Annotated in this window: 59 protein-coding genes, 3 tRNA genes and 1 riboswitch (1 of these 63 cut by a window edge); of the genes, 18 read left to right on the top strand and 44 right to left on the bottom strand. The window is 32.4% G+C overall.

Annotation, left to right across the window (positions count from 1 at the left end; all coding sequences use genetic code 11):
• The 11 genes from AAGV33_RS10230 to AAGV33_RS10180 form a co-directional block, all read right to left on the bottom strand.
• Positions 1–307, bottom strand: partial view of an ABC transporter ATP-binding protein gene (locus AAGV33_RS10230; protein ID WP_373391925.1) — the 5' end (the start) only. 533 nt of this gene lie to the left of the window's left edge; the window shows 307 of its 840 coding nt (coding positions 1–307); it begins with the start codon at positions 305–307; its stop codon lies off the left edge, out of view.
• Between the two features lie 85 nt (positions 308–392).
• Entirely contained in the window at positions 393–1481 is a 1089-nt protein-coding gene (locus tag AAGV33_RS10225) for an ABC transporter permease (protein WP_373391924.1), read from the bottom strand.
• Positions 1482–1667: 186 nt separating this feature from the next.
• Positions 1668–3041, bottom strand: a complete 1374-nt coding sequence (locus tag AAGV33_RS10220) for a CmpA/NrtA family ABC transporter substrate-binding protein (protein ID WP_373391922.1) — start codon at positions 3039–3041, stop codon at positions 1668–1670.
• Between the two features lie 28 nt (positions 3042–3069).
• Positions 3070–4341 carry an alginate export family protein gene (locus tag AAGV33_RS10215; RefSeq protein WP_373391921.1) on the bottom strand — a complete coding sequence of 424 codons (1272 nt, stop codon included), beginning with the start codon at positions 4339–4341 and terminating at the stop codon, positions 3070–3072.
• Between the two features lie 381 nt (positions 4342–4722).
• Entirely contained in the window at positions 4723–5145 is a 423-nt protein-coding gene (locus AAGV33_RS10210; RefSeq protein ID WP_373391919.1) for a DoxX family protein, read from the bottom strand.
• Positions 5146–5274: 129 nt separating this feature from the next.
• The gene (locus tag AAGV33_RS10205) at positions 5275–6735 is read right to left on the bottom strand and encodes a S41 family peptidase (RefSeq protein ID WP_373391917.1); all 1461 of its coding nucleotides are present in this window, start codon (positions 6733–6735) and stop codon (positions 5275–5277) included.
• Positions 6736–6887: 152 nt separating this feature from the next.
• Positions 6888–7652: a type I methionyl aminopeptidase gene (map, locus tag AAGV33_RS10200; protein WP_373391915.1), complete on the bottom strand. Its 765-nt coding sequence runs from the start codon at positions 7650–7652 to the stop codon at positions 6888–6890.
• Positions 7653–7716: 64 nt separating this feature from the next.
• Positions 7717–8949, bottom strand: coding sequence for a cation:proton antiporter (locus AAGV33_RS10195; RefSeq protein WP_373391913.1), 1233 nt, complete (start codon positions 8947–8949; stop codon positions 7717–7719).
• Between the two features lie 218 nt (positions 8950–9167).
• The gene (locus AAGV33_RS10190) at positions 9168–9560 is read right to left on the bottom strand and encodes a VOC family protein (protein WP_373391911.1); all 393 of its coding nucleotides are present in this window, start codon (positions 9558–9560) and stop codon (positions 9168–9170) included.
• Between the two features lie 138 nt (positions 9561–9698).
• Positions 9699–10061, bottom strand: a complete 363-nt coding sequence (locus AAGV33_RS10185) for a DUF805 domain-containing protein (protein WP_373391910.1) — start codon at positions 10059–10061, stop codon at positions 9699–9701.
• Positions 10062–10319: 258 nt separating this feature from the next.
• A complete protein-coding gene (locus AAGV33_RS10180; RefSeq protein ID WP_373391908.1) occupies positions 10320–13070 on the bottom strand; it encodes an MG2 domain-containing protein in 2751 nt (916 codons plus the stop codon).
• 330 nt (positions 13071–13400) lie between these two features.
• On the opposite strand from AAGV33_RS10180, the gene AAGV33_RS10175 reads away from it, so the two are divergent.
• A complete protein-coding gene (locus AAGV33_RS10175) occupies positions 13401–13610 on the top strand; it encodes a hypothetical protein (protein WP_373391906.1) in 210 nt (69 codons plus the stop codon).
• A 160-nt stretch (positions 13611–13770) separates the two neighbouring features.
• On the opposite strand, the gene AAGV33_RS10170 is transcribed toward AAGV33_RS10175, so the two are convergent.
• The 6 genes from AAGV33_RS10170 to AAGV33_RS10145 form a co-directional block, all read right to left on the bottom strand.
• Positions 13771–14049, bottom strand: a complete 279-nt coding sequence (locus AAGV33_RS10170) for a Txe/YoeB family addiction module toxin (protein ID WP_373391904.1) — start codon at positions 14047–14049, stop codon at positions 13771–13773.
• A complete protein-coding gene (locus tag AAGV33_RS10165) occupies positions 14046–14270 on the bottom strand; it encodes a DUF2683 family protein (protein ID WP_373391902.1) in 225 nt (74 codons plus the stop codon). The genes AAGV33_RS10170 and AAGV33_RS10165 overlap by 4 nt, the downstream gene beginning before the upstream one ends.
• Before the next feature lie 221 nt (positions 14271–14491).
• Complete coding sequence (locus tag AAGV33_RS10160) at positions 14492–15046, bottom strand: hypothetical protein (RefSeq protein WP_373391900.1); 555 nt, start codon at positions 15044–15046, stop codon at positions 14492–14494.
• A 287-nt stretch (positions 15047–15333) separates the two neighbouring features.
• Complete coding sequence (lpdA, locus tag AAGV33_RS10155) at positions 15334–16722, bottom strand: dihydrolipoyl dehydrogenase (protein ID WP_373391898.1); 1389 nt, start codon at positions 16720–16722, stop codon at positions 15334–15336.
• Positions 16723–17185: 463 nt separating this feature from the next.
• Entirely contained in the window at positions 17186–18217 is a 1032-nt protein-coding gene (locus tag AAGV33_RS10150) for an iron chelate uptake ABC transporter family permease subunit (RefSeq protein ID WP_373391896.1), read from the bottom strand.
• An 8-nt stretch (positions 18218–18225) separates the two neighbouring features.
• Positions 18226–19368 (bottom strand): ABC transporter substrate-binding protein, encoded by a 1143-nt coding sequence (locus AAGV33_RS10145; protein WP_373391971.1) that lies wholly within the window; start codon positions 19366–19368, stop codon positions 18226–18228.
• Between the two features lie 71 nt (positions 19369–19439).
• Between AAGV33_RS10145 and AAGV33_RS10140 the strand changes: the two genes are divergently transcribed.
• The 7 genes from AAGV33_RS10140 (at position 19440) to AAGV33_RS10110 (ending at position 26637) form a co-directional block, all read left to right on the top strand.
• Positions 19440–19826: a DUF5522 domain-containing protein gene (locus AAGV33_RS10140; RefSeq protein ID WP_373391894.1), complete on the top strand. Its 387-nt coding sequence runs from the start codon at positions 19440–19442 to the stop codon at positions 19824–19826.
• Positions 19827–19926: 100 nt separating this feature from the next.
• Positions 19927–20442 (top strand): bifunctional adenosylcobinamide kinase/adenosylcobinamide-phosphate guanylyltransferase, encoded by a 516-nt coding sequence (locus AAGV33_RS10135; RefSeq protein ID WP_373391892.1) that lies wholly within the window; start codon positions 19927–19929, stop codon positions 20440–20442.
• Positions 20439–21080, top strand: a complete 642-nt coding sequence (locus AAGV33_RS10130) for a Dph6-related ATP pyrophosphatase (RefSeq protein ID WP_373391890.1) — start codon at positions 20439–20441, stop codon at positions 21078–21080. Before AAGV33_RS10135 ends, AAGV33_RS10130 begins: the two co-directional genes overlap by 4 nt.
• 132 nt (positions 21081–21212) lie before the next feature.
• On the top strand, positions 21213–22889 hold the full coding sequence (gene cobT / locus AAGV33_RS10125) for a nicotinate-nucleotide--dimethylbenzimidazole phosphoribosyltransferase (protein ID WP_373391888.1): 1677 nt from the start codon (positions 21213–21215) through the stop codon (positions 22887–22889).
• A 62-nt stretch (positions 22890–22951) separates the two neighbouring features.
• Positions 22952–23764: an adenosylcobinamide-GDP ribazoletransferase gene (locus AAGV33_RS10120; protein WP_373391886.1), complete on the top strand. Its 813-nt coding sequence runs from the start codon at positions 22952–22954 to the stop codon at positions 23762–23764.
• A complete protein-coding gene (gene cobC / locus AAGV33_RS10115) occupies positions 23749–24270 on the top strand; it encodes an alpha-ribazole phosphatase (protein ID WP_373391884.1) in 522 nt (173 codons plus the stop codon). Before AAGV33_RS10120 ends, cobC begins: the two co-directional genes overlap by 16 nt.
• A 96-nt stretch (positions 24271–24366) precedes the next feature.
• A riboswitch (cobalamin riboswitch) is annotated at positions 24367–24630 on the top strand.
• A 96-nt stretch (positions 24631–24726) separates the two neighbouring features.
• Positions 24727–26637, top strand: coding sequence for a TonB-dependent receptor plug domain-containing protein (locus AAGV33_RS10110; protein ID WP_373391882.1), 1911 nt, complete (start codon positions 24727–24729; stop codon positions 26635–26637).
• A 75-nt stretch (positions 26638–26712) separates the two neighbouring features.
• Here AAGV33_RS10110 and AAGV33_RS10105 read toward each other — a convergent pair whose 3' ends face one another.
• Positions 26713–28140, bottom strand: coding sequence for a S41 family peptidase (locus AAGV33_RS10105; RefSeq protein WP_373391880.1), 1428 nt, complete (start codon positions 28138–28140; stop codon positions 26713–26715).
• 205 nt (positions 28141–28345) lie between these two features.
• Between AAGV33_RS10105 and AAGV33_RS10100 the strand changes: the two genes are divergently transcribed.
• The gene (locus tag AAGV33_RS10100) at positions 28346–28870 is read left to right on the top strand and encodes a DUF4252 domain-containing protein (protein ID WP_373391878.1); all 525 of its coding nucleotides are present in this window, start codon (positions 28346–28348) and stop codon (positions 28868–28870) included.
• Between the two features lie 76 nt (positions 28871–28946).
• Here AAGV33_RS10100 and AAGV33_RS10095 read toward each other — a convergent pair whose 3' ends face one another.
• Entirely contained in the window at positions 28947–29447 is a 501-nt protein-coding gene (locus tag AAGV33_RS10095) for a tetratricopeptide repeat protein (protein WP_373391876.1), read from the bottom strand.
• 197 nt (positions 29448–29644) lie between these two features.
• Here AAGV33_RS10095 and AAGV33_RS10090 point away from each other — a divergent pair, with 197 nt between their 5' ends.
• Complete coding sequence (locus AAGV33_RS10090; RefSeq protein ID WP_373391874.1) at positions 29645–30307, top strand: DUF3826 domain-containing protein; 663 nt, start codon at positions 29645–29647, stop codon at positions 30305–30307.
• A gap of 62 nt (positions 30308–30369) precedes the next feature.
• On the opposite strand, the gene AAGV33_RS10085 is transcribed toward AAGV33_RS10090, so the two are convergent.
• The 4 genes from AAGV33_RS10085 to AAGV33_RS10070 all read right to left on the bottom strand — a co-directional run bounded on the left by AAGV33_RS10085 (position 30370) and on the right by AAGV33_RS10070 (position 31608).
• Entirely contained in the window at positions 30370–31095 is a 726-nt protein-coding gene (locus tag AAGV33_RS10085; protein WP_373391872.1) for a hypothetical protein, read from the bottom strand.
• Between the two features lie 206 nt (positions 31096–31301).
• Positions 31302–31384: transfer RNA gene (locus AAGV33_RS10080), tRNA-Leu, on the bottom strand.
• A gap of 41 nt (positions 31385–31425) precedes the next feature.
• Positions 31426–31498, bottom strand: a tRNA-Lys gene (locus AAGV33_RS10075).
• 37 nt (positions 31499–31535) lie between these two features.
• Positions 31536–31608, bottom strand: a tRNA-Lys gene (locus AAGV33_RS10070).
• Positions 31609–31734: 126 nt separating this feature from the next.
• Between AAGV33_RS10070 and AAGV33_RS10065 the strand changes: the two genes are divergently transcribed.
• On the top strand, positions 31735–32253 hold the full coding sequence (locus tag AAGV33_RS10065) for a shikimate kinase (protein ID WP_373391870.1): 519 nt from the start codon (positions 31735–31737) through the stop codon (positions 32251–32253).
• Here the strand turns inward: AAGV33_RS10065 and AAGV33_RS10060 are convergent.
• Positions 32245–32745 (bottom strand): phosphoribosyltransferase family protein, encoded by a 501-nt coding sequence (locus AAGV33_RS10060; RefSeq protein ID WP_373391868.1) that lies wholly within the window; start codon positions 32743–32745, stop codon positions 32245–32247. The genes AAGV33_RS10065 and AAGV33_RS10060 overlap by 9 nt on opposite strands.
• Positions 32746–32878: 133 nt before the next feature.
• Positions 32879–33265, bottom strand: a complete 387-nt coding sequence (locus tag AAGV33_RS10055) for an RNA-binding S4 domain-containing protein (RefSeq protein ID WP_373391866.1) — start codon at positions 33263–33265, stop codon at positions 32879–32881.
• 78 nt (positions 33266–33343) lie between these two features.
• Between AAGV33_RS10055 and AAGV33_RS10050 the strand changes: the two genes are divergently transcribed.
• On the top strand, positions 33344–34318 hold the full coding sequence (locus AAGV33_RS10050) for an FKBP-type peptidyl-prolyl cis-trans isomerase (protein ID WP_373391865.1): 975 nt from the start codon (positions 33344–33346) through the stop codon (positions 34316–34318).
• A gap of 79 nt (positions 34319–34397) precedes the next feature.
• On the opposite strand, the gene AAGV33_RS10045 is transcribed toward AAGV33_RS10050, so the two are convergent.
• From AAGV33_RS10045 to AAGV33_RS10030, 4 genes are all read right to left on the bottom strand, one after another.
• On the bottom strand, positions 34398–35045 hold the full coding sequence (locus tag AAGV33_RS10045; RefSeq protein ID WP_373391863.1) for an alpha/beta hydrolase: 648 nt from the start codon (positions 35043–35045) through the stop codon (positions 34398–34400).
• A 98-nt stretch (positions 35046–35143) separates the two neighbouring features.
• Positions 35144–35467, bottom strand: coding sequence for a hypothetical protein (locus AAGV33_RS10040; RefSeq protein WP_373391862.1), 324 nt, complete (start codon positions 35465–35467; stop codon positions 35144–35146).
• 3 nt (positions 35468–35470) lie between these two features.
• The gene (locus AAGV33_RS10035; RefSeq protein ID WP_373391861.1) at positions 35471–36724 is read right to left on the bottom strand and encodes a dihydroorotase; all 1254 of its coding nucleotides are present in this window, start codon (positions 36722–36724) and stop codon (positions 35471–35473) included.
• A gap of 15 nt (positions 36725–36739) precedes the next feature.
• The gene (locus AAGV33_RS10030) at positions 36740–38668 is read right to left on the bottom strand and encodes a vWA domain-containing protein (protein WP_373391860.1); all 1929 of its coding nucleotides are present in this window, start codon (positions 38666–38668) and stop codon (positions 36740–36742) included.
• Positions 38669–38849: 181 nt separating this feature from the next.
• On the opposite strand from AAGV33_RS10030, the gene AAGV33_RS10025 reads away from it, so the two are divergent.
• From AAGV33_RS10025 to AAGV33_RS10015, 3 genes are all read left to right on the top strand, one after another.
• Positions 38850–39962 (top strand): lactonase family protein, encoded by a 1113-nt coding sequence (locus tag AAGV33_RS10025; RefSeq protein WP_373391859.1) that lies wholly within the window; start codon positions 38850–38852, stop codon positions 39960–39962.
• Between the two features lie 39 nt (positions 39963–40001).
• A complete protein-coding gene (locus tag AAGV33_RS10020; protein ID WP_373391858.1) occupies positions 40002–40577 on the top strand; it encodes a Crp/Fnr family transcriptional regulator in 576 nt (191 codons plus the stop codon).
• 68 nt (positions 40578–40645) lie between these two features.
• A complete protein-coding gene (locus AAGV33_RS10015; RefSeq protein WP_373391857.1) occupies positions 40646–41185 on the top strand; it encodes a redoxin domain-containing protein in 540 nt (179 codons plus the stop codon).
• Positions 41186–41234: 49 nt separating this feature from the next.
• Here AAGV33_RS10015 and AAGV33_RS10010 read toward each other — a convergent pair whose 3' ends face one another.
• From AAGV33_RS10010 to AAGV33_RS09970, 9 genes are all read right to left on the bottom strand, one after another.
• A complete protein-coding gene (locus tag AAGV33_RS10010; RefSeq protein ID WP_373391856.1) occupies positions 41235–42584 on the bottom strand; it encodes a DEAD/DEAH box helicase in 1350 nt (449 codons plus the stop codon).
• Between the two features lie 134 nt (positions 42585–42718).
• Positions 42719–43822, bottom strand: coding sequence for a hypothetical protein (locus AAGV33_RS10005; protein ID WP_373391855.1), 1104 nt, complete (start codon positions 43820–43822; stop codon positions 42719–42721).
• A 7-nt stretch (positions 43823–43829) separates the two neighbouring features.
• Positions 43830–44231 carry a diacylglycerol kinase gene (locus AAGV33_RS10000; protein ID WP_373391854.1) on the bottom strand — a complete coding sequence of 134 codons (402 nt, stop codon included), beginning with the start codon at positions 44229–44231 and terminating at the stop codon, positions 43830–43832.
• A gap of 170 nt (positions 44232–44401) precedes the next feature.
• Positions 44402–45667: a YaiO family outer membrane beta-barrel protein gene (locus AAGV33_RS09995; protein ID WP_373391852.1), complete on the bottom strand. Its 1266-nt coding sequence runs from the start codon at positions 45665–45667 to the stop codon at positions 44402–44404.
• A gap of 50 nt (positions 45668–45717) precedes the next feature.
• The gene (locus tag AAGV33_RS09990; RefSeq protein ID WP_373391851.1) at positions 45718–47148 is read right to left on the bottom strand and encodes a glycosyltransferase family 2 protein; all 1431 of its coding nucleotides are present in this window, start codon (positions 47146–47148) and stop codon (positions 45718–45720) included.
• A gap of 2 nt (positions 47149–47150) precedes the next feature.
• The gene (locus tag AAGV33_RS09985; protein WP_373391850.1) at positions 47151–48254 is read right to left on the bottom strand and encodes a hypothetical protein; all 1104 of its coding nucleotides are present in this window, start codon (positions 48252–48254) and stop codon (positions 47151–47153) included.
• A gap of 18 nt (positions 48255–48272) precedes the next feature.
• Positions 48273–48641, bottom strand: coding sequence for a response regulator transcription factor (locus AAGV33_RS09980; protein ID WP_373391849.1), 369 nt, complete (start codon positions 48639–48641; stop codon positions 48273–48275).
• A gap of 177 nt (positions 48642–48818) precedes the next feature.
• Positions 48819–49583 carry a TIGR02757 family protein gene (locus AAGV33_RS09975; protein WP_373391848.1) on the bottom strand — a complete coding sequence of 255 codons (765 nt, stop codon included), beginning with the start codon at positions 49581–49583 and terminating at the stop codon, positions 48819–48821.
• Between the two features lie 91 nt (positions 49584–49674).
• A complete protein-coding gene (locus tag AAGV33_RS09970) occupies positions 49675–50364 on the bottom strand; it encodes an ABC transporter ATP-binding protein (RefSeq protein ID WP_373391846.1) in 690 nt (229 codons plus the stop codon).
• 158 nt (positions 50365–50522) lie between these two features.
• Here AAGV33_RS09970 and msrA point away from each other — a divergent pair, with 158 nt between their 5' ends.
• Together msrA and AAGV33_RS09960 are read left to right on the top strand one after the other, a co-directional pair.
• Positions 50523–51074: a peptide-methionine (S)-S-oxide reductase MsrA gene (msrA, locus tag AAGV33_RS09965; RefSeq protein WP_373391845.1), complete on the top strand. Its 552-nt coding sequence runs from the start codon at positions 50523–50525 to the stop codon at positions 51072–51074.
• A gap of 25 nt (positions 51075–51099) precedes the next feature.
• On the top strand, positions 51100–51366 hold the full coding sequence (locus tag AAGV33_RS09960) for a hypothetical protein (protein ID WP_373391844.1): 267 nt from the start codon (positions 51100–51102) through the stop codon (positions 51364–51366).
• 1 nt (position 51367) lies between these two features.
• Here AAGV33_RS09960 and AAGV33_RS09955 read toward each other — a convergent pair whose 3' ends face one another.
• The 6 genes from AAGV33_RS09955 to AAGV33_RS09930 all read right to left on the bottom strand — a co-directional run bounded on the left by AAGV33_RS09955 (position 51368) and on the right by AAGV33_RS09930 (position 56348).
• The gene (locus AAGV33_RS09955) at positions 51368–51685 is read right to left on the bottom strand and encodes a DUF6787 family protein (RefSeq protein WP_373391843.1); all 318 of its coding nucleotides are present in this window, start codon (positions 51683–51685) and stop codon (positions 51368–51370) included.
• Between the two features lie 32 nt (positions 51686–51717).
• Positions 51718–52155 (bottom strand): DUF6146 family protein, encoded by a 438-nt coding sequence (locus AAGV33_RS09950; RefSeq protein ID WP_373391841.1) that lies wholly within the window; start codon positions 52153–52155, stop codon positions 51718–51720.
• A gap of 117 nt (positions 52156–52272) precedes the next feature.
• Entirely contained in the window at positions 52273–52830 is a 558-nt protein-coding gene (locus tag AAGV33_RS09945) for a hypothetical protein (protein WP_373391840.1), read from the bottom strand.
• 95 nt (positions 52831–52925) lie between these two features.
• The gene (locus AAGV33_RS09940; protein ID WP_373391838.1) at positions 52926–53876 is read right to left on the bottom strand and encodes a D-2-hydroxyacid dehydrogenase; all 951 of its coding nucleotides are present in this window, start codon (positions 53874–53876) and stop codon (positions 52926–52928) included.
• A 249-nt stretch (positions 53877–54125) separates the two neighbouring features.
• Positions 54126–55196, bottom strand: coding sequence for a 3-phosphoserine/phosphohydroxythreonine transaminase (gene serC / locus AAGV33_RS09935; RefSeq protein ID WP_373391837.1), 1071 nt, complete (start codon positions 55194–55196; stop codon positions 54126–54128).
• A 93-nt stretch (positions 55197–55289) separates the two neighbouring features.
• Positions 55290–56348 (bottom strand): acyl-CoA reductase, encoded by a 1059-nt coding sequence (locus AAGV33_RS09930; protein WP_373391836.1) that lies wholly within the window; start codon positions 56346–56348, stop codon positions 55290–55292.
• Positions 56349–56424: 76 nt separating this feature from the next.
• Between AAGV33_RS09930 and AAGV33_RS09925 the strand changes: the two genes are divergently transcribed.
• Complete coding sequence (locus AAGV33_RS09925; protein WP_373391835.1) at positions 56425–56835, top strand: 4Fe-4S binding protein; 411 nt, start codon at positions 56425–56427, stop codon at positions 56833–56835.
• The last annotated feature ends 118 nt before the right edge of the window (positions 56836–56953 follow it).

Genomic DNA, 56953 nt, shown 5'->3' with positions numbered 1-56953 from the left:
TTTTTACAGCCATGGCAACATTATCATAAACCGTTAACCAAGGAAGCAAAGAATAATTTTGAAAAATAATACCACGCTCGTGACTGGTTCCCTGAATGGGTTTTCCTTTGAATAATATTTGACCAGAATCCGGTTCAATTAATCCCGAAATCAAATTAACTAAGGTTGTTTTTCCACTTCCTGTAAATCCAACAATGGCAACAAATTCTCCTTCTTCAATTTTTAAATTGATATTTCTTAATACTTCGGTTTTGTTTTTTCCTTCGCCATAGGATTTACAAACATTTTTAAGTTCTAAATAAGCCATGATTTTTTTGTTTAAAGTTTCGTAGTTAAGTCCTTAGTTCTTAGTCCATAGTTTTTTACTACTAAGGACTTGGTACTAAATAACTTTAGTCATTGAAGGTTAGTAATTTTTGGAAAATCATCATGATTCGGTCTAGCATGAATCCGATGATACCAATTACAAACATGGCCACAATAATTTTCGAATTAGAATCGCTGGAACCATTTTGGAATTCTTCCCAAACAAAAGAACCTAATCCTGGGCTTTGTGCTAACAATTCGATAGCAATTAATACCATCCAGGCTACAGAAAGCGTAATTCTCAATCCAGTGAAAATCATTGGGAAAGAAGAAGGCAGGATAATTTTGAAAATTTTGCTATAGGTTCCTAATTGCAGTACTTTGGCAACATTGATATAATCCTTATCAACCGAAGCTACTCCAGCACTGGTATTCACTAAGGTGGCCCACATGGAACACAATCCCACACTGATGAAAGAGATAACAAATGATTTTTCGATATCTACATTGACTAAAATAGTTTTTACAATCATAGAAACTAACAATAACCAAACTACTGGTGACACGGGTTTGAATATTTGAACAATCCAGTTGAAAGAAGTTCGTAAAGTTTCGCTCAATCCTAACAAGATTCCCATAGGGATGGCAATGATTACCGATAATAAAAATCCTGCAAAAACGGTTTTTAAACTGGTTTTTATTTGATCTACAAATGAAGGTCTGCCAGTGTAAACAATTTCTGCTTCGCCGTTAGCAAGGCGTTCTTCATTTACAGTGGAATATTGTTGGATAAAATCCTTTTTTTTAGCTGATAGGATTAAATGATCGTCCCATAATTTTCCTAAAGCAGCCACCACCATTAATGGCGAAGGTAAAGAATTGGGTCTGCAGCTAATGTCGCCGGAAGCAATACACTCTTCCAGTTTTTTAGCCGCTTCAGGACCTTGGTCTTTAAGTGCTTTTTCAATTTTTATTTCTGATTCAACATTGTTTAAATAATTCGAAAATGATTGCCACAAAAAAATAAATAAAAGAACAGATAATAATGGAATAAAGATTTTTTTGAAACTTTCTTTGGCATTTTTTTTCACTTCTTCACCTGTAGCTAATCGAATGAGTGGTTCTAAATAACCCAATCCCATAAATTTCACCGTTTTTATTGTTAATGTCTTCATAGTGCTTTTTATTTAAAGATGTTGATTTAAAAGAGATTAAAAGAGTATGATTTCGTAAAATCCTTTTTAAGCTTTTTTAAAAAGAAATAATGTATTTGAGTTTTTAATTTCTAGTAACTCGTTTTATAATTTTTTTTTTGTAAAGTAGAGGATGTTTTTAAGTGCATCCTCTACTTTTTATTTTAATTAGTTTTTGTTACCAATTTTCATGCTTTTGATGTAATCCAATGGTTTTTTACCATCATAAGTCAATCCATCAATAAATTCATTGGTTGCAGGTTTATAACCATCTGTTGTAGGAATATCAGCCTGGTCTAAGTTTCCTTCTTTTACCAATAATTCAGCTGCTTTAGTCCAGATTTCTGGTTTGTATACTTCTTTAATTTTAGAGGCATACCATTCAGCTGGTTGTGCTTCTGTAATTTGTCCCCAACGTCTCATTTGAGTCATGTACCAAATTCCGTCAGAATAGAAAGGATACGTAGCGTTGTATTTAAAGAATACGTTAAAATCTGGTTCGTCACGTTTGTCTCCTTTTTCATATTCAAATGTTCCTGTCATAGAGTTTTTCAATACATTTTCGTCAGCTCCTACATAAGCTGGGCTAGACAATATTTTTACTGCTTCATCTCTGTTTTTTGGATCGTCTAACCATTTTCCAGCTCTAATTAAAGCTTTAGTGATAGCAATTGCTGTATTTGGGTTTTTCTTGATAAAAGCTTCGGTCATTACAAATACTTTTTCTGGGTGATTTTTCCAGATATCACTACTGGTAATTACAGGAACTCCAATTCCTTTGCTTACCGCTTGTTGGTTCCAAGGTTCACCTACACAGTATCCGTTGATAGTTCCTGCTTCAAGCGTAGCTGGCATTTGTGGAGGAGGAGTTACAGAAAGCAATATGTCTGAATTAATGTTTCCTTGTACATTATCTTTTGTGTATTGTCCTGGGTTGATTCCTCCAGCTGCCAACCAATATCTTAATTGGTAGTTGTGTGTAGAAACTGGGAATACCGTACCCATTTTGAATGTTTTATTTGCGTTTTTGTATTCTTTGATAGCTGGTAGTAAAGTGCTAGCGCTAATTGGATGAATTGGTTTTCCGTCTTTTAATGGAATTCCGGGTTTCATTTTTGACCAAACATCATTAGAAACAGTAATGGCATTTCCATTCAAATCCATAGAAAAAGTAGTAACTAATTTAGCTTGTCTTCCAAAACCTACTGCAGCAGCAATGGGTTGTCCCGCTAGCATATGCGAACCATCAATTTGTTCATCAATCACACGGTCTAACACATTTTTCCAGTTGGATTGCGCTTCAAGAGTTACAAATAAACCTTCGTCTTCAAAGAATCCTTTTTCTTTGGCTATAGCCAATGGAGCCATATCGGTTAATTTGATAAAACCCAAAGTAACCTGTGGTTTCTCTAATGTTAATTTTTCTGTTGTTGAAGTGGTTGCTGTAGTTGTTCCAGCTTCTTTTTTAGTTTCGTTTTTACAACTAACAACACTTAATGTTGCTAGAACGATCATCGATAATTGTAATGCTATTTTTTTCATCTGAAATGTTCTTAAGTGATTACTTTTATTATTTTTTAGTCGAGAATATTTGTGGGTTGATGTTTACCATTAGATAAGCCCAGTTGTTGGTTGTATCTTTTAATCCAGTTCCTCCTTTTAGTGCCACCATAGTTTCTGAGGCAAACATTTGAGAGTAACCAGCAATCAGCGTAATGTCTTTAGCAGCTTTATAAACTGCCGTTACATCAACCTCAGTTCCTAAGTAAGAATCTTGTTCCACTGCTCCAGAAAATACTTTATTAGGTGCATAAAATAAGTGCGGTGCTACTGAAAGATTTACTTTTTTGATAGGGAAATCTAATTTTAGAGTTACATCTTGTAAACCCACTGAGTTGGCGTGGTTTCCTACGTAGAAGTAGTCCATAAAACCATTGAAAGCATGGTTGGTACCAAATAAAGGATTGAACGATTTTACCATTGTTGACGTTGAATATTGATCTTTTCCGGATAAAAACTCATAGCCCAAAGTAGCTTTGAATTTAGGCGAAAAAGCATATCCTAAGTTAGCTGCTGTTTCCCAAGCCGAAACTTCGTTTGGACCTATTTTCCCCGTTTGTCCGTAGAAACTGAAATCAAAAGTTACTTTTTTACCTGCGTAATTAGTATAAGTTCCAAAAGTTTGAGAATAATTGGTTTCTATTTCTAAAGGCGCTTTTAGGTATTCTCTTCCTAGATTTAATGCTAATAAACTAACATTTAATTTTTTGATGCTCGTATGATACCAGGCATATTGCATGTCTTTAAAATCAGTTGCAAATGGAGTAGAAGGAGCTACTTTTCCTTCTGAATCAGCATTTAAGGCAAAACCCAAGTCCAATTGGTCTTTTGCTCCTTTGTATTTGATTAAAGCGGCATCAAAACTACGTCCTTGATTTGCCCAATCTAATCCTCCAATGATTCTTTGGTTATCATAAGAAATCAGTTGACGACCTATTTTAGTACTCCATTTATTAGTGAAATTGTATTGTGCCCAACCTTCATACAATGCCAATCCGTTTTTGTCTGTAGAAATGTTTCCAAGCGTATTCACATTTCCCCAGGTACGTACATTTTGCAACGCTACTTTTACTTTTAATTTCTCATCACCATAGTTCAAATTAACTCTTGAACGTTGTCCTATAAATGAAGTATGACTAGTAGTAGGAGTTAGTAAAGTTCCAAAACCGTTGGTGTATTCGTATCGGGGTCTGATTTGAATATCCGAACTGAATTCCTGTGCCATTGCTCCAGTACCTACAAATCCTATTACTGATAAAGAAAGTGTTTTAAGTAATTTCATAATCGTTGATTTTAAAGTTTGTTTTTGTTTAATTATTACATTGCAAACATACTTACGTAATTGTACTTACGTGTAACGTCTAGCGCAACAAAAACAAGCTTTTTAAACCAACTTTATTTGTTTTATATAACAATTAAAAATAGGTGTAAAAACATAAAAATGAATTAATGTGTTTATTTTGAGTATTTTAAAAACACGCATACGTACTAAGTAGTATTTTTAAAATACTCAAAATCTAGTAGTGGTACGTAGAATTGAAGTTTTTAATTTCTTTTTTGTTCTTTTTTTGGAGAGGGTCGGGGTGAGGTAAAAGCAAAAAAAAGCCCGATATCATATCGAGCTTTAGTTGTTATAAAATAAATTGAAACGGATTAAATTATTTTACTGGTACATTTTAAAATAATAATCAGCAGAATGTTTTCCGCTTCCATAAAACAAGAAAAACAAACAAATAGCCAAAGTAGCTAATGCAAGCAACAAACTTTCAGAGTGCATTTCGCCCATGAAATTAACTAAAACAGCACCTATTAGAATAGGCAATTGTGCAATAATAGCCCAACGGGTTAGTAAACCAAAAGCAATCATTATTCCTCCAATCAGGTGTGCAGGAGTAATGTAATGGATCAGGAACATTCCTCCTCCAATGTTGTCAATAGGAGAAATCAAATCAACTAAATATGGAATATTAGTGATAAAATAAACTCCTTTTACGAATAAAAACACGCCTAGTGCAATTCGTACCAAATCTAAGGTAAAATAAGTGTGCGTATTGGCCCATTTATTTAATTCTTTTACATTGTTCATATTGCTGTATTTTTAAAAATGGCACTACTAAGGTAGTGATTTTTAGAAGAATAGTAGTAAAAATGACACTGGAAATTTCAATAGCAATGACAATGAGAATTTCAATTTTTAAAATAAAATCAACTAGATTTATTGCTGATTTTGATTCAAAATCCAATCCAGTTCGGGGTCTTTACCTTGAATTTTATCTTCTAAAGATGGCTGAATCAAAACGTCTGGAAAAATGCCGTGACCAAGCACTTCCGTTTGATAATAAGGCGTAACATTCATAATCCCGATTCTCACTTTTAGTTTGGAATGAGGTAATTGTAGTATTGGCATAAATCCTGCAACGGTACCGTTATAATCGCCACCTGTTTCTTCGCCCACAAATGTTGCTCTTTTAGATCCTTTTAAATTAGAAGAAATGATACTCGAAGCCGAAAAACTTCCTCCATTAATCAAAACATACAGTTTTCCGTCAAACGCATTTTTTTTGATTTGCTGAGGTTTGGTTTCGGTAGCAAAATAATTTATACCGTTTTTATCTTTACGAACATTTAATAGCAAATAGCCATAAACAAAAGGTGAAAATACCGCTTTGATGGCTTTTACCCCAACAGAACCTTTGTTGAAGTAAGCGCCTTCAAACAAACTCGCTCTGGAAACTACTTCCGATTTTTTCAAAAATACAAATGTCGAATCGGCAAGGTAGCTGTACAAATGAACAATTTCGCTCAGATGTCCGCCGCCGTTATTTCTTAAATCGATAATCAGCGTTTTGGTATTTCGTTTTTTAATTTCGGCAAAACTTTCTTTGTAGAATTTTCTAAAATTCCCTTTTTTAAAAGCTCTGATTTTTAAAATTGCAATACTGCTGTCTTTGGGCGAAAAGCGCAGTTCTCTAATAAACGTTTTGGTAGTTTTATCGAAACCGTTAATTCGTTTTTTCTTTTTTAATTGTCTCTGTTTGGCTTTGTCAATAGGCATGTTTTTTTCAACAATCTTTTTTGTTTTTTCTTTAAGACTATCTTCTTTGTGTCGTTTTATCGTTACCAATTTTATACTGTCTTTTGACTTAAAAGCGTAATTTAGGCTGTCTTTGATACTATTTTCGATAGTGAAAGCACTAATAAATCTTTTGGCTAGATTTTGCTTTTTTAAAGTAGTATTAAATCCATCCGAACTGTAATACTGATTGTATTCCTGAACAAGATCCAAAGGTTTTATGCCATTTACCGAAAGAACTTCGGTTCCTGCTGTAATCGATTTGTTATATGATTTATTCTTAGTAACATACAATTTATCATTATCAAATGAAAAATTAAATTGCGAAAAAGGTCCCGTTCCTTTTTTAATGTAGGCTTTGGTTTCTTTTTTCGAAAACTTCTTTTCGGGAGCCAATACATAACTGTGTCCTTGTCTTATGGAAGCCACAACAGGACTGATTTTTTTATAAAATTGGAGTGGAGTTAAAGGAGTATTGATGGTAGTTTTTAAACTATCAAATTTATAGTCCAGACTTTCTTTGCTAATGTAATAATAGAGTTTAGGATGTAGTTTTTGAAACTTTTTATGGGTAAAATCTACATCTTTTTTTAAGTTCTTCAACCGAAATTAATTGCTGTAAATGTTCGTTGTCTTTTTTCAGCGTACTGCATTGGGCGAAGAAAATAATAAAAAGAATCAGCAATATTCTTTTTTCTAAAATACGAATTGGAATCATTTACTTCGAATTGGAATTGAATATGATTTTAAGTGTTTTAATTCCAGATTTCGTTAGCAGTAGTCAGAATCACTGGAGCATCATCGGTTATCAATATGGTATGTTCATGCTGGGTGACATAACCTCCTTTGTTTCCTACCAAAGTCCAGCCGTCATTCAATCCAACAGCTATTGTCGAATGGGTTGAAATGAAAGTTTCAATGGCTACCGTAGTATTTTTTTTAAATCGCTCCTGATTTGATTTTACTCTGTAGTTCAAAATATTTTCTGGTTTTTCATGTAAACTTCTGCCTACGCCATGACCAGCCAAATTTTTAATGACTTTATAACCGGATTTTCTAGCTTCGGTTTCTATTAAATAACCAATTTCAGCAATCTTAACACCGCCTTTGATATTTTGAATTGCTTTTTGTAAAATTTGTTTGGAAGCATCCACAAGCGGTTGGTGATGGTGAATGTCTTTCCCAATAATAAAAGAACCACCATTATCTGACCAAAAACCATTGAGTTCAGCAGAAACATCAATATTAATTAAGTCGCCTTCTTTTAATATTTTTTTCTCTGATGGAATTCCGTGAGCCGCTTCTTTGTTAACACTAATACAAGAATAACCGGGGAATTTATAGGTTTCATAAGGAGCTGATTTGGCGCCATAACTTTTTAAAATACTACCTCCGTATTCATCTAATTCCTTAGTTGATATACCTGCTTTGGCATATTCTCTCATTAGTTTTAGTGTTATTCCAACAACTTCACTAATCTTTTTCATTCCAATTAATTCGGATTCTGTTGTTATTGACATTTTAATATTTTTTAAATTAGAAAATGTTTAATTCTTCTAAATATTACTTTTGAAGGAGCTAAAATCAGACAAGTTTCTTTTGCATACTAGCGGCCAAAATTCCATGCATAAATACCGAAAGTACAATGATAACAGTAGTTACGTGAATCAGTTCGTACGCATTTGGAAAAGTAACTTTGTCAAAGGCATACATCATGTAAAATAGTGAACCAACACCGCGAATACCATAAAAGGACAATGCAAATTTTTCAAAAGTAGATAAATCTGTTTTATATAAAGCAATCCACCCACTTAGCGGTCTAATGAAAAGTAATACCGTTAACGCAGTAGCAATAATCATTAAATCCAAGAGTTCATTGATGGAAACGTAAACGTAAATGCCAACGAAGATAAATAGAAAAGCAACAAAAATACGTTCAATTTCCTCCGTAAAATCGTGGAGTGTGTCCATGTGTTGGATTTGATCTTCCTGATTACTAAAAGTACAAGCCGCAATAAAAACCGCAATAAATCCGTAACCGCCTAATAGTTCCGTGAGACCATAAGGCAAAAGAGTAATTGCAAGCGATAGAATTCCCCGACTTATATTAGAATGATGGCTTTCATCTGTAATTTTAAATATCAGTTTATACAAAAACCATCCTGCAAGAAATCCAATTATTGTTCCCGCCGCAATCTTATAAAGTACTTCAATATAAAACCATTCGCCAATCCATTGACTGTAATCCAAACCATTTTTAGCCAGATATATAGCGAAGTAAGTAAACGGGAACGCTAGTCCATCATTTAATCCTGCTTCTGAAGTCAAACCCAACCGAATCTTTGATAAATCTTTTTTGCTTGGACGGCTCGTTTGAAGTTCGGATGCTAACACAGGATCAGTAGGCGAAATTAGTGCGCCAAACAATACTGCGGCTGCGGGAGCTAAACTTAGCAGCCACCAACCTAAATATGCCGCGCCAATGATAGTAAGCGGCATGGTTATTAAAAGTAATCTAAAGGAGTATTTCCAGGTTTGCCATGAGAATGGCTTTTTGATTTTTAACCCTGCATTAGTCAACGCAATGATTAAAACAAATTCCGAAATGTGTCTTATAGCATTGGTATGTTGCATGATGTCAAAATTTCCATATTTACCTCCTGCAAAAGCAATACCTATCCCTATTAGAAGATAAATAATAGCTGGCGTTAGGTATTTTTTTTGGAAAATATTCGGAATCAAGGCAGCTAGCAACGTAATAATTCCCGCAGCCAGCAGATAATAATTGTAAGATTCTAAGGAAAATAGTTGTGTCATTGTAATTTACATAAGATTACAAAGTTAAACATCGCTGGATGAACACCAAGCTATTTTTTCTATTTTGGCAATTGATGGTATTGATAACACTTTGGGTTTTGGAGATTCGGAGGGAGTTGAAGTACGTGCTAAAGTTCAATTGAAAAATTGCTGTTTAATTTTGTACTTCAGCCCAGCTCACGCAAAAACTCTTGCTAGCGGTTCGACTTTTTGATTTGTCAGTCCATTGGTGTGCAAATTTCGATTAGAAAACCATCAAGGTCTCTCAAATAGGCAACAATTTGTCCCCATGGTTTTGTTTTCGGATTTTCAACAATTGTCGCACCTGCTTTTATAGCTATCGAAACGGTCTCTTCTACATTTTCAGTTGTAAAACCAATTTCAATTCCAAACGGTTTGGCTGCCAAATTACTTTCTGTAAAACCTTCTTTCAAGTTTGACTTGGCTAATATTGTTGAAGCAAACGAAAGTGTCGTTTCGCCCACTAAAAGTTCTCCATAGTCATTGTCAGGTGATATAAATTTTCTTTTAAAGCCAAAAGCATTTTCATAAAACTCAACAGCTTTTGTCACGTCTTGAACGTATAGTATGGTGTAAGCAAATTTTATCATCGTGTCAGTCGTTTTTTATTTATTTAATGATGTCAAAAATCAATTTCAATTTTCAAATATAATTTCATCATTAAATTTTACGTTAGAAAAAGATATAAAAAATCCGACTTGTTTATACAAATCGGATTAATTATTTAATTATTCTACACCAATTTCATTTATGCTGTCGATTTGGTTTTTAGGATCCTCACCATATTCATTAGTTCCATAATCACCATCAGTACATGCTAATATAAGATTGTAAATAGGAATTATATAGTACCATCCACTTTTTCCTACATCATGCATACGTCTAACCCCTACGGCTAATGAAGGAATAAACATAGCTAAAGAATAAGCTAGCTGGACAAATGAAAAATAAGGAAATTCTAGCATTATCAGATTAAAGATGATATTGATAATTGTATTTACCAATGCAAAATACCAAAACTCACTTCTACGTGCTCTCCCGTTAAAATTTGCGTAATTTTCAAAAACTACTTTTTTATACCATTCAAACATAATTTGTAATTTAATTGTTATAGATTAGGTTAAAACTTGTTAATATTGCTCTAAAATAATTAAAATTTATTTTACTTGCCAAAAAATACTACAATAATATTTTTAAAAAATAAATTTAGTTCAGATAAACTAGATTTTAAGTCAAGAATTCGCTTTGTTTTTACCAAAAAGGATTCGTTTTTTATCTGAAATCTCGCAGTGAATTATCTTTATATAAATTGCAGTAATCGAAGTGGTTATACTGTTATTCGTTCTGGATTAATCATCAATTTCATAATCAATTTCCTGATAACCAATTTCTCCTTCATCAGAAATAGCTTCTACAATGATCATCATTTTCCCTTTGTTATCTGTATTGTAAAAAGAAGTCGATGTTTTACCTAAATCATCTGTTTTTAGTATCGGTTGCCAATGAATTAAAGTTCGGATGTCTGGATGTTGCCAATCGTCTGGTTGAATGGTTTCATATTTTGGAGCATAAAATTCCTTTGGCGAAGCAAAAACAGGAATCCTTTTTTGGGATAATCCTGCAGGTTTATAGGCGCCAAAAAGGCCTATTCCAGTATGTGTGTATATGGCTATTACATTGCCGTATGAAGGATTGAAAGGAGGAATACAAGGTGACATCTCAGAATGTACTTCACAATACAGCTGTCCAAAACCATTGGCATATTCAATAATTTCAAAACTAGTAACTTCACTTGGCGATATATTAGGAATAAGCCCATAATCACGAAAACTAACAGGAATACCGTCGATAACAATAAGGGTCTGCACGTTTTTACCATTATCGACAATGGCGTGTAAAGTACCTATACTATCCCTTTCTATTCTAACTTTGTCAGGATAGTTGAATAATAGTACGCTGTACAATCCATAAGACCATTTTTTTTCTTTAGAAAGAATTTCTTTCCCGCTAATAATAGTTTCAGGTTTACCGTATCGCTCTGTTACTTTTTGTTTATTCGGACTCATTTTAGCATTAATGTTTACTTCATCTAAAAGAATTCCTCCAAATTGAAGTTTGAATTTGTCATCAATTTCTTTTTGCTTTATACTTTTCTGGATAAATTTCTCCACGATACTGTCTATTTGTTCAATAGATTTGTTCTGTTCAAAGAAAATGGAAGGCGATTTTTTGTAGTCTAAAACAACAGAATTGCTTATTTTTCTATCGGATTTGTTGGCAGTTTGAATGAGTACCTCTATTTCTTTTCCGTATTCGTCATTTAAATGAAATTTAAATTTCCCCAGACTATCCGTTTTTTGCTTATAAAATGATTTGAATGTTCCAGAAGTCATCATGGTCAATTCGACATCTTTTTTACCCTTTTTTTCTGAAAATAAATTATTCACTCTCCCCGATACGGTTAAAGTTTTTTCTGGATTGATAATTAGCGATGGATAGGGTTTTGAATAGTTGTACTTACTCCATCCTTGTGTAAGCATCAGAACTTCTAAATCCTCATGCATATTATTTTCATTTTTGAAATAATGACCAGGATTTTCGATATTGCCTTTTAATTCAGAATCAATTAAAAAATAGGAAAGTATGTTTTGACGTACGTTTTGCATTTTACCCAATTCTTCCTTGTTTATTACAAGTACAGAAACATTTGTTTTTATAGCTTCATCATTAGAATTAGTAGTTTGAATATTGAGTTTGGTCAAATCTCGTTTGTTGTATTTTGTCTTATCTGTCGAAAGATTAATTTTCAATCTGCTTTGTGGTTTTTCATTAAAGTAAAGTCTTTGTACTATTAGATTTTTGGATTGATCCAAAATTGAAAACGCAACAATTCCTTCTGGAATTAAGTTGGTAGAAATCAAGGACTGGTAAAAACCTTGATTTAAAGCTACTTCTTTTTCATATAATTCGATTCCTCTAAAAGAAATTCGTATAAAAATACTGTCGTTTTTCATGTAGTTAGATACCACTTTAACGAGCAGGTTTTGACCTTGTTTATTAATGACTAAAGCACTTCCAGTAGCAGTAACATTAGGTAATGCGTATAGTGATGAATTCTTTTTTATTGTATCAGAAAATTTTAGCCTCGCATAGTATTTTTTAGTTCGGTCTGGATTGTACATCAAGAAGCTTCCCATTCCCAGAGTATTGCTTTTAAAGGAAGTAATGATTGCTTCTCTTTCATCTATAATATCACCTTGAACTATTATTCCTTTCCCACTGGCATCAATGGCTTTAAAGCCCACCTTGCTAGTGATTCCATGAACTAATTCTCCACTTTCAGGAAAAAGTTGTAAGTCCAGATAATCTGGATTTAAAACAAATGTTTTGGTGTAGGTTTTTTGATTCTCGGTTTCTATTTTTAAGGTTGCCAACTGGCTTTCTTTTTTAAGATCATAATCCAGAATGTATTTGTTGTTTTCCCCTTTTCTAATAAGCAAGCTGTCTTTTTTATCATCTACTGTGATATATACGTTAAGCCTGTTTTTTTGTAAGGAATCCAGCACTTCGGGATTAAAAAAAACTTCTAAATGATCCTTGGTATCTGCTTCTTTGATGAGTTTAATGTTCTGAATGGGTTCAGTATATTGTTTTTCATTAGAAAATACCTGAATGTATTCTTCAAATACAAAAGCATCATCAAAATTTTGATTCCATTGGGTATATGCTCTAATGAGGTAATTGCCTTTGGGCATTTTTTTATCCAAATCAAAATTTCCCTGACCAATTCCGTTTTCCATTTTGATTATTTTTTTTTGGCGTATACTTTCATCAGCGTCTATGAGTTCTACATATAGCACACCACTTAAAATTGAAGGAGTGTGTTCGGAAGCATTTGAAACGATGCATTTAAACCAAACGGTATCTCCATTAGTGTATACTTTTCGATCCAATTGCAGGTATATTTTTTCAGCAAATGAAGCATTAGAAACAATCAAATTGTTTTCTTGAGCCCAAATAGCTATAGGTAGCAGAAATAAAACCCAAAAAAGTGTAGTGATGATTTTTGAATCCACTCTATTTGACTGTTTTTTCATCATAGTTTTTATAAACCTAATTTTAAGAATAATGAATTGTTTATCAGTTGAATAATCTTGGGGTTCAAATGGTAAAACAATTTTGGAAAATATCAAATATAAAAATAATTTTTATAAAAATACGATTTTTCGTATTTTTATAAATAGGTATAAAGATGAAGAATAAAGCATTAGACTTTTGCTTATAAAAACAAAGCTGCTTTATGTAAATTTAAAAGAGAGGTGAAATTATATAAATTAATACGGTAATAATGTAACAAAAAGTTAGTGTTCGATTCCTAATTTGGTAATTCAAAATAGAACAATTAGTATTAATATTTAAATATAAAAGACATGGATGCAAATTACATTATCAACAGACTTAAATCGACAATTTTTAAATATCCAACAGTTGATTTATTGAGAAACAGATTAAAAAATCTGGATGAAAAAAGAAGAAATAGTATTGTGTCAAGTTTGAAAATTGAGCTTTACAAACATAAAAATTCAGATATTCAGGAACCACTTGTGGAATTGCTTTATAAAATGCCACTAGCATCATAAAATAATCAAACCCTATTTTTTAGCGGCAGTTTTTGTACTTTGAGTATAAAGGCTGTCGCTATATTTTTAATATTTATGTACAGTTATATGTTTTGTTGAATTGTAGTAGTTGAGTTGGTTGAAGAAGTAGCAAATTTTATAGCAACAAGACTAATCTTAATTATTTATTATTGTAATGTCCCCAAAAGGCGAAAACAATAACCACAACTTTATCGTCTTGAATCCTGTAGATTAATCTGTGTTTGTCTGATATTCTCCTAGACCAAGTTGCTATTTCATAATGTTTTAACTGTTCAGGTTTTCCTGTTCCTTTCGTTGGATGTTCTCTAAGCTCATCTAAAAGTTTATTAATTTTAATCAAAACTTTTTTATCACCAGATTTTTTATGCTTTTCAATGTCTGAAATAGCTTCATCAGTTAATTCAATAGAATAACTCATAGACCTAAAAATTTCTTTTGTTGGTCTTTTGTGAGTTTTTTTGTTTTTCCAGAATCTGCTTGTAAGATAGATTTATCAATTTTAGCGATAAATTCATTTTCACTTAATGAAGTTTCTTCATCAGATTTTCCAATTTCAAAACGAACTTTCATTTCTTCCAACAAGGATTTTAGCAAAGATTTTTGCTTTTCATTTTTCGGATAAATTGTTATACTGTCCATTTTTTTTTTAAGATTTAATCAATTATACAAAAGTAAAGAAAAGTATCAAATACTATGCTGGTTTTTTTGTAGTTAGTTTTAAACAGATTACTATAATAACGGTTTCACATATTTAGGTGTTTGAAACTTATCAAAATGAGTATTTTCGGCTAAACGAAAATACAATAAATAGCGTTTGCACTAAATTTGCAAATTGCTTAAGACGTGTATTAGCATCTAAGTTAGCGGTAGTTTTTACTTTCTTCAAGCAATTTATCAATTTTTGATTTCCATATTTCTACTCTTTCTTTAGTAGAATAATCTCCAGAATAAATTTCATCTTCAAATGTTTCTAGTTCTTGATATATTTCATTACCGATATTTTCTAAATCTTCATATGTGGTTTTGGGATTGTATTTTATCTTATTAAGTTCAGAATTGAATTTTCGTGCGTAAACTTCATAAAGGTCAAAACGTAACTTTTGAAATTTCTTAACGGCTTCAACATTAAAATTTGTTGAATCTTTTACCCAAGACTGGTTTTTATCAAAAAAGGCACGAACATTTGCTTTTTCAATTTTATCAGCAAACAGATATAAACCGTGAAAGTCCATAATATTTAATTCACTGTCAGTTTTCGGTTGCTTTTGGTAATCTGAAAAATTTATATTCACATTTTCTGACCAATAGATTACATGTTGATTAAAGAAATATTCTTTTATCTGTTGTCTCAGAAGAAAACAAGATATTCCAATAATGATTAATAGAATTATAATTATTAATATTTTCTTTTTCATGTTTTTTATTAAGCGTATCTTCTTTAAAATTACCACTAACTAGTTTATAAGCAAAATAAACCTTCATGTATACACCCAAAATAGGGGAATTGGAGAAGTTTTATTACGTTTTATACTTTTCAAATATATTATTTTTTTTCTTACAAATTATTTAGAATGACAATTTCAATACTAAAGTTAATTTCAAAAAACTTTAGAATAAAAACAACACATAAAAAAATCCGATTAGCTTTCACTAATCGGATTCTATAATTATAAGGTTGAGATTGCTTCGTACCTCGCAATGACTACAAGTGAATGACTTCACCGTAAGCATCAGCAACAGCTTCCATAACCGCTTCACTCATTGTTGGGTGTGGGTGGATAGATTTTAAGATTTCGTGACCAGTAGTTTCTAGTTTACGAGCTACAACTGCCTCAGCAATCATATCCGTTACACCAGCACCAATCATGTGGCATCCTAACCATTCGCCGTATTTAGCATCAAAAATTACTTTTACAAATCCGTCTGGAGTTCCAGCCGCTTTTGCTTTTCCAGAAGCTGAGAATGGGAATTTACCAATTTTTAATTCGTATCCTTTTTCTTTAGCTTGTTTTTCAGTTAAACCTACAGAAGCAATTTCCGGAGTAGCATAAGTACATCCTGGTACGTTTCCGTAATCGATAGGTTGTACATGTAATCCTTTAATTTTTTCTACACAGTTAATTCCTTCAGCAGAAGCTACGTGAGCCAAAGCCTGACCTGGAGTTACATCACCAATAGCGTAGTAACCAGGAATATTTGTTGCGTTGTAAGCATTAACTAAGATTTTATCTCTGTCAGTAGCGATTCCTACTTCTTCTAAACCAATGTTTTCGATGTTAGTTTTGATTCCAACAGCCGAAAGTAAAATATCAGCTTCAAGAACTTCTTCTCCTTTAGCTGTTTTTACAAAAGCTTTTACTCCTTTTCCAGAAGTATCAATTCTTTCCACAGAAGAGTTAGTCATTACAGTGATTCCAGCTTTTTTCAAAGATTTTTCAAATTGTTTCGAAATATCCTCATCTTCAACAGGAACTACGTTTGGCATAAACTCTACAATGGTAACTTCAGTTCCCATAGAGTTGTAGAAATGTGCAAATTCCACTCCAATTGCTCCAGAACCAACGATAATCATCTTTTTAGGTTGTTCAGGCAAAGTCATTGCCTGACGGTAACCAATTACTTTTACACCATCTTGTGGCAAGTTTGGCAACTCACGGGAACGAGCACCAGTAGCAATAATAATATGATCCGCTGAATATTCAGTTACTTTTTCGTCTTTATCAGTAACGGCTACTTTTTTTCCTGGTTTTAGTTTTCCAAAACCATTGATAACGTCAATTTTGTTTTTCTTCATTAGGAAAGTAACTCCTTTGCTCATTCCATCAGCAACCGAACGGCTACGTTGAACTACAGCTGAGAAATCTTTGTCAAACTCAGAAACCGTCAATCCGTAATCGGAAGCGTGTTTTAGATAATCAAAAACCTGAGCTGATTTTAGTAACGCTTTTGTTGGGATACAACCCCAGTTCAAGCACACTCCGCCTAAATTTTCTTTTTCAATTACGGCTACTTTAAAGCCTAATTGTGATGCTCTAATGGCAGTTACATATCCGCCTGGCCCACTTCCTAAAACAATAACGTCGTATTTCATTTCTATGTATTTATTTGTTTTTATTGGTAAAATGAAATTTGCTAAAAATGCCCCTTTCATTTTATGTCAATTCTTAAAGTTAATTAAGACTGCGAATTTAATGATTTATTCTGTTTTTAAAACTCACAAAAGCACAAAATATTAACAGAATGCGGTTTATAAAGGTTGATTTTTCAAAATCTAACAAAATACCCTCTGTTTCTTATATATTTTTAGGAATCCGTCAATGTTGTTTTTTACCACAGAGTTGCTAATTTTTTAACCGCTAAGGTTACAAAGTACTACGCAAAGAATGCAAGGCTTTGTGTTCTTTGCGTTTTTAAAGACAAAGAATGATTTTTTATTGGGCTCTTTGCGGTTAAGTATTTAATTAGAATTGGCAGGATTTAATTTGTTTTAATCTGTGAAACCTGCCTGTTGGCAGACAGGTCTGTGGTGAAAAATAGACCTTAAAAAAGCTTAGTTATCCAATCATTTTACGCTTTCTTAACAACAACCAAATCACAATTGGTGCACCAAAAATAGAAGTAACGGCATTAATAGGCAAAGTAATGTCGCCACCAGGAACTTGCGAAATAGTATCGCAAATCAGCATGATAATCCCTCCAAAAAGGAGCGTGCTCCAGAATAGAATAGTGTGATTACTGGTTTGGAAAACCAATTTAGCAATATGAGGAACTGCCAGACCAATAAACGCAATAGGACCAGCAAAAGCCGTAATACTTCCAGCAAGAATACTAGTAGCAAAGATGATAATTAATCGTGCTTTTTTATAATTCAAACCCAGACTTCGAGCGTAATTTTCGCCCAAAAGCAAAGCATTTAGAGATTTGATGCTGGCTAAACTCAACAACAATCCAAGCAGTACACAAAAGAATAGAATAATAATGGAAGTCCAAGAAAGATTTCCCAAATTCCCTAAAGACCAAAAAGTGAATTTTTGCAATTGTTCGGCAGTGCTAAAATAGCTTAGCGTTCCCACAATTGCAGTACTTAAACTACCAAACATTAATCCGACAATCAAAATGGACATCGTGTCCCGCAAACGAACAGAAACCAGTAAAACGGCTAATAATACACAAGTACTCCCAAGAGTAGAGGCAAAGACAATTCCGTAAGACGAAAGGACTATTTCTTGAAAAAAAGCAGGAAGTAAACTTGCACCTAAAATTACAAATGCGACTCCTAAACTTGCTCCTGAACTCAGTCCAAGAACATAAGGTCCAGCCAATGGATTCCGGAACAAAGTTTGCATCAATAAACCACTTATCGAAAGTCCGATTCCAACTAAAACCACTGTAATGGCTTTGGGTAATCTGTAATTAATAATAATATATTCCCAAGTCGATTTACTGGCTTGACCTCCCGTTAAACTATGATAAATTTCTTTGAAAGGAATCGTGATAGAGCCTAAACTGATATTGGCAAAAAACAAAAAGAGTAGTGCTACTACAAGATAGAAAAATAGAATTGTATTTCGTTTTTGGTTTGTCAATTTGCTTTCTAATTTAGTTTTTGTGCAAAGGTAAAATTATAGTCCGCTAATAATTCAGGATGAAAAATCTTGATGTAATCTTTCAAAACTAAATCTGGTCGGCTAGGAGCTAATTCATAATAAATAGTTCCTCCTGTTGTACCTAATTTGCTTTCAAAAGTATAAACATTTTTAGTTTTAAAAGCATCAAATTGTTCATAATGCGGATTACTATTTCCTAATTCTTTCGCGTTTTTAAAAGAACCTGTCGCAATCCAAACCTTGGCATTTTTTGCCTTTTCTAATATTTTTTCGAATGATAATCCTAAACTTCCGCTACCTTCAACATCTGCCCATAAATAATTGGATTTGGCATCTTTCATAAATTGGGCAACCCAACTATTTCCTTTGGCAACATACCATTGATTTTGGTACATAGAACCGTATAAAACCGTTTGTTCTGCTTTTTGATTGGCAACTAATTGCAAGGCATCATGATAGTTTTTTACAATATTATCAAACAAGATTTTACCTTCTTTTTCTTTGCCAAATAAGGCTGCGTAGAGTTTAATCCATTCGGCTTTTCCTAGAGGAGATTGCTCCATCCAATCGGCTTGAATGATAACATTTAAACCACTTTTTTCCAGGTTGGCAATCATCGGATTGTTATTATCTATTCCAAAAGTCACGATGGCTTCGGGAGCTAAATCAATTAGCTTTTCCATATTCAAGCGCTCGTTTTGTCCTACGTTTTTCACTATTCCTGCATCAATTAACTTTCGTGTTTTTTCAGAAGAAACATAATCAGTATGAGGAAATCCAACTAATTTCTTTTCTACTTCAAGCATTTCTAAAAATGGAATATTTGTGGTTGAAGTTACCACAATAGATTGTAAAGGAACGGAGAGTTGGGGGTACTTTTGTAAACTATCAGGAACGGTTGCGTTTTTTTCTTTTAAAATATAAGTAAAATCTTTATTGGCGTCAGGCCAGGGATTTAAAACTTTTACAATCGAATAACCTTCGTATTTGTAGATAGCAAGATTAGTCGAATATTCAATTTCGTTTTTTTGAATAGTTGTTGAAGATGTACTTGATTTTTCGTTCTTTTTGCAAGCAGCAAAGCTTAAAAGCAGAAAAAGAAACAGGGTTTTATTACAAAAAGAATTCATCATTAAATTTTATATGGAAGCAAAGGTATAGCAAATTGAGAAAAATATTGTTTATTTTTTTGGATAAAAAAATGAACAAATACTATCTTTACCTCATGAATCCTATAAAAGTAAAACACTGCTCCAGTTGCGGAATCGTCTTTGATTGCGGCGATATTTCGCTGGAAAAGAAATGTTGGTGCAATGATTTTCCACCTATTTTTAATTTCTCAGAAGCTGGTGATTGCCTTTGTCCCAATTGTTTTAAAAATAGTTGTTCGCTAAAAATTGATGAATATGTAACTACTATTTCTCCAGAAAACGCATTGGGAAACAGAGCCAAAGATTTACCTAAAACGACTCATTTAATCGAAGGAATTGATTACTATTTGGAAAATGGAAATTATGTTTTCAAAACCTGGTTTCATCTAAAAAGAGGTTCTTGTTGTGGAAATGGTTGCAGACATTGTCCTTACTGAAAAGTTATGAGTTATGAGGTAAAGGAAAGTTTAATCTAAATAGAGAATACAATTAGAAATTAAGATCAATTAATTAACAATTTATAATTTACAATTAAAAATGATTTATTTTATAACAGGCGGAGAACGCTCAGGAAAGAGCAGTTATGCCGAAAATATAGCGAAAGAATTATCAGCAAGACCTATTTACGTTGCTACGGCTCGAAAGTGGGATGATGATTTCCAAAAGCGAATTGACCGTCATCAAAAAGATCGTGACGAACGCTGGATTAACATTGAAAAAGAAAAATTTATTAGTGAAATTGATTTTTCAGGTCAGGTTGCTGTAATTGATTGCGTAACTTTATGGTTGACTAATTTTTTTATTGATACTAAAAATGATGTCGAGTTGAGTTTGATTCAAGCTAAGGCAGAATTTGAAGCAGTAATCAAACAGCCTAATGTGACTATCATTATTATATCTAACGAAATCGGAATGGGAATTCATGCTGATACACATATTGGTAGAAAGTTCACTGAATTGCAAGGTTGGATGAACCAATATTTAGCTAAAAAAGCGGACAAAGTAGTGCTAATGGTTTCTGGAATTCCAGTAACAATAAAAGGAGGATTATGAATTTTGTAACCTCATGGTCTGGCGGAAAAGACAGTTGTTATGCAATGATGCAGGCAGTAAAATTAGGATTTATGCCAAAGGTTTTGCTAAACATGATGAATGAAAATGGCAAAATTTCCCGTTCGCATGGATTGCCATTGTCTATTTTGAACCAACAGGCACAAAAAATGCAATTGCCTATAAAAACGGTTCCTGCCACTTGGGGCGATTATGAGGAAAAATTCATTACGATTCTAAAATCGCTAAAAGCAAAATTTGATTTGGAAGCGGCAGTTTTTGGCGATATCGATTTACAGCCTCACAGAGATTGGGAAGAAAAAGTGTGTCAGGCGGCTTCGTTAAAAGCTATTTTGCCTTTGTGGCAACAAGATCGTATTGCATTAGTCAATGAAATGATAGAAAACGGAATTGAAACCATGATTGTTTCCTGCAATACGATGATGGGAGAAAGTTATCTAGGTAAAATTTTGACCAAAGAATTAGCTTTGGAATTATTAGAAAAAGGAATTGACCCTTGTGGTGAAAACGGAGAATTTCACACGATGGTAATCAATTGTCCGTTGTTTTCAGAAGCTATTGAATTGCCTGCTTTTACTACTAAAGTTTATAAGGACTATTGTTTTGTGGTTTGGGAATAGCTTAATAGTGTTCAGTGAACAGTATTTAGTATTCTTAGTACCAACGTGCAAATTCCGTAGGAATGCCTTATATTGTAGCAACGTCCCGAAAGCATTCGGGATTAATCCGTTGAAATAAAAAAATAATTGACGATGACCAATTTAGATGAAATAATAAAATCTCGCCGGGACACCCGTCATTTCACGAATGATGAAGTGCCTGATGCTGTAATTGAAAAAGCATTGCAGGCAGGACATTGGGCGCCTTCTGTTGGTTTGACTGAAGCAACTCGATATTATCTTATTAAATCGGCTGAAATTAAGAAAGCAGTTAAAGAATTGTTTTTGGAATACGATAAGAAAGCTGCGGCTTGTACAGATGATGAATTGCAAAAAGTACAATATCAAAAATTAAAGCTCGAGGCCATTGAAGAAGCGCCACTGGGATTGGTTATTTGTTATGATCGTTCGGTTTTGAATAATTTCACTATTGGGACAGTGGGAAGCAATGAAGCGATTAAGTTTAGCGCGGTTTGTGCGGCACAAAATATTTGGCTTTCACTCACTGAACAAGGTTATTCGATGGGCTGGGTTTCGATTTTGAATTATTACCAATTCAAGGAAATATTGGGTTTACCAGAACATATTGAACCGCTGGGGTATTTTTGCGTAGGCAAACCTGCAACAAATTATGACAACCAACCGATGTTGCAACAACTGAATTGGAAACAAAAATCAGAAACACCTTTTGTTTCAGAAATTACCGAATTACATTCAGGAACAGAAAAACAAATAGAAAACCATAATATTCATCCTGTTGCAACGGATTCTTTTCTAAAAAGTTTGCAGCAGAAAATAGATCAAAAAACAAAACCTATCGGTTCATTAGGAGTTCTCGAAAAAATAGCCAAACAAGTAGCCACGGTTTTTAAAACATTGGAACCTAAAATAAATCAGCCTCACATTGTGGTCTTTGCTGCCGATCACGGAATTGCGCAGCATGGGGTGAGCGCTTATCCGCAGGATGTAACCCGCCAAATGTTGACTAATTTTCTGGAAGGAGGAGCGGCAATAAATGTGTTTTGTAAGCAAAATAAAATAGCTCTTTCAATTGTTGATGCAGGTGTGAATTATGATTTTCCGTCGAATACCGAATTAATTACGGCTAAGATTGATAAAGGAACACATTCGTTTTTAAACGGTCCAGCGATGACCGAAATGCAAATGAATTTGTGTTTTAGCAAAGGAAGTGAAATTGTAGCGGCCATTGCAAAACAAGGAGGCAATTGTATTGGTTTTGGCGAAATGGGAATAGGCAATACGGCTACAGCTTCGGTTTTAATGAGTGTGATTTGTAATTTTTCTATTGAAGATTGCGTAGGCAGAGGCACAGGAGTTGATGACGAGAAACTGCAATTTAAGATTGATATTCTAAGAAAAGCAGTTGAAAATTATAAAGGAGAGAACGATTTAGAAAGTTATTTGGCTTATTTTGGAGGCTTTGAAATTTTGCAAATGGCAGGTGGAATGCTTGAGGCTTACCAACAGAATATGATTTTTCTAGTAGATGGTTTTATTTGCAGTGTTGCTTTTTTAGTGGCTTTCAAAAAAAATCCTGCTATAATGAATAACGCTATTTTTAGCCATCAATCGGCAGAAAAAGCACATAAAAAACTATTGGATTATCTGGGGGTTTCAGCTGTTTTACAACTCGATTTGAGATTAGGAGAAGGAACGGGTTGTGCGCTTGTGTTTCCAATAATTGAATCGGCTGTGGCTTTTTTAAACGAGATGGCAAGTTTTGAAAGTGCTGGTGTGAGTGAGAAGTAGATAGCAGAAGGCAGATTCAGAAAGCAGAAAAGAGATTTTAGATTTAAAGAATTTACAAAATAATGAAAAAAGAACTCCATATATTTTTTACGACATTGCTATTTTACACCCGAATTCCTTGCCCTAAAAACATCAATCATCATCCAGATTATTTAAACAAAGCTTCGAGGTATTTTCCTCTAATAGGCTGGATTGTAGGAGGAATAAGTTTTGTGGTTTTCTATCTTTCTACCTTAATTTTTTCTATTGAAATTGCTGTAGTGCTTTCGATGATTACCAGTATTCTAGTTACAGGTGCTTTTCATGAAGATGGTTTTGCTGATGTTTGTGATGGTTTTGGTGGCGGATGGACCAAAGAAAAGATTCTTTTAATCATGAAAGACAGTGCTATAGGAGCGTATGGAGCGATTGGTTTAGTTTTACTGTTTTTATTAAAGTTTCAGAGTTTGGTTCAATTAACAAACAATACTCAAATACCAGATTTTGGTTTCGGAATTTGGAATTTAAATTTTGGAATTTTTCTTCTCTTTATGAGTGCTCATGCTCTGAGCCGTCTAGCTGCAATATCAATTGTTTTTACGCATCAATATTCAAGAGAAGATGCAACTAGCAAAAGCAAACCGATTGCTCAAAATTTTACATGGAGAGAAGTAGTTGGCGCTTTCTTGTTTGGATTATTACCACTTTTAATATTGGCTGTTTTTTTCTGGCAAATACTTTTAGTTCTAATTCCCGTTTTCTTATTCCGATTTTTTCTGGCTCGTTATTTCCAAAAATGGATAGACGGTTACACTGGTGATTGTCTTGGTGCAACACAACAAGTTTGTGAAGTTGTTTTTTATCTGTCAAGTATTGCAATATGGAAGTTTATTTAGTTCGGCATACCGAAACAACTTGCGAAAAAGGCATTTGTTATGGACAATCCGATGTGGATTTGAAAGAACCTTTTTTAGAACCTTTTAAATCAATAAAGAAACAAATATCATCGGATGCAATTGTTTTTTCGAGTCCATTATCTCGTTGTATGCTTTTGGCCAATTATTTATCGCCATCAATTAGTGTCGATTCGAGGCTGATGGAAATGAATTTTGGCGATTGGGAAATGAAAAATTGGGATGCTATTCCCGAAGCTGATTTCACCCCCTGGATGACCGATTTTGTGAATGTAGCCGTTCCTAATGGCGAATCTTTCGTTGCTTTACACCATCGTGTAACTGATTTTTTGGCGACACTTGTTTCAGAATATAATTCGAAAAAAATAGTGATTGTTACCCACGCCGGAGTAATCCGAAGTATTTTGTGTGCCATTTCAAATTTGCCATTGAAAGATGCTTTTACTAATAAAGTAGATTTTGGAGCTGTCATAAAAATAGAATTATAACTTGAATTGAAGTTATTTATTTCGCTGGTTTTTAGTTTTTTATATGTGCTTAATCAAATATCGATATAAATTTGATTTTTAGCTGAATTAAGTTTTATCTTTGCCGCCGTATTGAGGTTGTTGTTTTTCTATCGAAAAAGAGCATTAAAAGGGAATCAGGTTAAATACCTGAGCTGTACCCGCAACTGTAAGCTATCAAGCTTGTTGTTATCTACAAAACCACTGTTTGAAGGTGGGAAGTTAGAAGTTAGAGGTTAGAAGTTTAATACTTCTTACTTCGTATTTCTGATTTCCAACTTAAAATGGGAAGGTAAACAACAAGACGCAAGCCAGGAGACCTGCCTATTACATCGAGTATCAAACTTTCGGGAAAAAAGGTTTGGGTATGGGTTATTCTATGCTTTTCTCCCATTTATTAGTCATGTAACAGAAAAAACTGTTATTAATTGTTTTAAAATGAACAAAAAAATCGTTCGTATTAGTGCGTTATTCGTATTAGTAAGTGCTTGTGCTTTTGCGCAAAAAAAAGGAGTTGTGCTTCCAGTAACCAATGAACTAGAGGAAGTGGTTATTTCGGATTCTAAATTTGCTTTGCCAAAGGAAAAATCAGGAAAAGTGATTGTGAAAATTACATCTGAGGATTTGAAAAAAAGACCAGGACAATCCATAGCTGAGGTTTTGAGTACTGTAGCAGGGGTTGAAGTTAATGGAAATCAAAGTAGTCCTGGGAAAAATTTGAGTTATTATATCAGAGGAGGACGTAATCGTCAGACATTAATTTTGATTGATGGTGTTCCTGTAACTGATGCTTCGGGAATTAATTTAGATTACGATTTACGTTTAATTCCTGTACAACAAGTAGAAAGCATTGAGATAATGAAAGGAGCAGCCAGCACGCTTTATGGTTCTGGAGCTGCTACAGGAGTAATTAATATTACCCTTAAGAAAGCAGAAAAAAAAGCTGTTGCAGGAAATGTTTACATGAGTTTAGGAACACAAACGGATGCAAAAGACAAGGATTATTCAGTTCAGGATTACAATCAAGGATTCTCATTTAATGGAAGAACCGAGAAGTTTAACTATTTTGCATCTTTAAATAGTACTGAAACTACTGGTATTTCGGAAGCTAGACCAGCTTTAGATACAGATACTTTTGAAGCGGATAGTTTTTCAAGAGTAAATGGTTTAGTAAAATTTGGCTTTACGCCAACAAAAAAATTGAGTTTTGATTTTTTTGCGAATTACGACCGACTTAAAAATGATTTTGATGCTGCTTCATTTGTAGATAATGCAAATAATTTTAATAAGTCAGAACAATATCGTGTAGGTTTTTCTCCAAAATACACATATAATAAAGGGGAGTTAATTGTTAATACAGCTGCTAGTTTGATGAATAGAGCATCTTTTAGTGGAAGTTTAACAGATTATAAATCTAGAAATGTAAATGTAGATGCATTTAATAAATATCAAATTGCATCTGAATTATTTATTGTAACAGGAGCTCAGTTTCAGTTTTTTGATATGTCAATAAATGGTTTGTATAGTCAACTTTCAGATGAAGTGGCTAAATTTAATTTGATTGATCCTTATGTAACTGCTGTTTATAATTCTGATTTTGGATTAAATATCAATACTGGAGCTCGATTGAATGTTCATAGTAAATACGGAAGTAATTTTGTTTACAATATCAATCCATCATTTTCTTTCAGTGAAATTCCTTTAAAATTAATAACTTCATACAGTACAGCATATATAACGCCAAGTTTGTATCAATTATACGATGGATTTTCGGGTAACTTAGATTTGACTCCGGAAAAAAACAGCACTTTAGAGGCTGGTTTTGAATTGGGATTATTAGACGAAAAATTAAATATTAATTCAGTAGCTTTTTATAGAGAACAAAATAACACCATTGGATATGTTTCTAGTTATATAAATGTTGAAGGAAAGAATAATGTAAGAGGTGTTGAAACCATGTTTTCTTATATTTTGTCAGATAAATTAAGATTGAATGGAAATTATACTTTTACTCAATTTGAGGAAGCCTTAACTTTTAGTCAGCGTATTCCAAAGCACAAAGCCAATGCCTCAGTGGATTATCAACCCACAATTAGAACATTTTTCAATATTAGCTATCAATATGTTGATCAAAGAGCAGATGCTTTTTATGATTCAAATTTTGCAGCTGTACCTGTTACTTTGGATTCTTATCAGTTATTAAATGCTACTGCCAGATACGAGCTTATAAAAAATAGAATGACGGTTTTTGCAACTGCTACAAATATTTTAAACGAAGACTTTTATGAAGTTATTGGGTATACTACCCGAGGAAGAAACTTTAAATTAGGTTTAAATATCAATTTATAGTATTAAATTTTAGGGTTTATAACAACAAAGGCTTTCAGAAATGAAAGCCTTTGTTGTATTATTTAAAATGATTTATTATTCAAAATACATTTGATTTTGTCCTCTAAGGGTTTTAGAATCATTCAGATATTCTAAATTTTCTAATGATTTTTCAGGTATCATTCGAGCAGTTCCAGTTATTTTTCCAATTGCTGTATTTAATAATGGTTCGTCAGTGTTACCAAGAACACCAAGAGTCTGTACTCTTTCTAATAATTTGTGTTCAGGCTCTAAACCGTCTAAATAATCTCCAAAACCTACCGAATTTATAGAATGGGCTACAATCAATTGCATCGCATATCGGTGTGAAGGATTCACATTTTTTTTAGTAAATCCAGGAGAATCATAAAGTGTGACAGAAGCAACGTCTTTTCCATAAGTAGCGTCACCTATTTGGATAACATTAATATACGGATCTAGGCCATTAATAATAAGTTCACTTGCTGAAGCTGTACTTCTAGTTGTTAAAACGTAAACAGTGTTTAAATTCAAACTGTTTAAACTTGTTCCATCGATAGTGCTTGTAAAAGTGTATTTTCTGTTGAGGTATGATTTTTTGTCATTATAAGCTAATTCGCTAAAAAGTTCACCTCTAAATTGTCCTGTGATCATACTTGCTAATCGGGTTGCAGTTAGGACAGAACCTCCGCCGTTGTATCTTAAATCCAAAACCAATTCGGTTACACCTTCGGATTTGAAATAACCAAAAGCATCATTGAGTTCAGCATCATAAACAGGATAAAATCCGTTGTACATAAGGTAACCAATTTTATGAGCTCCACTATTGATTACTTTCTTGATAAAAACAGGGTTTTCGGCTAAACTAGTTTTGGTTAAATCTACCGATTTTCCATTGGGAGTAATTACAGGATTATTGTTAGCATCATAAGTTAAATCAGCAAAATTCAGAGTATAGTTTTCATTCGGACTATTTAATAAGCTGCGATAGTTTGTTAGGGTTAAACTGGTTCCATTTACTGCATAAAAAACTTCGCCACGTTTGATGTTTTTGTTAGATGCATCTGAATTTGGAATAATATAACGTACATAGCCTATAACTTTATCAGTGTTTACAAGGCTTAAGCCGTATTCAACGCCATTGTTTTTAGTTGTTCCTCCTAATTGTTGTTCGAGTGTGAGATAATCACTAACCATCCAGCTAAATTGGTCTACAACATTTGTTTCATACAAACTAGGTGGTCGATGGAGTAAGTTTTCAAATACATTTTCTGGCGAAGAAAAGTTGTTTAAAAAACTTTCATATTCGGCATTTGATGTAAATCGTTTGTCGGCTAAATCTGGAACTTCGGCTTGCCATAAGTACATGGAATTAATTCCTCGCCAAATAAATTTAGGAACATCAAGTGGCGTAGGTTCTGGCAAAGTATCATCTTGATCCTGACAACTTTGTAAGAACAAAAGCGGAAGTAACAGAAGGAACAAATAGTGATATGTGCTTTTCATATTTTAAAAACGATTATGAGTATTAACGTAAAAATACTATCTTTAGTTTTATTATTGATTTTTTTAGAATGAATAATTTTACATTTTCTGCATAAAATTCAATTTTTGACGTTATAGTTTCTAATATAATGGTTTTAAATATTTTGGCATAGATATGGTATATATAGTTGTAAATAAGAGCATAATTTAATATAAAGATATGAAAATGAAAAAAGTACTCCTTGCATTTTTAGTTGCATTAGCATCAAGTTCGTTTTACGGACAAACTGTTTTTGATCAATTTGATGGAAAAGAAGAAATTGTTTCGGTGATAGTCAACAAAAAAATGTTTGAATTAATGAGTAAAGTAAAAGTGGATCCATCTGATAAGGAAACACAGCAATATTTGAAATTAATTCAGAATTTAGAAAATTTAAAAGTTTTTTCGACTACTAACACAGCGGCTGCTAAAAACATGAGAGATGTAGCTGATAGTTACATAAAATCAGCTGATTTAGAAGAGTTGAAAAAAGTAAACGAGAATGGAAAACAAGTTACAATAGATGTTAAACGTACAGGAACTAATCAATTGAGAGAGTTTTTAATGTTTATTGATGATGATGCAAATGGCATTAATCGTTCGGTTTTAATGTCATTAACAGGCGTTTTTAGTTTGAATGATATTTCTATTTTAACTGATAAAATGCAAATCCCTGGCGGAAGCGAACTTAAGAAATTGACTCAAAAATAAGAGTATTAAAAGCATAAAAAAAGCTGTTTCAGAATTCTGAAACAGCTTTTTTAGTTTATATTTTTTTAGAAAAGTATTATTTACAAAACGTTTTCAGGTTTTTAATAGCACTTTGGCTTCCTAATTCTATTGCCTTTGTAAAATCCGCACAAGCGTTGTTTTTATCTTTTAGGTGAATGTAAGTTAATCCTCTTAAATTATAAGTGATGTTATCGTTTGTATTGTTTTTTATAGCTATGTCGCAATCTTTTAGAGCAGCTTGGTAATCTTTAAGTTTGTAATAAATATTTGCTCTTGTAACATACGCATAGGTATTATCATCATGTATTTCTAATGCAAGATTGGCATCAACTAATGCACCGGTCAAGTCATTTATTTTCATTTTTTCCATACTTCTGTTTAAGTAAGCTTCTCCAAAAGCAGGTTTTAAATTAATTGCTTTGTCATAATCTAGTATAGCACCTTGTGTATTGCCAGCCTCTGATTTTTTCATAGCTTGGTCAAAATAATTTTCGGCAGTTTGACACCATCCAAGAGTTGACAGCAATAGGAATGGAAGTAAGATTAGTTTTTTCATAAATACATATTTTAGTTAAATATACGAATGATAAAATTAAGAATTTGATATTTGTTGAAGTTACAATCTGGCGTAGATTAGTTACAAAATTTTAAGAAGCACTTATTTAACTATTATTATAATTTATATTTTTAAATTCTATTTTAAAACGGAATAATAATTGATATAATAAGGAACAATATATATAAATGAATTTTATGAAGACAAAAAAAATTAAAGTACTATTACTTATTGGATTTATGCTTTTGGGAACCTACGTACAAGCGCAAACAGTTCAAGCGGCTGATGAAGAAATAAAAAAGGCCAAAGAATGGATTAGTACATTAGAATTGAAGGACGGAGAAAAAGAAAACAGATTAGTTCAAGTTGTGTCAACTCATCTTGCAACAGTTAAAAATTGGCACAATTCACATCCTTTTTCAACAGTTCCAGCAGGAATCAATCCGCTAGATGGAAAACCATTATCTGATTTACATCGCCAAATTATAGCTGATTCAGCAATACCTTCAACCGTACATCAGGATTTAATGTCTGGGTTGCGAAAAGATTTGACTGAAGAACAAGTGGCTATGGTTTTAGATAAGTACACCATTGGAAAAGTAGCTTTTACGATGAAAGGATATCAGGCTATTGTTCCTGAAATGACAGCTAAAGAAACGGCTGAGATTCAGAAATTAATGGAAAAAGCTCGTGAACACGCGGTTGATTATAAAAGCATGAAACAGATATCGGCTATTTTTGAGATTTATAAAACGCAAGCCGAACAATATTTAAACAATAATGGTCGTAATTGGCGTCAAATGTATAATGATTATGCAAAAAAAGTAAAGGCTGAAAAAGCAGCTAAAAAGCAAGAATAGAAAAACAAAAAGGTCTTTAATCGTGAAATTAAAGACCTTTTTTTATGGGTAATAATTAAATGCTATTCAACGTTAAGTTGGTAAGTTGCCATTTTCCAAATCTCATCGTATTTTTTTCCGTTGTGTTCTCCTGCAGATTTTTCGGTTTGTGAAAATTCTATCATATAATTTCCTGACCAGATTGGTGTAAACGAAAATTCACCATTTTCATTTGTCCATAATTCTTTTTCCCAACCATTTGGAGCAATTACTTTTACTTTTTGCTCTTTGGCTATTGCATTGTTATAAAGAGCAACCGAAGTAATTTTTATGTCTTTTGTTAATGAAGCTGCGTTTTCAGTAAACGTACTTATTTTATTCGAATTATTAGCAGCTAAGTTTCCAGTTGTTTTATTTCCTACCACAATGTTTGCGCTAGAATTGTAATCTAAAACCATAGTACCATAAACATCTTTTACCGTATGCTGCATTACTACGGTATAAACTCCTTCTTCTTCAGGTGTAAAAAACGCTTGGTATTTATTTTCTAAAGCAGTAGATTTTAATTTAATTTCTTTTTTAGAAGGACTAATAACAACTAAAGTAAAATCTTTTAAATCCGAAAACCATTTATCGGCTTTTGTAATGTCATTATCTGAGAATTCTCCAAAGTATACTGAGATCTCCTGAGGTTTTCCTTTTGTTCCCGTAGCTTTGGTTTCAATCCACAAGGCATGAGCAAATAGAGAAGGACTAGCAACTAACAATAAAACTACTGAAGTTATTGTTTTGAAAATGTTTGATTTCATAAAATATATGATTTAAATAGATTGTTTAGAATAATGGCAAATATACTTTTTAAATCTTTTTTATCGCAATTTATTTAGATTAAATATAAATAAAAAATAATAGTTTTATTTGATCTTAACGTTTAGCTGTCTTGTGGAGTGTCGTTTAATTTTTTGGGAGTAAAAAGAAAAACCCCTTGTGATAAGAGGTTTTAAAATTGAGAATGTGACCATGGAGGGATTTGAACCCTCACGCCCTTGCGAGCACCACCCCCTCAAGATGGCGAGTCTACCGTTTCTCCACATGGCCTAAAAGTAAAAAAGGTTAAGTAAAAATTACTTAACCTTTTGTGACCCGACTGGGGCTCGAACCCAGGACCCCATCATTAAAAGTGATGTGCTCTACCAACTGAGCTATCGAGTCAATGCTCAAGTAAAGTATGTTTTAAAATCACAATTTGTGACCCGACTGGGGCTCGAACCCAGGACCCCATCATTAAAAGTGATGTGCTCTACCAACTGAGCTATCGAGTCATATTCTTTCCTTGAATGCGGGTGCAAATATAAGGACTTTATTTTAAGTTTTCCAAGCATTTTTATTATAAATTTGTCTTTTTTTAATAATAAATTTTAACACCTTAATTTATAGGGTTTTATTCTATGAAGAAAATTATACTGTTAGGTTACATGGGTTGCGGAAAGTCAACTATTGCCAAAGAACTATCAAAAAAAATTGAAATTCCTTTTATCGATTTGGACGAATTTATCGAAAAAAAGGTAAAAATGACTATCAAAACGATATTTGCTGAAAAGGGTGAAATCCATTTTAGAAAGCTAGAACATGAATGTTTTGTAGAATTATTGAATTTTACCAATCCAATTATAATCGGTCTAGGTGGAGGAACTCCTTGTTATGCGAATAACCATGAGTTATTAAAAGGAGAAGATGTATTGTCTATTTACTTAAAAGCATCTATAGAGACCTTAGTGGATAGATTGTCGTTAAATAAGAGCAATAGACCCCTCATAGCAAACAAAGATGATGTCGAGATGAAAGAGTTTATTGCTACCCATTTATTTGAAAGAAGTTATTATTACAATCAAGCGCAGCATATTGTTGCTGTAGATCAAAAAACGATTGAGCAGACTGTAGAAGATATTTTGGTAATTTTAGCTTAACCAGGCATAACTGTTGTTGTCTTGGTCAAATTCTACTTGTACATGCTCTAACAAAGAAGTAGAAAGAGAAATTCCTTTAAAATCAGCTTTTACAGGATATTTTTTATGATTGCGGTCTACTAAGACAGCTGTTTTGAATTTTTTTAATGGCACATCCAAAAAATGTTTTACCGCATAAATTAAGGTTGTGCCTGAATTTAAGACATCATCAATAAGAATCAAACCTTTATTTGCATACTCTTCAGAAGTGATAGAGGTTTTTATGCTAAGTTTTGGATTTTGTTTGTCTATGTAAACTTCGCATAAAATAATTTTTAAACTTGAAATGGTTTCTAATTCCTGAGCAATTTTTTCAGCAAATACATAACCATTTGTAGCAATTCCAGCAAGAACAACTTCTTCTTCGTCTATAAAGGTTTCGTAGATTTGGTAAGCAATTCTTTTTGTTTTGTGTTTGATTTCCTGATCTGTTAATATAATGTTTTTGCTCATGATTTATTTTTTTTACTAATGTAACTAAATTTAAATTCCAATATAAAAAATACCCACTTCCAATTTTAAAACATATGTATAACTTTAGTTTTTTATCTCGAAGTTTTGGAATTTGGGATTTAAAAATTGAAATTTAATCTTCTTCGTCTTCGTGAATTTCGTTTCCAAATTCATCAATATCTCTTCGGTCTTTTTTGGTTGGTCGTCCCGTTCCATTTTTTCGATAATGCTCTTTGGATAATTTTAATAATTCCAAATGCTGATACACTTCCGCAGGAGTGTCATTTCTCCTATAGATATCAACTAGTTTAGCACCCACACGATTTTCGGGAATGTCTAATACCGTAATAATTTGTGTGATTTGATCTTTTCTAAAAGTGATTTTATCCGTTGGAAAAACTTCCTTAGATGGCTTGGCTACTATGCCGTTTACTGTGACATGATTTTTTTTGCAGGCTTCGGTTACCATATTTCGAGTCTTGTAATATCGGACACACCATAAATATTTATCTATTCGCATAAAATTTGTAAAATCAGAGTTAAATAGTTTACAAAAATAAATCAATATTGTATCTTGCGCACTTAAAATTCAGCTATAATGAACAAATTTAAGTATTATTTTATTTTAATAATTACATGCCTCTCTTTATTTTCATGTTCGAAAGACGATAACTCAATTGAAGAAGTGCCTCTTAGAGATTTTGGGGAACAATTTGCAAAAGATAATGATAGTATTGAAAAATATTTAAACAATTATTACATAGAAGAAATAACGGATGCTCCAGGAAAACTAGAAGATCAGGATATTAAAATGACTAAGATTCCAGAGGGAGGAAATCAAGCCCCTTTAATGTCTTATTTAAATAGCCCTACTTTTCCAAAGTTGTTAACAAGAACTATCAAGTTACATGAAATTACATATAAACTTTATTATTTAGTTTTAAGAGAAGGTGTAGGAGAAAAACCTTGTGATGTCGATGGTATATTTGCTACATATAAAGGAACATTGCTTAATGAAACCGTTTTTGGTCAATCTTTTGATCCACAAGGATTATGGAACTTAGATGGTACTGGAGCTAATGGAGTGTTTGTAGAAGGCTGGAGGCAAGTGTTTCCGCAGTTTAGAACAGGAACTTATGATGAATCAGGAAACAATGATGGAACATTAGTTTATAATGATTTTGGAGCAGGAGTAATGTTCTTGCCTTCTGGATTAGGATATTATACTGGAAATAGTTCGATACCAGCGTATACTCCTATAATCTTTAGTTTTAAATTGTATGAGTTAAGGAGATATGATCAGGATAATGATGGAATTCCTTCTTATCTTGAAGATATTAACGGTGATGGTTATGTGAGAACATTACCTGGTGGTGATCCAAATCCTGATGATTCTGATAAAGATGGAGTTCCTGATTATTTAGATATTGATGATGATGGCGATGGTTTTACTACAAGATCGGAAATAACAGTAAATGGAGTTGTAACTCCTTTTGCAACTATTCCGGATTGTAGTGGAGATACAACAACTTCAGGTAGAAAGAGAAAACATTTAGATCCTAGTTGTCACTAGACTAGAAAAGGTCTTATGTAAATAAAAAAATCCCGTCTGGTTCTAAAAAACGAGACGGGATTTTTTTTGTGGAAATTTTTTATTTCTGAATTAACCAATTTTTAAAATCATTAAAAACCTGAGGAGAAACTCCGTGACCTATTGGATATTCATTATAAACCGATTCAATTCCTAAATTAGTTAAAAAAGATTTGGTTTTTCGTGCCCATTCTACTGGAATTACCTGATCTACTGTTCCGTGTGTAGCAAATATTTTTAAATTTGAAAAGTCATTATTTTTATAATTTTCTTCAAATATAGGTTCGCTGATATACCCGCTCAAGGCAATAACTTTTTGCACTTTATCAGGATGTGATAATGCAATCGCTTGACTCAAAATAGCACCTTGGCTAAAGCCTAATAAAGTAATTTGTTCTTTATCAATTGGGTAATTGGCAACCAATTCTTCAATAAATTGAGCGATTAAATCTCTTGATAATTTGGCTTGTTCGTGATCTGAAAATTTGTTTTCATTGGCATCAAAATTAATTGCATACCAGGCATAACTTCCGTATTGTAAATCATAAGGAGCACGAGCCGAAATAACATAATATTCTTCGGGTAATTCAGATGCAAAAGAGAATAAGTCGGCTTCATTGCTGCCATAACCGTGTAATAATAGCAATAAAGGATTTTTGTCTAATTTTATTTTGGGTTCTCTGATGAGGTATTCTAAGGATAGATTCATAGTTAGTGTTCCGTTTTTAGTAGTCAGTAATCAATCCCGAAATTTCGGGATTAGTGATCAGTTTGGAATTTGGAATTTTAGATTTGGATTTTTAAAAATCAAGAGATGCTTTTAAACCATTTTTGATATAAATTACCAACAAGTGGAATTGGTCTTGTTTCCCCTTTTATAGCACTAAAAATACCATAAGACCAAAGTACTGAAACACATATCCACATCGGAGCCGATATCATCATACTATCAAAATTACTGATAATTAAGCCCAGAGAAATAAATGTTAACGTAATCCCTAGTCCTTGACGAATGTGAAAAGAGGCGTAAGGATTCTTGTCTTCGGCATTCATAGACATTGCAATAAAAACACCAATTCCTAAAATATAACTGGTTATTGCTGCTGTTTTTCCTTCTTCAATTGTATTCATGTTTTATGCTAAGATTAGTTTTCCTTGATTTACAATTCCGTATGCTTTTCCTTTTAATTTCATTCCTAAAAAGGCTGAGTTTTTAGATTTTGATAAAATAGCTGTTTTAGTAAAAGTGTTTTCAACTTCAGGATTGAATAAGCTGATATTGGCTTTCGAACCTTCTTTTATTGAGGAACTTTCAATGTTGAAAACCGCTTTTCCAGAAGTTAATTTTTCGATTATTTTTTCTAAAGGCAATACGTTCATCAAAGCGCCAAAAGCACTTTCTAAACCAATAGTTCCATTTTTTGCCATATCAAATTCCATCTTTTTGTGTTCAATATCCATTGGATTATGGTCGCTGGTAATCATGTCGATGGTATTGTCCAGAATTCCGGCTAATAAAGCCTGTCTGTCTTCTTCGGTTCTTAATGGCGGAGCAACTTTATATCTTGTATCAAAATTATCTAATTTTTCATCGGTCAATGTTAGATGATGTACGCTCACACTGCAACTTACCTGCAATCCTTTGGCTTTTGCTTCTTTGATTAAAGCGACCGATTTTGCTGTAGAAATAGTAGGAATGTGCATTTTTCCACCTGTATATTCGAGTAAGAATAAGTTGCGTGCTATTTGTAATTCTTCGGCTAAATTCGGAATTCCTTTCAGTCCTAATCGGGTAGAAACAACGCCTTCATTAGCAACACCATTTCCTTTTATTTTTTCATCCTGGGCAAAAGTAATCACTAAACCATCAAAATCCTGAGTGTATTGCAAGGCAATTTTAAGCAAATTAGCATTGTCTAAACTTTTATTGTAATCGCCAAAAGCAATCGCACCCGCTTGTTTCATGTCAAACAATTCTGCCATGTCTTTTCCTTCTGCATTTTTTGTTAAAGCACCAATAGGGAAAATCTCAGTAGCACTCGAATTGGCTTTGCTTTTTACAAAATTAATTTGAGATTGATTGTCAATTACAGGAAAAGAATTCGGTTGTAAAGCAATACCTGTGAAGCCACTTTTTGCAGCAACAGCGAGTCCATTGGCAATAGTTTCACGGTCTTCAAAACCAGGTTCTCCAAGAGAAACACTGCTGTCAAACCAACCTTGAGAAATATGAAGATTGTCTAGTTTTATTTCTTCTGCATTGTCTGAATTGGCTAATGAATTTCCAATTTTTTCAATGAATCCATCTACTATTAAAATATCTACCGTTTGGTTATGAAAAGGACTTTGAGGGTCGATAATTTTGGCGTTTCGGATGATTAGTTTCATATAAAGAGCAAGTTTTTATTTCAGGAATTTTATAATAGCCATTTCGCATAGTAGGAAGAGCAGTGCAAAGATAACAAACCATTTCCAAAGTTGATTATCCATTCGGTCGGTTTGTATATCATGAAAAACACTTTCAATAGAATCGGCGGTGTTGTATTCGGATAGCAAGTTGTTGTCCAACGGGTTTAGATTGCTTTCAGTTCTATTGTAGTTAAAACTAATGTTTTCTACCCATTGTTTTTGATTGTAAATTTCGAAATTCCCTGCTTCTAAAGGCAAATCGTTAAAAGTCATCTTCACTTTAGCATTCATAATTTGCTGAATAGGAATGAAATTTTCGTTCGAATTTTTAACTTCTAAAATTCCATCTTTCGAAAGCGAAGCATCTACAATAAACGGATTTGAATTACCAATAGTCAGTGCATTTACGCCATTATTTTGATTAAACTGAGCCATTTTATAAAAAACAGGAACAATTAATGGCGATTGTTGAAAGTTAGAATTTTCGGTATTGATAGGTGCAGAAAACAGATAAACTGCCGAAACAGGTGTAATCATAGCCGATAAAAAAGCACTTTGATCATCATAAAATAATGCCGCAGGATTAGAACTTGAAACGGCAAAAGAAGCTTTGGTAGAAGGATATTGGAAATTAGTAATCTTGTTTTCAAAAACGCCAGTAAACAGTGGATGATTGAAATTGATTTTTGTAATTAATTTTTCTACACTTTCATAGGATTTGAATTGGATGTTTCCAAAATTCCTCAAAAAAGAATTTATTGTGGCAATTGAACTTTTAGCCGATGGAATTACAATAAGATTTCCGCCTTTTTGAACAAAATCTTTTAAGGTAATTTGTAATGCTTGCGGAATTTCGTCTAATTCGTTCAAAACAATTCCATCTTGTTTTTCAAGGTTATTGTAGTTTAAAGCAGTTAATTCGGTATTGCTGTAATTGAATTCGTCAGCAGTGTAAATGCGTTGTAGAAATTGACTTTTGGCACTTTCACCAATGCTAATAATATTGGTTTTTTTGACTTTTGAAATACTAAAATAGTAGGTGTTGTCATAACTCAAACTATTGTCAGAAATGGAAACGTAGCCTTGAAATTCTTGCTTAGGAATACTAAAATGCAATGTTTTTTTCGTGCTTTCTATGTTGGAAACTGTTTTTGCAACCAGTTTGTTTTTATTGTAAATAGCTAACGAAATGGATTTTAGATCGTCTCCAAAACGGGATAAGTTCACATTAATATCATAGAAATCATTTGTTGTTTCGTTGATAAAAACGCTGTCGATGGCAACATTGTTTTTTTGTTCCGATTTTGGAATTATAAAATAACTCACATCATTTTTAGAAATATTTTTGAGTTGTTTTTGGTCAATTCCAATAGCATCAGTAATAATGACAATGTCTTTTTTTGCATTTGTAGGATGCGCATTTATTTGGGCTAATACATGATCTAATTCAAACGGAATGGCACTGTATTTTAAATTTTGTAACGTACTTCTAATTGATTTGATATCAGTATTCCAATAACTTTCGGTATTGGTTAACAGAGAAAAATTTTTGTCTTCGGGAGTTGCTTCCAGTAATTCCTGTACGGCTCTTTTTAGTAATTCGCCTTTTTTCCCTTTTGCTTGCATGCTAAAAGAATTGTCAAGAACAATATACATTTCATTAGAACTATTCTTGTTGTCTTTGGCTTCAAAAAAAGGTTGGGTGAAAGCCAAAATAATAAATGTAAGCAACAATAAACGACAAGAAAGTAATAACCATTTTTTAAGTTTCGAACTTTTTCTGGTTTGAATAGTTAATGATTTTAAAAACCGAACATTGGTAAAATATTCTTTTTTAAATCGGCGAAATTGAAACAAATGAACCAAAATAGGTACAATCAATAAGAACAGAAAGTATAAAATTTCGGGATGTTTGAATTGCATTCTTGTTTTTGGTTTTATTTAGTATTCAAAAATAGTTAAAACTATGCACTTAGCTTTTAGCTTCTGAGATTTTTTAACTTAGGATTATATAGATTTAAACAGATTAATTTTTTAAATCGAATTTCCATTCTATTATTCGTTGTAGATTAATATGTATTTTAGCAATTATAAAAATAAGAAAATGAAAAAAGGTCTTCTAATTGCATGTGTGTTGTTGTTTTGTATTCGGGTTCAAGCTCAGGAAAATAAATTGAATTTACTTATTGGAACTTATACTAACAGTTGCGAAAGCAAAGGTATTTATGTCTATGATTTTGACATTGATACTGCTGAATTTAATTTTAAAAATGCTTCTTCTTCGGTTGTTAGTCCTAGTTATTTAACGGTTTCTAATGACAATCAATTTGTATATGCTGTTAATGAAAATGGTGCTAATAGTTCAGTAAGTTCTTTTAAATTTGATGCAAAAAGTGGCGTAATAAACCTCATGAATCAGCAAGATTCTAAAGGAGCAGATCCTTGTTATATTATTAATGACGAAAAAAATGTTATTGTTGCTAATTATTCTGGAGGAAATATTGCTGTTTTTGGAAAGAATGAAGATGGAAGTATAACAGAAGCTAAACAGGTAATTCAGCATTTTGGTAAAGGAATAAATGTAGAAAGACAAGAGAAACCACATGTTCACATGGTTTATTTTTCACCGGATAAAAAGTTTGTTTTAGCTAATGATTTAGGAAACGACAAGGTGTATTCTTATCATTATGATTCCAATTCAACAAATGAACCTTTGCGAATTTTGGATAGTATTGCTGTGAAATCAGGTAGTGGTCCAAGACATTTAACCTTCAGTAAGGACGGAAAAAAGGTTTATTTATTGCAAGAATTAGATGGCAGTTTGACTACATTTAATTATTTAGATGGGAAATTAAAGAAAATAGGCGAAACCACTATTTTGGCAAAAGGTTTCAAGGGAACTTTTAGTTCAGCTGATATTCATATCTCGCCTGACGGGAAATTTTTATATGCTTCGAATAGAGGAGAAGCGAATACTATTTCTATTTTTAAAATTAAAAAGAATGGTAAGTTGGAGTCATTAGGACAAACGAGTACATTGGGTCAAGGGCCACGAAATTTTGCGATTGATCCTTCGGGGAATTTTCTTTTGGTTGCTCATCAATATTCGAATGATGTAGTCATTTTTAAAAGAGATAAGACAACAGGGGAATTAACTGATACAGGAAAAAGAATTTATTTGTGCTCTCCTGTTTGTTTGGTTTTTACTAAAGTATAAAGCCATTAAAACTTTATTATTTAAATTAAAAAAGGAATAATGAATCTAGCATTAAATCAGTTTTTGAAACATTCAAATAAATTGGGGGATAATTCTGTTGATCAATTATTAGAAGTTTGGAAAAAACATAAAATAATTAAGGTCAAAGAATTATTGTTGGATTTTAATCAACTCGAGTCTAATTTGTATTTTGTAAAAGAAGGTTGTGTTCGATTGTTTGTGATAGATAAAAATGGGGAACAAATAACCATGGGTTTTGCTTATGAAAATTCACTGATTACCTGTTTCCAGACTTTCATTGAAGGAAAACCATCTTCCATTAGTATTGAAGCTGTTTTGGATACAGAGCTTGTGGCAGTTAATAAAACAGATTTAATGCAATTGATTCATCGAAATTCTGAAATTGCTTTATGGTATCAATCTATGTTGGAAATCACTCTCACAGGACATATACAACGTCAGGTCGAATTATTAACGCTAAAACCTCAAGAACGATATGCCGTTTTTATGAGTAGGAGTGGTCATTTACTGAATAGAATTCCGTTAAAATTGATTGCTTCTTATTTGATGATGAAACCCGAAACATTAAGTAGGATTAGAGCTAAAATTTCTTGATTTGAATCAAGAAGAGTTTCTTCTTTTTATTTCAAATTTGTGATTGTGAAATATAAACATCATAAATTATGAAATTAGCTCAAGGACAAAAAGCACCTTTGTTTATTGTAAAAGACATTTTTGGAAACACAATAGATTTTAATAATATAGAGAATAAAAAAATTGTTTTAAGTTTTTTTAGATATGCAGAATGTCCAATGTGTAATTTGCAAATAGCTAAAATTATGCAGCAAAAAGAGAATTTTGAAAAACATAACTTAAAATTAATTACTGTTTTCGAATCTTCAGCAGAAAGTTTGAAAGCGAGTATTTATGATAGACATGCTTTTAATTTTACAATAATTGCAGATATAAATCGGGAATTGTATGAATTATATGGAGTGCATCCATCTTGGTTGCATACTATAAATACATTCTCATTAAAAACAATTCTAAATTTAAAAGAAGCTTTTAAAAAAGGATTTGAAATTATGGGGAGAATAGAGGGGACAATCAATCAAATTCCTGCTGATTTTATTATAAATGAGGATAAAACTATTCTAATGGCTCATTATGGAAATAGTATTATTGATCATCTTTCTTTAGAAAAAATATTTAAAAGTGTTTGATGCAAAAAAGCCTAAACATGAACTTCATCTTTAGGCTTTTTTTTACTAGTTATTTCTTTTTCTTCTTTTTAGCAGCTTGTTTTTTTAGCATGTTTCTATTAACAGAGCCATGCGTTTTTTTCTTGGTTACACCAGGTCCACCCAAATTGACTTTTTTGTTCTTTTTACTTTTTTCTTGAAAAGCTCCATCTCCTGTCAATTTTGGTTTTTTCATTAAAATCTTAATAGGCTGTCTGTCTTTTTCAGGTCCAATTAATTTTATAGAAATCTCCACTTCTTCAGGGAAATCTTCAATTGCTAATTCGGTATTCATTAGCACTTCAATCTCAACTTTTGATTCTTCTTCTCTTGGAGTAACAAAACTAATAGCTGTACCCGTAGCATCGGCACGACCCGTACGACCAATACGGTGCATGTACAATTCTGGTTCTTCGGGCATTTCAAAATTGACAACATGAGTAATATTCGAAATATCCAAACCTCTGGCCATAATATCCGTGGTAATCAAACCACGAAGTGCTCCTTCCTGAAACGAAGCCATTGTATTCAAACGGTAATTTTGAGATTTATTAGAGTGTATTACACCAAATTGCCCTTCAAAATCTTCTTCGATAGACTCATGAAGCATATCGGAAATCTTTTTATTATTGACAAAAATCAAAACCCGACTCATGTCTTCGTTGGTTGCTAATAAATGTTTTAGCAAATTGACTTTGGTGTTGAAATTAGGAACGTTATAAGTAATTTGTTTGATTTTTTCTAATGGAGTTCCGGATGCTGCCAAAGTTACTTCTTCTGGATAATCGAAATAATCGTTCAAAATAGCATCAACTTCATCGGTCATCGTAGCCGAAAATAAAATATTCTGACGTTTTTTAGGCATCATTGCTAACAAGGCCGTAAGCTGAACTCTAAAACCTAAGTTCAACATTTCGTCAAATTCGTCAATGACTAACTTTTGCATGTCTTCAAAACGAACCACATTGTCTAGGGCTAAATCCATTGTTCTACCTGGAGTTCCTACAAGAATGTCTGAACCTTCATAAACCGATTTTTTTTGAGTATTGATGTTTACGCCTCCAAAGATTCCGATAGTTCTAATAGACATAAACTGAGTTAGTTTCTCTATTTCTTCTACAACCTGAACTACAAGTTCTCTGGTAGGAACTAAAACGACAATTTTCGGGGTATGTGTAATGCTAAATTTGTATTGTTTTAATAGAGGTAATAAGTAGGCAAAGGTTTTACCTGTACCTGTTTGTGCAATTCCCATCATATCTCTTCCAGACATAATTACAGAAAAAGATTTCTCCTGAATGGGAGTTGGGGTAGTAATCCCTAATTCATCGATTGCTTTTTGTAATGATTTAGGAAGATTGAATTGCTCGAAAGTAGCCATAAAACGTATATTTTGTGCAAAGGTACGTTATTTCAAACTAATGATAATAAGACTTGTTATTTGGAGTTCTATATATTCGTTTTTTTTATAATCAGCGTTACATTCAATGGACAATTTGTTATTCCACAGCTTTTTTAATAATTACTGATGATAAATTTTGATACTGCATCTTTTGTTAGAAAACTATGTAAAAGTATCGGTTTTTCGTTGGAATTAATTACCTTTTTTAATGCAACCAAATCCTTTTTATTTAAAGAGGAACTAAGTGGAAAATGAATATAATTCATTGAATAATCGGAAAGGATTTTTTTCTCTTTTACAATCCACTGCTGGTTATCCGTTACATTATTGTCGAGCAGCGAAACTACTGTTTTGAAATAACCGTTGAGAACAAACATCATAAATTCATCATCAGTTGGGTATGGTGTTAAGTAAACGCCTTCTTCCAGTTTAAAATAATCTCCTCTTGTCCAGGTAGGTAATTCTTCTATTTTACGAATAGTTGTGTTTTTTTCTAACTTTGTTATGACTCCGAATTTTTTAACGGCGGATTTAAAAATATTTATCCTGTCACGCCCAAGATAGCAATGCACATAATAAAGTCCTTTTTCATTTTGAATAAACTTTTTTGCACTTTGGAGTGTTTTTCCATTTTCAGATACCCATGGCATCATTGGTAAATTAATGATCTTAATACCATATTTTTTTGCAAGTTTATTTTCTTCATTCATCAAAGCGGGTTCTGCTGGAATTACCTTTTTGTGTAGCAATGAAATGATACCGTCATAGCCTTCTTCCTTAAGCCATTTTATCCTTTCTTCATCTGGATAGGAACCATAAACAAATTCCAAATGTTGATTTTTATCAACTTTGTTTTTTGTTGAATTTCTACCAGAATAGCTTATTAGCCATTGGGGATTAAAACTAAAAATGTAGAATGAAGTTATTAGAATCAGCGTTGCTGTTCCTAATAAAAACCATTTTAAGGTTTTGTTTTTTGAACGTTTTAAAAATCTATGGAAGAGAAGTGTTAATAAGAAAGCAACAATTATATAAACGATGATAATCAGCTTTCCTAAAATATTTTCTTTAGATAATTCCATATTTGTTGAATGAGCATATTCAGCCAGCCATTTTGAAGGTCCGGCTAATAATACCCATAATCCCAAAGGAAATCCAATACACAACCAAAGATATAAGAATAAGATTATTGATTTAATTGGATTTTGATTCTTCATTACCATATTAATTTAGAAGACTTATTATTTTTGGTACAAATATAATTAAGCCTATAATTAAGGCAGTAAAAGCAGCAATAAGCACGCCAGTGGCGGCAAGATCTTTTGATTTTCCTATTTTATCTCGTTTTTCTAACGATACTTCATCTGCTAAAAACTCAATCGAAGAGTTAAAGGCTTCAGCAGCAAACACAAATCCGCAAACAATAAATAATAAAGCCCATTCTTCTTTGGATATTTGAAAGAAAAAACCAGCTATTGTTACTGCGATTAATGAAAAAAGATGAATTCTGGAATTGTGTTCAAAACGAAACAACCAAACAAAACCCTTAAATGCGTACCTAAAACTCTCTAACCGTTTTTTAAAAGAGAAAGGTTCTTCAACTTTATTTTTTATTTTGTGTTCCATTGTTAATTTCTATTAAAAAAAAGGAATGATTGTCTGTTATTTATCATGATCCTACAATATTTTTAATTCCTAGTCTGTTGAATAAAATTTTTTTTTCAATCAATTATAAAAGACTATGGACAATAAAAAAAAATAGATAAAATTACATCTAAAAGGTTTAGAACATAATTTTACTTGAATTTTAAATCCCAAGAAAGGATAAATGAATAAATCCAGAAATAATTATCAGGATTAAAAATTATTTCCTGATGCGCAATCTCAAATTGTGCTCCCCAAGCATTTTTTTCTTTAGCTGTTGTAAAGAAATAGCCGATATTTAAACGTTGTGTTTTTAAATTGATAATGGATGCGTCATTGGTATCAAATATAAATTGGTTAACCTCTGGAGAAACTCCCGTACTGAACAAAAGGCTGATATAATTATCGGCGTTTTGACGGTATTTTCTATAATTCAATGCTGCTGAAGTGCTTACTCCTTCGTCGTTAGGAGTAAAATAAGGACGTAAAGACCAATAACTGTTTCCTGTGTACCAACCAATAGATCCGGTGTAAATATTTGTTGTTTTGCTGTATTGAAGTGTTCTAAATCCAGCAGAAATTTCTAAACTATGTGGTAATGATTTGTATAATTCAGCGCCATATCTTAAATCAGGAAACAGAAAAGTATTGGCAAAACCTACATTTACATAAGCATATAATCCTTTTGTAATTTTAGGATACATATCGATTTCTACCTGAGTTCCATTTTCATTAAAACGACGGTTGAAGTTCAGTTTACCAATAATGCTTCCGTATTTTGTTTTTTTACCATAACTCAATGTATGATATTGCATGGGATCAAATACTTCAGAATATAAATCTACAGCCGTTCTTACTCCAATAGTATTTGTTCGTAGTGTATTTTCATCGCTTTTTAAAAAATCTTTAGCTTCTTGGTTTTCTGGGTGTTTTTTAATAATTTCTTTGACTGTACTTTGTGCTTCAATTGGATTATTAGTGTTTTTTAATGCGGTGGCTTTTAATAAAGTAATTTCGGGATTGTTTGGGAAAATTTTCAAAGCTGTTTTAGACATTTCTAAAGCATCATAATTTGCGCCACTCCAAGATTCATTTTTAATGGCGGCAATCCAGTTTTCTATGTTTTCAGGTGCTTTTTCAATAACGTAAGCAAACTCTTTTCGGGCTTTTTTGTAATCGCCGTCCCAGGCATAAGTTGATCCTAGAAAACTACGAATATCATGATAGTCAGGATATTTTTTTAAGATATTTACTAAGGTGTCTTGTGCTTGTTTTCTTTGCTCATTAAAAGCCAGTTTTCGCGCGGTTTCAAATGAAACATCCGGATCTCCATTGTAGGGTAAGACTTGTCCTTGCATTTGAAAGAAGCAAGTCAATGTAAATAGTATTGTTAATTTGATAATGGATTTGCTTATCATTATTTTAATTCTTTTTGAGTTGATGTATGGCTATTATTGATGTTCATTTTTTAATTATTACTCATCCCTTTTCGGGTCATCTCGCCCCATTTGATTTTTTTGTTAAAATAATAATCAAAATTTCCTTTTATTGCCGCATACAAAATAAAAGGATGATTCAATATAGGCTCTGTAAAAGCAGTTTTTATAAGCTGTAATCCCATCCCTCTTTTAGTGTATTGGTGGTACGTTAATTCTTCAGTTATGATGGTAATGATAGAAAATAATACGGTAAAAAGATAGGCTAAAATAAGAAATACTATGGCATATTCCCAAACTACATTATTTGTCACAACAAGTAATGAAAAATAGAGTAGACCTAGAACTTCTAAGATAGGAGCTAATCTTTCGAAGAAAAACCAATACGGATAACTAAGTATTCCTAATGAATTGTATTTAGGGTTAAATCCAATTTTTCTGTGTTTTTTAAGTGTTTCAATTGTACCGCGAGTCCATCGGTTTCTTTGTGAAATAAGTATTTTATAATTGTCAGGAGCTTCTGTCCAGCAAAGAGGATCAGGAATAAAAGCTACCTTGTATTTTATTTTTTGTTCTTCCATGTGGCGTCTCATTCGTACTATGATTTCCATGTCTTCGCCTACTGTTTTAGTGTCGTAACCGCCTACTTCAAGGGCAATTTTTTTATCAAATAAACCAAAAGCTCCTGAGATAACTAACAATCCATTGAGTTTACTCCATGCCATTCGACCCAATAGAAAAGCTCTTATATATTCTAAAATTTGTCCTCTTACAATACTGTTTTTTGGAAAATTGACATCAAGTAATTTTCCGTCTTTTATGATACAAGAATTTGCAATTCTAATTACCCCACCAGCAGCAATTACTTTATGGTCTGTGGTTTCCAGGAAAGGTTTTATCATTTTTTGCAATGAATCTTCGAGTAATAAACAGTCAACATCAATACAGGCAACATATTTATTAGTGCTAATATTTAAGCCTAAATTTAGTGCATCGGCTTTTCCTCCATTTTCCTTATCCACTACAATTAATTTCTCAAAAGCAGGATTAGTAGATTTAAAAACACCTTTTCTTAATGGTTGGGTTGCAATTTGGTTGTTAATTAAATAATCTACTTTTATCAAATCATAAGCAGTAATCAGTTTTTCTAAAGTATCGTCTTTACTGCCATCGTTTATTATAATTACATCGTAGTTTACATAATGATTAGAAAGCAAGGAACGTACGTTTTCTACAATATTCAAACTTTCATTGTATGCTGGAGCAATAATAGAAATAGAAGGAGAAATAGAGGAAGATAATATCTCGGTATAATTTACAAAACTATTTTTCTTCATATAATCTACCATTTCGAAAGAAGATATTATTGCCAAAATAATATAAGACAATATAGCAGCTATGGCAAAACCAAAAAAGATATAATCAAAAAAGTTGATAAGTTGTTCTGGTAAATTTAGAGTCATAATTAACTGGCTATAATTAAATCATTATCAAGTGTAAAATCAGGAAGCGTGGTGTTGACTTTAAAAGTATTATCATCATCAACAGTAATAAGGTTCATGGTTTTCATTACTGAAATCCGAATGAAAAAATTTTCGTGTTCTATATGTTCTCGAATAAACGGAATATCATCAGGCATTGCCATTTCTTCCATCATTTTAAAAAAAGCAATTTGCTCGTCTAAACTTCTGGTAAAATAATCTTCTTTTAAAATGGCAACTGCTTCATAAATTCCTAAAGGAACAACAGCATTAATGGCTTCGATTCTAATTTCGATATTTGGATGATTAAAAAGATCCATAACTTCATCTTTAACACTAAATTGATTGTATATTTTGGCTAATTTTAGTGTAAAGGAAATAACCGAATTGTTTGTAGAACGCAACCAATTATTCATGTCTGGAACTTCTAGATTATTGAATTTGTTTAAAATTTCTAATAATTGAATTTGATCCCATTCTGACAGTGGATTTTCTAAAACGTTTAAAAACTTAAGTCCATCAAAACGGAATAATTTGACTAAGTATTTTTGAATTTCATTACGAACTTCTTTTTTAGGATGATTAATTAGTTGAATAATTTCGTCATGAGCTTCTTTAATTTCAAATAATGTTAGCTCTTTAATAGCGCGAGCTACGCTGTCCCACTTTTTACTTTTTAGTTTAGAAGTGGCTGAATTAATAAGTCCGGTTTGGTAATATAAATTCTGAATCGCATCGGCAGTTTCTCCTGAAATTTCATTTTTCAATTTTAAAAAAGTGGCTATTATAAGTTTTCTTTTTAGTCTGTTTTCAGCAGATTTTTTTAAATAATGTACAATTTTTTGTTGCTCTTCAGTGATGTTTTTATCATCGCCTCCATATAAATATTCTATAAGATCAGATTCGTATTTCTTTTTATAAGTAGCTTCTATACGTCCTTTTATTCTTAAACGGTCTCTAAGATTTTTTAAATAAATAACCAATAGTAATATTATTGCTGTAAAAAGCAACGACATATAAACACACAATTGGATAATTGGATGAGAATTATTTAATGCTTCAATACTATTTTGAAGTAATTCTAACATAACAGTTGTTTTATAGCTTTACTGCAACAACCTTTTGATACGAATAATTAATTCGTTAGGACTAAAAGGTTTGCTCATAAAATCGGTGGCACCCAAATTAAAAGCACTTAAAACCATTTCTTCCTGACCTGCAGAAGAAAATACAACAATAGGAGTTTTCATTTCTAACTTGTTTCTAACATGGCTGATAACTTCAAGTCCACTAATGAAAGGCATCATAATATCAGTAAGAATCATGTCGGGCTTGTTCTCTTCAATTAGATCAACGGCCTCTTTACCATTGGTAGCTATTAAGAGTTGATAACCTTCTTTTTCTAATTTGAATTGTAGCAATTTTGAAAGGATAGTGTTATCCTCAGCCAGAACAATTTTTTTTGAAAGATTCATTTTTCTTGTAGGTTATTAATTTTTGTAATTTAGGGTACTTTACAAGATAAAAGTAATGAATAAATTCAATAACATCGATTAAGTGCTTAAAAAAGTCGATAAAATGCACTTTTTGTGTTAATTTTGGATAAAAGTATTACAGGATAAATATTTTGTTTTCTTTTAATGTGAGAATAATTAGAAGCCTTCAAATACTCCTAGCCCAAAAAGAGCAAAATCATATTTTACAGGATCAGTGGAATCAAATTCTCTAAGTTTAGAATCCAATTCGAAAAGCGCCTTTCCGTCATTTTGCTTGCGAGTCAGTAAGCCTAATTTTCGAGCTACATTTCCCGAATGAACATCTAACGGACAAGAAAGAAAAGCAGGAGGAATAGTTTTCCAAATCCCTAAATCGACTCCTTTATTATCTTGGCGACACATCCATCGCAAGTACATGTTGATTCTCTTAGCCGCCGAATTATTCAATGGATCTGAAATGTGCTTTTGTGTTCGGGCTAAATGTGGAATATCAAAAAAGGTTTTTTTAAATTCAGAAATGCTTTTTTGCATCGAATTTGTTTCTTGATGTTTAGCAAAAAGGGCTTCTAAACCATCATGATTTTTATAGATGTTTTGTAAACTTTTAATGAAGCCAATGAAATCCTGACCATTAAAAGTACGATGTACAAAAGTTTCTAACCGTACCAAATCTTCATCAGAATGCGACATCACAAAATCATAAGGAGTGTTTCCCATTAATTCCATCATGCGATGGCTGTTTTTGATAATCATTTTTCGGTTGCCCCAAGCGATAGTAGCACTCAAAAAACCAGCAATTTCAATGTCTTCTTTTTGTGTGAACAAATGTGGAATTTGCACAGGATCACTTTCTATAAAATCAAGTGTGTTGTATTGCAATACTTTTTCGTCAAGAAAATCTTTGAGTTCGGATTGAGTCATATTTGTTGAAATTCGAAAATGCTACGATATTAAGATTCTAAATTTTTAAAAAAACTGTTGGCTTATTAGAATCTTAGCAACTTAGTCTCTTTTAAGAGCTAATTTGTCCATCAACCATTACCAGTTTTCTATCAGCCATATTGGCTAATTCTTCATTATGAGTTACAATAACAAAAGTTTGTCCAAATTCATCTCTTAATTTAAAAAATAATTGGTGTAAGTTTTCTGCCGAAGCAGTATCCAAATTCCCTGAAGGTTCGTCGGCAAAAATGACGGCTGGTTTGTTAATTAAAGCTCTGGCAACCGCCACACGTTGTTGTTCACCACCAGAAAGTTCGTTGGGTTTATGATTAATTCGATGAGAAAGACCAAGATAAGTTAATAATTTTATAGCTTCCTCTTCGGTTTCTTTTTTTGATTTATTAGCTATAAATGCTGGAATACATACATTTTCAAGCGCAGTGAATTCAGGTAATAACTGATGGAATTGAAAAATGAAACCTAAATTTAGATTTCTGAATTTAGATAAATTTTTGTCATTCATAGACAAAATGTCTTCATTATTGATTCGAAGTTCAATTCCGTTTTTAAGATTTACTTCCCCTTTAGGGGCGGGGGTATTCGGACTGTCTAATGTGCCTAAAATTTGTAAAAGTGTTGTTTTCCCTGCTCCAGAAGCACCTACAATAGATACAATTTCTCCTTTTTGGATGTGTAAATCTACTCCTTTTAAAACATGAAGTTGGTCGTAATATTTATGTAAGTTTTTGGCTTGTATCATGGTGAGCAGTTTTTACAAAGAAACAAAGATTTTAATGATTATAAAATCAGAAAAAGCATATTTTTAGACTAAAAAGCATAAATTTGAGTTAATAGAAATAGCTACTGTTCTTTAAAGAATGGTTTTTGTAGTGGTAAAAACGGTTTAAAAAAAATATTATGAAAAAAGAAGAAATGATAGAAGTAGCAACATTTGCTGGTGGATGTTTTTGGTGTACCGAGGCGGTTTTTTTAGAATTAAAAGGAGTGCAAAGTGTTGTTTCTGGTTATATAGGAGGAAACACGGTGAATCCTACATATAAAGAAATTTGTCAAGGCGATACAGGTCATGCCGAAGCTATTCAAATTAGTTTTGATCCAGCGGTAATTTCTTTTGGAGAATTATTAGAATTGTTTTTTGCAACTCATGATCCTACTACTTTAAACCGTCAGGGAAATGATGTAGGTACACAATATCGAAGTGAAATTTTCTACCATAATGATCAACAACGAGAAATTTCGGAAGATTTTATTAGTTTTTTAACGCAAGAAGCTGTTTTTGAAAAACCAATTGTTACCAAAGTTTCTGCCGCTTCTACTTTTTATGAAGCTGAAGATTATCATAAAAATTATTACAATCAAAACAAATCGCAAGGCTATTGTTCTTTAGTAATTACTCCTAAAATTAATAAAGTTAGAACCTATTTCAAGGATAAGTTAAAACAAGAGTAGTTTTATACGTTAACAAATATCAAGAATGGAAAATCGCTACAAAAAGCTTTTGTTAGGAATTATTTTCGATGGCATCGGAATGCTATCGTTTACGATTCCTTTTTTAGGCGAATTTTCAGATGTAGTTTGGGCTCCAGTAGCTGGTTTTCTAATGACCAGAATGTATAAAGGAACCATAGGGAAAATAGGAGGAATTATTGCGTTTGTTGAAGAACTTTTTCCTCTGACGGATATTATTCCGTCCTTTACACTAACCTGGATTTATTATTATATTATAAAAAAAGGAAATTAAATTATTTAGTTTTTTGTTCTTTAAATACAAATCCCAATCCTATTCTTCGAAGCATTTTTTTAGAAAATGGGAAAAAGAACTTTGATTGACCAAAAAGATAACCAATAAACATTAACAAGAAAGGGTATAGCGGAAGTACCAAAACAATTAAGATAAAATAGTAAAGAGACCAATGTGTGTTTTCTCTATTTATATTTAAAAGATTCATTAGAAAACTAGAGATTCTGGCGGACAAAGAACCATTTATAGCAAAAACTATAAAAATAATTACTAAATCATAATTAGAAGTTATTCCCCAACGTCTTTTTAATTTCTCCATGTTCACTTTTGATGATAACAAATATAACAAGATTATCTCAGAGGAACACGACCAAAAAGTCTTTGACGGTAATTATTTTGAAAATAAATCATGTAGTTGTATATCAAATAATTTACTTCATATCCGTAATTAATATTTGGATTATAATCAATACTCATTTCATATAAATCTCTGCTGAAACGTTGCGGTTGTAAAAAACGATTATTCCATTCGTTGATGTAAAATTGGTTTTTAGTTTCCAGATAACTTTGGGTGTAAAAACCTCTTGGATGCGCCATGGAATTGAGCCAGGTAGAAAAACCAGGATCAATAATAATTACTTCATATTCTACTTCTTCATTGACAATTTTGATAGTGTCACTGCTGGTTGAATTTAGAGTTTTGTCTTTTACAATAGTTGCTTTTTGAGTAGTGCAACTAATTAAAATGAGACCTAGAATTAATGTTAATATATACAGGTTATTTTTCATGGCAAGAGTTAGTTTGACTTAAAATTACGGATTAAATAGCTGATTTTATGTTTTTGCAAAAAAAATGCCATTTATCTTTTCAATAAATGGCATTAGCGATAAAATAGTTTTTTGTTTTTATTTTCCAAAAAGTTTCCCCAGCATACCGCCTAATCCACCTTTTTTAGTGAGTTCAATAGCATCATCAAGATCTACTTTTCCATCTGCATTTTGATCCAGTCCAAAATGAATTCCGTAAGTAGAAATAGCTTCCATGATTCCAGCATTTTCTGGACTATCGCCACCAGTTAAAGAACTAAGGATATCAGAAAGGTTTAAACTATTATCTTTTGGATCATTAGCTTTTGTTATTAAAGAACCTAAAATTTGCGGAATCATTGCTGTTACAGCACTGGTAGCTGTTGCTGAATTGATTCCTAGCTTTTCGGTTAAAGAATTAGATACTTGATTTGTAATTTCTTTTACTGTTGGGTTGTTTTTATCAATATCCTTGCCTTGTAAAATGCCTGCTATTTGAGATAAATCAGCTTGAGTTGCTATTTTTTGTAAACTTGAAAAAATAGAATTGCTGGTTTCTTTTAGAACTGCCTCATTTTTTTCGTTTGGAATTGCCTCGTTTTTTACAACTGCATCTGCACCAAATTCCTGTACTAATTGTGATAATTGTGCTAACATGAGATTTGTTTTATATGATTGGTTACCAAATTTAATAAAAAAAGGACTCATTAGCTATTTGCCATGAGTCCTTTTTTTTATTATATAAACTTTATTTAGCTTAACAAACTAATAATTTGTGATGCTAATTCAGTTCCAATTCTGTCTTGCGCTTCTCCTGTTGCAGCTCCAATGTGTGGAGTCAAAGAGATATTTGGGTGCATTAAAAGTTGTGTAGCTGGAGTTGGTTCGTTTTCGAAAACATCTAATCCTGCAAAAGCAACTTTTCCGCTGTCTAAAGCTTTAACTAAATCTACTTCGTTAATAACTCCACCACGTGCACAGTTTACAATACCTACACCGTCTTTCATAGTAGCAAACTCTTTTTCAGTTACAATGTAACCGTTTTGAGCAGGAACGTGTAATGTAATGAAATCAGCTTCTTGAAATAAAGATTCTAATGATTGAGGAACGATAGTAGTAGTTACTGATTGTCCGTCAAAGAATTCTACTTTAACATCTACTGAAGGAATAAAACTATCAGCAGCAATCACTTTCATACCTAAACCAAGAGCCATTTTAGCAGTAGCCTGACCAATACGACCAATACCTACAATACCTAAAGTTTTTCCTCTTAATTCAGTACCGTTACCGTAAGCTTTTTTCAAGTCATTAAACTTAGTGTCTCCTTCTAAAGGCATGTTTCTGTTAGAATCATGCAAGAAACGAACACCAGATAATAAATGAGCAAAAACTAATTCAGCTACAGATTCTGATGAAGAAGCAGGAGTATTGATTACGTGAATTCCTTTGCTTTTAGCATAATCCACATCAATATTATCCATACCTACACCACCACGACCGATGATTTTAATGCCCGGACAAGCATCAATAATGTCCTTACGAACTTTAGTCGCACTACGAACAAGAATAACGCTTACGTTATTTTCGTTAATGTAGTTCGCTACTTGTTCTTGAGCAACTTTTGTAGTGATTACTTCAAAACCACCTTTTTCTAAAGCTAAGATTCCACTTTTTGAAATCCCGTCGTTTGCTAATACTTTCATGTTTTTTTATTACATTACGAGGTTTTATCCTCAAATTAATTGAATGGTTTAGAAGCTATTTCCCGCTATCCGTTTCAATCTTGTGTCGGCGTAGATGCCTGCCTCCACAAGGATTTCCACTTCTATCGGGGCTAGAGCCTCTGCTAGCATTTTAAAATAAAATTCCAATACTGAAATTCCAAATCCCAACCTATTTAGGTTATACAAAATCCATAATCTATATAGTTCCCCTTCGGGGTTTAGGGGGATTTAAACTGCTTTTTCCAAAGCTTGCATCGTATCTACTAAAACTTGTACGCTTTCAATTGGCATAGAGTTATAGATAGATGCTCTGTAACCACCTACAGAACGGTGTCCTGGTAAACCAGAAATTCCAGCCTCTTTCCACATTTTGTCAAATGTTTCAGTGTGCTCAGGATTAGTCAATAAGAAAGTAACATTCATATTAGAACGATCTTCCTCAACAGCAGCTCCTTTAAATAATGGGTTTCTGTCAATTTCGTTGTAAAGCAATGCTGCTTTAGCGTTGTTTAGTTTTTCAACCGCTGCAATTCCGCCTTTTTCCTTGATCCATCTCAATGTCAATAGAGACGCGTACACAGGGAAAACAGGAGGAGTGTTGAACATACTATCCGCCTTAACGTGTTTGGCATAATCCAACATACTTGGAATAGCACGACCGTTTTTACCGATGATTTCTTCTTTAATAACTACTAATGTAGCTCCTGCAGGTCCCATATTTTTTTGAGCACCAGCATAAATAATATCAAATTGAGAAAAATCCAATTGTCTAGAGAAAATATCCGAACTCATATCGCATACTAATGGAACATTAGTTTGAGGAAATGATTTCATTTGAGTACCAAAAATAGTATTGTTAGAAGTACAGTGGAAATAATCTGCATCAGCAGGAATTTCGTATCCTTTTGGTACATAAGTATAATTGTCATCTTTTGAAGAAGCTACAATAACTGTTTCTCCAAAAAGTTTTGCTTCTTTAATAGCTGCAGTAGCCCAGGTTCCTGAATCTAAATAAGCTGCTTTTCCACCTTCTTTCATCAAGTTATAAGGAACCATCAAAAATTCAAGGCTTGCTCCACCTCCAAGAAAAAGAGCTTGGTATCCTTTTCCTTCTAATCCTAGCAACTCAAGAGCCAAAGCTCTAGCTTCGTCCATTACTGCAACAAAGTCTTTGCTACGGTGTGAAATCTCTAAAATTGATAATCCTGAATTATTGAAGTCTAAAATAGCTTGTGCTGATTTTTCAAAAACTTCTTGTGGTAAGATAGATGGTCCTGCGCTGTAGTTGTGTTTTTTCATGGTGTAGTTTAAGTCCAAAAAATTAAAATGCAAATTTCGGTAATAGGAGTTGAATAAGCATTAAATTATTCATAATAATTATTAAATTTTTTTCTATGTTATTAACAAAAACGATATAGTATCAATATTATCCGCATAATCCCATAATTTAGGCTGTTGCGTCTGTCCAAATGAAACACTGTTTTTTATTAAATTATTGCTCACAATACATTGGATATTGTCGGCTTCAGCTTCTAGTTTTTTTTCTAAATCTGAAAGGTTTTCATAATATTCGTAAAAGACACTAGAAATTGGAGAAGCATGGCTGCTGTCTTCTTTTATAGTTAGAAAACCATTGTCTAGTAATTTAAAGTTACTCATCAGGAAAACCGCCTTATTGTAATCATAATTATTAGCGTACTTTTCATAATGAATCACATTCTGGTATTCGAATATAGCTTCAAAAAAGGAATCAAATGTATATCCTTTTGGAACAAAAAGTTTAGAAACATTGCGGCATCCTAAACCGAAATACCTAAAAATATCTTCGCCTAAAGCAATTAATTGTTCTTTGCTTTCTTCGCCGTTTAAAACAGCAATAGAATTTCGGCTTTTTCGAATAATAGAAGGCTTGTCTTTAAAATAATATTCAAAATAACGGGCTGTGTTGTTGCTTCCAGTAGCAATTACAGCATCAAAATTTTCTAATTTCCCTTCGCTAAAAGTAATCTTGTTTTCTAACTCTGGAGCAATATGAATTAGGTATTTTGCAAGAAAAGGAAGCAAATGTTGGTCGTTTGATGAAGTTTTAATTAAAACATCATGTCCTGTTATTAAAACAGACAGAAAATCATGAAAACCGACTAATGGAATATTTCCAGCTAATATCAGTGCAATTTTTTTAGGTTGTACGTTGTCAAAATTGTATTTCGATAACCATTCATTTAGGTTTTCTTCGGTTAAGGCTTCTGCCCAAGATTGAATAGCATAATGCACTTGTTCAGGAGTGTACCAGCCATTGTGCGATTGAGAAAGTTGAATCAAATCAACAAAAGAATCAAAAAAAATAGCATTGCCTAAAACACCTTCTTTTTGGAGGTTTTCGGCTTCGGAAAATTGGCTCAAAAACTTTCCTAATTCTATAAAAATATTTTTTTTGTTTTCTAATGTCATAATGTTTGTTTATGAAATGTTTTGATTGTAATTTTGCACAAAAGTAAGATTTAATAAATCGAAAGTCAAAAGTCTTATGTCAAATGTTTTTTTGACGATCAAGATTTTTACTTTAAAAACACAAACACAGAACAAAATGGCAATTATCATAACAGACGAATGTATCAACTGTGGTGCATGTGAACCAGAATGCCCAAATACAGCAATCTATGAAGGTGCTGACGATTGGAGATATAAAGATGGTACAAAATTAAGTGGAACTGTAATTCTTCCTGATGGAACTGAAGTGGATGCTGAAGAAGCTCAAACTCCAATTTCTGATGAAGTATATTATATTGTGCCAGGAAAATGTACAGAGTGTAAAGGGTTTCATGATGAGCCTCAATGTGCTGCTGTATGTCCTGTAGATTGTTGTATTCCAGATGATAATCATGTTGAGGATGAAGAAACTTTGTTAAACAGACAATCTTTCTTGCACAACGAATAAGAATATATTTGAATTAAAATTTTAAAAATCCTAAGCAATAGTTTAGGATTTTTTTTGTCCTAATTGGAAAAAATGAAAAACAAGAAAGCTTGACTAAACCACTCTGCACTGAAAGTGC

It is taken from the genome of Flavobacterium magnesitis (genome assembly GCF_041729735.1).
Taxonomy (GTDB): Bacteria; Bacteroidota; Bacteroidia; order Flavobacteriales; family Flavobacteriaceae; genus Flavobacterium; species Flavobacterium magnesitis.
The sequence above is the reverse complement of the archived record's forward strand: the minus strand, read 5'-3'. Positions and strand labels throughout refer to the sequence as shown.

What these genes read in the sequence shown, in the direction of transcription:
- AAGV33_RS09985 (WP_373391850.1), bottom strand. Translation starts at nt 48,254, where the DNA reads ATGTTAGAATTACTTCAAAATAGTATTGAAGCATTAAATAATTCTCAT.
- AAGV33_RS09955 (WP_373391843.1), bottom strand. Translation starts at nt 51,685, where the DNA reads ATGGAGAAATTAAAAAGACGTTGGGGAATAACTTCTAATTATGATTTA.
- cobC (WP_373391884.1), top strand. Translation starts at nt 23,749, where the DNA reads ATGGAAGTTTATTTAGTTCGGCATACCGAAACAACTTGCGAAAAAGGC.
- AAGV33_RS10020 (WP_373391858.1), top strand. Translation starts at nt 40,002, where the DNA reads ATGAATCTAGCATTAAATCAGTTTTTGAAACATTCAAATAAATTGGGG.
- AAGV33_RS09995 (WP_373391852.1), bottom strand. Translation starts at nt 45,667, where the DNA reads ATGATAAGCAAATCCATTATCAAATTAACAATACTATTTACATTGACT.
- AAGV33_RS10130 (WP_373391890.1), top strand. Translation starts at nt 20,439, where the DNA reads ATGAATTTTGTAACCTCATGGTCTGGCGGAAAAGACAGTTGTTATGCA.
- map (WP_373391915.1), bottom strand. Translation starts at nt 7,652, where the DNA reads ATGTCAATAACAACAGAATCCGAATTAATTGGAATGAAAAAGATTAGT.
- AAGV33_RS10105 (WP_373391880.1), bottom strand. Translation starts at nt 28,140, where the DNA reads ATGAAAAGCACATATCACTATTTGTTCCTTCTGTTACTTCCGCTTTTG.
- AAGV33_RS10220 (WP_373391922.1), bottom strand. Translation starts at nt 3,041, where the DNA reads ATGAAAAAAATAGCATTACAATTATCGATGATCGTTCTAGCAACATTA.
- AAGV33_RS10140 (WP_373391894.1), top strand. Translation starts at nt 19,440, where the DNA reads ATGAACAAATACTATCTTTACCTCATGAATCCTATAAAAGTAAAACAC.
- AAGV33_RS10030 (WP_373391860.1), bottom strand. Translation starts at nt 38,668, where the DNA reads ATGCAATTCAAACATCCCGAAATTTTATACTTTCTGTTCTTATTGATT.
- AAGV33_RS10170 (WP_373391904.1), bottom strand. Translation starts at nt 14,049, where the DNA reads ATGAGTTATTCTATTGAATTAACTGATGAAGCTATTTCAGACATTGAA.
- AAGV33_RS10045 (WP_373391863.1), bottom strand. Translation starts at nt 35,045, where the DNA reads ATGAATCTATCCTTAGAATACCTCATCAGAGAACCCAAAATAAAATTA.
- cobT (WP_373391888.1), top strand. Translation starts at nt 21,213, where the DNA reads ATGACCAATTTAGATGAAATAATAAAATCTCGCCGGGACACCCGTCAT.
- AAGV33_RS10160 (WP_373391900.1), bottom strand. Translation starts at nt 15,046, where the DNA reads ATGAAAAAGAAAATATTAATAATTATAATTCTATTAATCATTATTGGA.
- AAGV33_RS10135 (WP_373391892.1), top strand. Translation starts at nt 19,927, where the DNA reads ATGATTTATTTTATAACAGGCGGAGAACGCTCAGGAAAGAGCAGTTAT.
- AAGV33_RS10165 (WP_373391902.1), bottom strand. Translation starts at nt 14,270, where the DNA reads ATGGACAGTATAACAATTTATCCGAAAAATGAAAAGCAAAAATCTTTG.
- AAGV33_RS10180 (WP_373391908.1), bottom strand. Translation starts at nt 13,070, where the DNA reads ATGATGAAAAAACAGTCAAATAGAGTGGATTCAAAAATCATCACTACA.
- AAGV33_RS10095 (WP_373391876.1), bottom strand. Translation starts at nt 29,447, where the DNA reads ATGAAAAAACTAATCTTACTTCCATTCCTATTGCTGTCAACTCTTGGA.
- AAGV33_RS09970 (WP_373391846.1), bottom strand. Translation starts at nt 50,364, where the DNA reads ATGATACAAGCCAAAAACTTACATAAATATTACGACCAACTTCATGTT.
- AAGV33_RS09975 (WP_373391848.1), bottom strand. Translation starts at nt 49,583, where the DNA reads ATGACTCAATCCGAACTCAAAGATTTTCTTGACGAAAAAGTATTGCAA.
- AAGV33_RS10190 (WP_373391911.1), bottom strand. Translation starts at nt 9,560, where the DNA reads ATGATAAAATTTGCTTACACCATACTATACGTTCAAGACGTGACAAAA.
- AAGV33_RS10175 (WP_373391906.1), top strand. Translation starts at nt 13,401, where the DNA reads ATGGATGCAAATTACATTATCAACAGACTTAAATCGACAATTTTTAAA.
- AAGV33_RS10040 (WP_373391862.1), bottom strand. Translation starts at nt 35,467, where the DNA reads ATGAATACAATTGAAGAAGGAAAAACAGCAGCAATAACCAGTTATATT.
- AAGV33_RS10100 (WP_373391878.1), top strand. Translation starts at nt 28,346, where the DNA reads ATGAAAAAAGTACTCCTTGCATTTTTAGTTGCATTAGCATCAAGTTCG.
- AAGV33_RS10185 (WP_373391910.1), bottom strand. Translation starts at nt 10,061, where the DNA reads ATGTTTGAATGGTATAAAAAAGTAGTTTTTGAAAATTACGCAAATTTT.
- AAGV33_RS09960 (WP_373391844.1), top strand. Translation starts at nt 51,100, where the DNA reads ATGGAAAATCGCTACAAAAAGCTTTTGTTAGGAATTATTTTCGATGGC.
- AAGV33_RS10010 (WP_373391856.1), bottom strand. Translation starts at nt 42,584, where the DNA reads ATGGCTACTTTCGAGCAATTCAATCTTCCTAAATCATTACAAAAAGCA.
- AAGV33_RS10210 (WP_373391919.1), bottom strand. Translation starts at nt 5,145, where the DNA reads ATGAACAATGTAAAAGAATTAAATAAATGGGCCAATACGCACACTTAT.
- AAGV33_RS10120 (WP_373391886.1), top strand. Translation starts at nt 22,952, where the DNA reads ATGAAAAAAGAACTCCATATATTTTTTACGACATTGCTATTTTACACC.
- AAGV33_RS09930 (WP_373391836.1), bottom strand. Translation starts at nt 56,348, where the DNA reads ATGACATTAGAAAACAAAAAAAATATTTTTATAGAATTAGGAAAGTTT.
- AAGV33_RS09945 (WP_373391840.1), bottom strand. Translation starts at nt 52,830, where the DNA reads ATGTTAGCACAATTATCACAATTAGTACAGGAATTTGGTGCAGATGCA.
- serC (WP_373391837.1), bottom strand. Translation starts at nt 55,196, where the DNA reads ATGAAAAAACACAACTACAGCGCAGGACCATCTATCTTACCACAAGAA.
- AAGV33_RS10050 (WP_373391865.1), top strand. Translation starts at nt 33,344, where the DNA reads ATGAACAAATTTAAGTATTATTTTATTTTAATAATTACATGCCTCTCT.
- AAGV33_RS10195 (WP_373391913.1), bottom strand. Translation starts at nt 8,949, where the DNA reads ATGACACAACTATTTTCCTTAGAATCTTACAATTATTATCTGCTGGCT.
- AAGV33_RS10060 (WP_373391868.1), bottom strand. Translation starts at nt 32,745, where the DNA reads ATGAGCAAAAACATTATATTAACAGATCAGGAAATCAAACACAAAACA.
- AAGV33_RS10035 (WP_373391861.1), bottom strand. Translation starts at nt 36,724, where the DNA reads ATGAAACTAATCATCCGAAACGCCAAAATTATCGACCCTCAAAGTCCT.
- AAGV33_RS10225 (WP_373391924.1), bottom strand. Translation starts at nt 1,481, where the DNA reads ATGAAGACATTAACAATAAAAACGGTGAAATTTATGGGATTGGGTTAT.
- AAGV33_RS10055 (WP_373391866.1), bottom strand. Translation starts at nt 33,265, where the DNA reads ATGCGAATAGATAAATATTTATGGTGTGTCCGATATTACAAGACTCGA.
- AAGV33_RS09925 (WP_373391835.1), top strand. Translation starts at nt 56,425, where the DNA reads ATGTCAAATGTTTTTTTGACGATCAAGATTTTTACTTTAAAAACACAA.
- AAGV33_RS10025 (WP_373391859.1), top strand. Translation starts at nt 38,850, where the DNA reads ATGAAAAAAGGTCTTCTAATTGCATGTGTGTTGTTGTTTTGTATTCGG.
- AAGV33_RS09950 (WP_373391841.1), bottom strand. Translation starts at nt 52,155, where the DNA reads ATGAAAAATAACCTGTATATATTAACATTAATTCTAGGTCTCATTTTA.
- AAGV33_RS09990 (WP_373391851.1), bottom strand. Translation starts at nt 47,148, where the DNA reads ATGACTCTAAATTTACCAGAACAACTTATCAACTTTTTTGATTATATC.
- AAGV33_RS10005 (WP_373391855.1), bottom strand. Translation starts at nt 43,822, where the DNA reads ATGAAGAATCAAAATCCAATTAAATCAATAATCTTATTCTTATATCTT.
- AAGV33_RS10065 (WP_373391870.1), top strand. Translation starts at nt 31,735, where the DNA reads ATGAAGAAAATTATACTGTTAGGTTACATGGGTTGCGGAAAGTCAACT.
- AAGV33_RS09940 (WP_373391838.1), bottom strand. Translation starts at nt 53,876, where the DNA reads ATGAAAGTATTAGCAAACGACGGGATTTCAAAAAGTGGAATCTTAGCT.
- AAGV33_RS09980 (WP_373391849.1), bottom strand. Translation starts at nt 48,641, where the DNA reads ATGAATCTTTCAAAAAAAATTGTTCTGGCTGAGGATAACACTATCCTT.
- AAGV33_RS10110 (WP_373391882.1), top strand. Translation starts at nt 24,727, where the DNA reads ATGAACAAAAAAATCGTTCGTATTAGTGCGTTATTCGTATTAGTAAGT.
- msrA (WP_373391845.1), top strand. Translation starts at nt 50,523, where the DNA reads ATGAAAAAAGAAGAAATGATAGAAGTAGCAACATTTGCTGGTGGATGT.
- AAGV33_RS10015 (WP_373391857.1), top strand. Translation starts at nt 40,646, where the DNA reads ATGAAATTAGCTCAAGGACAAAAAGCACCTTTGTTTATTGTAAAAGAC.
- AAGV33_RS10085 (WP_373391872.1), bottom strand. Translation starts at nt 31,095, where the DNA reads ATGAAATCAAACATTTTCAAAACAATAACTTCAGTAGTTTTATTGTTA.
- AAGV33_RS10090 (WP_373391874.1), top strand. Translation starts at nt 29,645, where the DNA reads ATGAAGACAAAAAAAATTAAAGTACTATTACTTATTGGATTTATGCTT.
- lpdA (WP_373391898.1), bottom strand. Translation starts at nt 16,722, where the DNA reads ATGAAATACGACGTTATTGTTTTAGGAAGTGGGCCAGGCGGATATGTA.
- AAGV33_RS10000 (WP_373391854.1), bottom strand. Translation starts at nt 44,231, where the DNA reads ATGGAACACAAAATAAAAAATAAAGTTGAAGAACCTTTCTCTTTTAAA.
- AAGV33_RS10215 (WP_373391921.1), bottom strand. Translation starts at nt 4,341, where the DNA reads ATGAAATTACTTAAAACACTTTCTTTATCAGTAATAGGATTTGTAGGT.
- AAGV33_RS10145 (WP_373391971.1), bottom strand. Translation starts at nt 19,368, where the DNA reads ATGAATTCTTTTTGTAATAAAACCCTGTTTCTTTTTCTGCTTTTAAGC.